Below are 57013 nucleotides of genomic sequence, written 5' to 3' on the forward strand. Positions count from 1 at the left end.
CGGGCTTCTCAATAAAAATATCCATGCCCTGCCGGTAATAGCCATACAGCCCGGTGCGGAAGGCTTCGAGTTGCGGGTCGGTCAGGTTGTCGAGGATGAAGTGGCGCTCGCGTGAGCCGCTGCCGCGCCAGCCTTCGTCGGTTTCGTTGGTCTGCGTCTGGTTGGCCGAATAGTTCACAATGGCGCGGGCCTGGTCATAATAAGGCGTTCCCCCGAGCCGCGAAAATGTATCACGGTCAAGACCAATAACAATATTGGCGTAGAAGCCCAACAGCGAAGCCAGGTTTGAAGTAAAACTGCTGGCTGAAAAGGCGAGCGTATTAGGGGTATAATTAAAGTTGAAGCTGCGGTCAACGATGCTCACCACGTTGGTTTCGTAGCCGGTGCCGTATACCGGGCGCGTGGAAATCAGGCGCATGGTGGTGTTGTAGGTTCCGTTCACCGGAATGGCCGTGATGCCGATAAACATCTTGAGACGGATTTTCTCGTCCTTGCCGTAGGTGAGGTTGGTCCACGTCTGCGTATTGAGCAGATTGCGGATGTCGTTCTGCATCTGCGTGACAATGGTAGGGTCCGAAATCGTCACGTTTTCGGTTGATACGCGCACTTCGGCCAGCAGTTCCTGGGCGCGGGCGGCGGGGCCGGCCAGCAGTAGCAGGGCCAATATGGGCAGGGCCGTAAGGAATTTTCGCATCATGAGGAAGGGGCCAGACGGGCCAGAATCAGGCTAACCAGTCCGCGGGCCACATCGGCCTTGGACTGCAACTCAAAATTAACGATTTGGCCGGCGGCATCCAGCACCGTCACCTTATTGGTGTCGTGGCCGAAGCCCGCGCCCGCATCGCGCAGGGAATTGAGCACGATGAGGTCGAAGTTTTTCCGATGCAGCTTGTCCTGGGCGTGGGCCAACTCGTTCGTAGTCTCCAACGCAAAACCCACGGCAAATTGTTCAGCCCGCTTGCGCCGGCCGAGCGTGGCGGCGATGTCCACGTTTTTCACCAGCTCCAAGGTCAGCGTTTCGCCCGATTTCTTGATTTTATCGACGGCGATGTGGGCGGGCCGGTAGTCGGCCACGGCTGCCGCAAATACCCAAACGTCGGCATTTCCTGCCACTGCCGCCGCCGCCGCAAACATCTCCGCCGCCGTTTCCACCCGCACCGTGCGAATGCGCGGGCTGGCCGGGTCGGGCAGGTGACTGGGGCCGCTCACCAGCGTCACATCCGCGCCGTGCGCGGCAAAGGCTTCGGCCAGCGCATAGCCCATTTTGCCCGTCGAGCGGTTGCCGAGGAAACGGACGGGGTCGAGCGGCTCGTAGGTAGGCCCGGCGGTGAGGAGGACGTGCATCAACTATTGAATAGGAAAGATTGATTGAAGAACGTCATGCTTCGGCTGCGCTCAGCATGACGTTCAGTCAGAATCGGTACTACCAAAATACTGCTCCAGCCCAGCCACAACATCCTCCGGCTCCAGCATGCGCCCCTGGCCGCTGAGGCCACTCGCCAGCTCGCCCCTGGGCGAATCAAAAACGTGATTGCCGAAGGAGCGCAACCGGGCCAGGTTTTGCGTCACGGCCGGGTGGGCAAACATATCCAAATCCATGGCCGGGGCCAGAAATACCGGGCAGCGGGCTGATAAATACACCGCACACAACAAATTAGGGCACAAGCCATTGGCCAGCTGGCCGATGGTATTGGCGCTGGCGGGCGCAATCAGCAGCGCATCGGCCCAGAGGCCCAACTCGACGTGGTTGTGCCATTCGCCGGCCGCCGCATCACGCAAAAAGCCCGTCAGGACGGGCTTTTTGGATAATGTTCCCAGTGTGAGGGGCGTCACGAAAGCCGTAGCGGCTTCGGTGAGGATAACCTGTACTTCGGCTCCGGCTTTGATGAGCAGGCGCGTGAGCGGGGCGGCTTTATAAGCGGCAATGCTGCCGCTGACGCCCAACAGGATGCGCCGGCCGGCTAAAGGGGAATTTGTAGGTTGCGGGTTGCTGATTGCAGGCATCACCGATTTAAATCAAAAAACGTCATGCTGAGCACAGCCGAAGCATTTCCATCGCATAAGTAACTAATTACTCTCGCGGTAGAGATGCTTCGGCTGCGCTCAGCATGACCGTTTCATTAAACTACCCGAGTTTCTTAGAACAGCTCGCGGGGCACCGGCACTTCTTCCGGCTCGGGCGTGGAGTAGTAGATTTTGCCTTGCAGGAACTCCTCAATGGCCAGGCTGGTGGGCTTGGGCATGCGCTCGTACTGCTTGGAAACTTCGATTTGCTCGCGGTTTTCGAACACTTCTTCCAAGTTATCAACTGTGGAGGCGAACTCGGCGAGGCGGTCGTTCAACTCTTCCTTCAGCTTAATCGACAGCTGGTTGGCGCGCTTTGAAATCACGGCAATGGCCTCGTACACGTTGCCGTTGTCGCCGGTGATGTCGGCCACGTTGCGCGTGATGATGGAGCTCGACGGGGTGTTGGGATTGGGTTTCATGGGCTGATTTAGTGACAATTTAGTTGGCGGCGGCCGTGGGCACGGCCTTCAGGCGAACAATCTCGGCCTGGCTGAAATCGTACATATCCTGCGCGGATTTCAGGTTCTTGCTTTTGGGGTACGTATCGAGAAACTGCTGGTAGAAGGCTACGGCATCCAGATAACGTTCCCGCTGCTTCGATTCGATGCTTTCCTTGGCCCAGGCGTACTGCGCGTTCAGGCGCAGGAACGCGGCCTGCTCGGCATACGCCGAAGCGGGATAATTGAGCTGAAAGTTGGTGAGCGCCACCACGGCCGCCTGGTTGTAGCGCAACTGGAAGTAGAGCCGGGCGCTTTCATACGCCTTGTTTTCCAGCTTGCGCTGGAGTTCCTGCGACATATTCTCCGTTTCGGCCTTGAACTTGCTTTCGGGGTAACGGTTCAGGAAATCCTGGATGGCTTCGATTGCTGACACCGTATTAGTCTGGTCGAGCTCGTAGCCGGGCGAGTCCAGGAACAGCGACTTGGCGTGCAGATACGAGGCTTCTTCGGAATACTCCGAATTGGGATACGTGTCGGTGAACGACTTGAAATAGAACGCGCTCAGCACATAGTTGCGCTGCTTGTAGTTGGTGTTTGCGAAGTAGAACTGGGCTTTTTCGGCCTCGGGGCGGCCTTTCAGCAGCGGAATGAGGTCTTCGAGCAGCGTGCCGGCCCGGAAAAAGTCGCCCTTTTCGTAGTACTTGATGGCGGCTTCGTACTTTTTATTAACGTCGGTGCTTTTCAGCAGGCGTTGGTAGCCGCTGGCGCAGGAGCCCAGAATGAGCGTACTAACAAGCAGAAACAGGACCGTGAGGCGGGAAATCGGCATAAGGGGTGCAAAGGTAACGATTTGAGCCGGCGGAGGCAAACCGCACGGCGGCTGGTGCGGGCCCGGCTGCGAGCAAGAGGCCCAACAGCAGGCCAAAGGTTGCAGCTAGCGCCGCGTGGGAGTAGCTATGGCTGCCGGTTTAGCCGGCGCGGAAATGGCGGGTTTAATGACCGGCTTCACGGATTTGGCAGGAGCGGCAGGCTTGGGGCTGGTTGTTTTGGCAGGCGTTTTGGCTTTGGGTTTGATGGTTTTGGAAGCGGGGGCGGCTTTTTTCTTCACCACTTTTTTCTTCACCATTTTCTTCTTTTTGGGGCGGTCGTCGAACTGCTTGCCCAACACCTGGCGGCGGGTGGGCCGTTCCTTGGCACGCCACTGGTAGCCTTTCAGGCGCTCGTCGTCGGGCTTTAGTTCGTGGGGCGGGATGAATTTGGCCTCGGGATTGGAGAGGACGGAGATTTTATTCAGCTTGCTATCTAGGAACAGCAGGCGCATGTTGGCCGACAGCACCCGGTTCATGCCGGTGGTCACGGTATCGCCGTCGAGGGCGTAGAAGATGCTTTCGGCGTTGCCAAGCACGTCCACGCGGCGCATTTTATTGTCGCGGAAATAGGCCATCATGTTGCGGCCCTTGGTCTGGTTGAAGTTTAGGAGCGTGTCCTGATTTACGGCAAACGCGTTGGAATACAGACGCATTTCGTCCACTTTGCCGCGCTTCGAGCGGATTTGGATGGAGTCGGCGGTGAGCTGGTTTTTGGCCTGCCACAGCACCGGGTCGCGGTTGAGGTAGATGATGCTGTCCTGCCGGTCGTAGGTCAGTGAGTCGCAGATGCCCTGGAGGTTACCCCGGAAAATCTGCACCTTAGGAAAGGCGTAGAGGACGGTGCGCGTGGTGGTTTGGCCGGGCCGGGCCTCGATGCTGATGAGCGTATCGGCGGCCATGTAGAGCGTGTCTTTCTGGCTGCCGATGTTGCGCACTACCGGCCGGCCACCGTAGAGCTTGGTGCGGCCCAGGGCACGCCAGTATTTGCCGGCATCGCCGCGTAGCACTAAGTTGTCCTTCTTGGACGTGAGGGAGACGTGGCCCCGCGCCACGCCGTACTGCTTCACCTCATCGTACACCAGCTGGTCGCCGCCCAGCAGGTAATTGGGCGTGTCGATTTTGGCGTTGCGCTTGAAGTCCGAAACCCGGGTTTTGGTGTTGTAATTGCCGCCTTCGGCATACAGATTCCCCTGCTTGCCCTTGATGCGGGTGGGGCCGTTGAAATAGGCAATTTTGCTGACGGTGTTGTAGCGCAGCGTGTCGTTGTTCAACTCCGAATCGGGCGTGACGAGATGCACGTTCTGCTTGAAAACGAATACTTTGGTATTAGTATCGTAAAATCCCTGCTGGCTGTCGAGGGTGTTTTGCGGGTCGGTAAGGTGGCCGGTTTCGGTGTAGGCAGCCGTTTTGCGGTTCAGGTCGTAGTCGAGGCTAGGCGTGGTCAGGGTCATGCGCGGGTCGCGCATCACCACGTTGCCCAGCATACGGGCCGTGCGCTGGTTGCCGTCGTAAAAGCCGTGGTCGCCGGTAATGGTCATGGTATCGTTCTGCACCACGCGCACATTGCTGAAGGCTTCCACCTGGTTGCGTTCCAGGTATTGGTAGGCCGAGTCGCAGTACAGAAACACGTCGTCCTGCTGAAAGCTGACGTTGGTAATCAGCTTGCGGATTTTCACCCCTTCAAAGTCGCCGCCCACCAACTCGCCGGCCGTGAGCAGCTTGATGGGCGAACCCTGCGCCTGCGCCGGCCGGGGGCGGGCGGCAGGCGGCGGCGTGGGGCGCTGGGCCTGCCCCAGCAGTGGCACCAGCAGGCACAGAAGTAAAAAAACGCGAAATACGGCCATTGAGGGCGCAAAGGTACGGACGGAGGCCGCGCTAACGGCCATCTTTGCACTGTAGTACTTATTGGCCCATTGGGCTGCCCGTTGCACCATGCTGGAATCCGTTCGCCGCTTCATCGAAGAAAACAAGCTATTTTCCATCGAAAACGACCCCATTCTGGTCACGGTCAGCGGTGGGCTCGATTCGGTGGTGATGCTGGATGTGCTACATAAGCTGGGCGCGCAGGTGGCGGTGGCGCACTGTCATTTTGGCCTGCGCGGCGAGGATGCCGATGCCGACGAGCAGTTCGTACGCAAGCTGGCCAAGCAATATGGCCTCCCCTACTTCGCCGAGTTTTTCCAAACCAAAGCCTACGCCGAGCAGGAAGGCATTTCGACCCAAATGGCGGCCCGCTTTCTGCGCTACCGCTGGTTTGAGCAGGTACGGCAGGTGCAGGGCCTAGCCTACATCGCCACGGCCCACCACCAGCGCGACGAGGCCGAAACCATGATTCTCAACCTCACGCACGGCACCGGACTGGCCGGGCTGCACGGCATTCAGGTAAAAAACGGGCACATCATTCGCCCGCTGCTGGGCTTGGGGCGCGAGGCCCTGCACGAATACTTAGTGGAGCGCGGCCTGCGCTGGCGCGAAGACGACAGCAACGCCAGCCCCGTGTACCAGCGCAACCTGCTGCGCATTGAGGTGCTGCCCGTGCTGCGCGAAATCAACCCCAATCTCGACCAGACCATGCACGGTACCGCCGAGCGCGTGGGCGGGGCCGAGGAAATCGTGCGCCGCTACGTGGAGGAAACCGCCGCCCAGGCCCGCCGCGACGAGGCCGAAGTGACTTATCTGAACATTTCTACCCTGCAAAAAACGGCCGCCACGGCTCTGGTGCTGCACGAAATTCTCCGGCCCTTCGGCTTCTCCTGGCTGGTGGTGAAGGACATTGTGGCCGCTTTCCCCGGCGAGTCGGGCCGAAAGTTCGACTCGCCCACGCACCGGCTGGTGAAGGACCGGGAGCATTTGGTTATCACGCCGCGCCGGTTGTCGCAGTTTGGCACGTTTCAGCTGGCGGCGGGCCAAACCGACTTGCTAGCCGACGGCATGCGCTTAAAAGCGGAGTTGCACGACGATGCCCGACACTTCATCATCCCGCGCTCGAAAAGCACGGCCGCCCTCGATGCCGACAAGATTAAATTCCCACTCACGCTGCGCAAATGGCAGGAAGGCGACTGGTTTATGCCCCTCGGCATGAAAGGCAAAAAGCTGCTTAGCGACTTCCTCATCGACCAGAAAGTGCCGCTGAACCTGAAGGACGACGTGCGCGTGCTCACCTCCGCCGATGGCAAAATCTGCTGGGTCGTGGGCTGGCGCGTCGATGAGCGGTTCAAGGTAGAGGCAGCCTCCGAGCGGGTGCTCACCGTACAGCGGATGTAGTTTTTTGGGCAATCGATTTAACGACCGAACCTCATCCTTGGCAAAAACTTGTTTTTTTCACCCAAGCTTGCGCGGCCCGTCCGTACTTTTACCCGCGAAACTCCAACCCCCCAATTCTCTTCCTTATGAAAGTTACCGTAGTCGGAGCCGGCAACGTGGGCGCAACCTGCGCCGATGTGCTCGCCACCCGTGAAATTGCTAACGAAATTGTTCTGGTTGACATTAAGGAAGGCATTGCCGAAGGCAAAGCCCTCGATATCTGGCAGAAAGCTCCGATTATCGGCTACGACTCGCGCACCGTGGGCGTGACCAACGACTACGCCCGCACCGCTGGTTCGGACGTGGTGGTGATTACCTCCGGCCTGCCCCGCAAGCCCGGCATGACCCGCGACGACCTGATTGGCATCAACGCCGGCATCGTGAAATCGGTGACCGAGCAAGTGGTAGCCCACTCCCCCAACGCCATCATCATCATCGTGAGCAACCCGCTCGACGTGATGACCTACCAGGCCCACCTCACCGCCAAGCTACCCCGCGAAAAGGTGTTCGGCATGGCCGGCATCCTCGACACGGCCCGCTACCGCGCCTTCCTGGCGGAAGCCCTGAACGTGAGCCCGAAGGACATTCAGGCCGTGCTCATGGGTGGCCACGGCGACACCATGGTGCCCCTGCCCCGCTACACCACCGTGGGCGGCATTCCGGTTACGGAACTGATTTCCAAAGAGAAGCTTGACGCCATTGTGGAGCGCACCAAGAACGGCGGCGGCGAACTGGTGAAGCTCATGGGCACTTCGGCCTGGTACGCGCCCGGCGCGGCGGCCGCTCAAATGGTGGAGGCCATCGTGCGCGACCAGCGCCGCGTGTTCCCCGTGTGCCTGGAGCTGCAGGGCGAGTACGGCATCAATGGCGTATACCTCGGTGCCCCGGTCATCCTCGGCAAAAACGGCGTGGAGCGCGTGATTGAATTGCAACTGAACGACGAAGAAAAAGCCATGCTCGAAACCTCGCGCGGCCACGTAAAAGAGGTGATGGATGCACTCGACAAAATGAGCAGCGCCCAACCCGCCTAAACAGTATCAATACGTTGTAAAAAGGCCGGTGCTATGCAGCACCGGCCTTTTTTTATGGTTGTCACTTTCTTTGCAGACTTCCGCGTTAATAGGCGAATTAATATGTTTACTTTGCAATATCCCTGCTCGCCTAACCCACTGCTTCCATGAAAAAATCCCTGACCAATTCGTTCGATAAAGTGTATCTGACCATCGAATTTGATGCGGCTAATCAGTGGATTTACAACAACTGGGTGGGCGTGCTGCCTACCGAAAAAGTCATTCAGGGCTGCCAGGCTACCATCGATTTCCTGCGGGAAAACCCATGCGCCCACATGCTGAACGACAACCGCGAAATTGTCGGCTCGTGGAGCTCGGCCAATGACTGGATTGCCCAGAACTGGATGCCACAGGTGCTGGCGCTGGGCCTGAAGCGCTTTGCGCACATCGTGTCACCAGGCATTTTTGGGCAGACATCAGCCGAGGAACTGGTGACGCGCGTGGGCAATCATTTCGAAATCCGGCTGTTCAAAGACTTGGAATTGGCCAAAACCTGGCTGCGCAGCGCGTAACCAATAGCGGCTATTGCTGACTGGCGCGGAAGAGCTTCTGCTTTTCGTCTTTGCTGAGGCTTTCGTAGCCGGAGCGCGAAATTTTGTCCAGAATGGTATCGATTTCGTCCTGCAAGGGCTGGCCGGGGGCAGCGGGTTTCTTGCTGCTGCTCATGGAAGAGGCCGCTACCGGCTCGGGGCGGCGCGTGGTGCTGCTCACGCGCATGGCGGGACGGGAGCTGGTAAGGTTGCTAACCCAGTTGCCAACGGCTTGCACAGGCCGGCCCAAATCGCGCCCGGCCTGCAATTGCTTGATGAACACAAAGCCCAGCAACGCCCCGCCCAGGTGGGCTACCATGCCGCCGGGGTTGCCGCCGCTGAGGCCCGCCAATGACAGCAGAATAACCACGGCCGCAATCCACTTGATTTTGACCGGGCCGATGAGGATGACCATGAACGTGTAATCGGGCAGCAGCGTGGCCGCCGCCACAATAATGGCCGAAACCGCCGCCGAGGCCCCGTTCATGGGGCTGCCCAGGCCGGGCTGGAAGGCCGGAATCAGGTTGAAGCTGAGCAGGAAGAATGCCGCGCCCGCCAGCGCCCCCAGAATGTAGAGGCTCACGAGCCGACGGTTGCCGAGGTATTCCTGAATGAGCTGCCCGAACCAGTACAGGTTCAGCATATTGAACAGAATGTGCAGCAGGCCGTCGAAGAAGCTTTTCTGGTAGGTGGTGTGCGTGAAGGCGTAGGTGAGGATGGTCCAAGGGTGGCGGATGAACTCCGGCAGTGCCGACGACAGCTCGAACTGGCGCAGCAGCAGCGGGAAATACCCACTGGCGCTGCTGATGGTCATCACGGCCTGCACCACAATCAGGCCCGCAAACACCAGCACGTTGAGCATGATGATTTGCATGAGGGCATTGTCGCGGCGACTGAAGGCGGTGCGGATATCTTGAACGATGCTCATGGCACGTAGCGGGGAGTAAACAGATTCAACGAAAGTAACGGAAAGCCGCTGGAGCAGCCCGGTCGCATCTACAACCAACCACTAGTAAAACCGTTCCCGGCCACCCTCCCAAAACTTGAGGACGATGAAGCCAATCAGCAACCCGCCAAGGTGGGCGAAGTGCGCTACGTTGTCGCCGGGGGTGCGATGCACGCCATTGTACAGTTCATACGCGGCGTACAGGAACACAAAATACTTCGCTTTGATGGGAAACGGAAAGAAAAGCAGCATTAATTCCGTGTTGGGAAACAGGTAGGCGAAGGCGAACAGAATACCGAAGAGCGCGCCCGAAGCGCCCAACATCCCGCCGCTGCGCGAGTCACGGGTTTCGGTTACGGCCCCATCCACGGCATTGGTAGCGGCGCTGATGTATTCCTGGTTTTGCGGGTTGCGCTCCAGCGCGCCGGCTAGGCTTTCGTAGCCGGTGGCATCGGGAAAGTAAGAGCGGAAAAAATTGGCAAAATCCCCGCCGGTGGGCGACTGGTGAAACTCCTGCCGCGCCACTTCCATCTTGTGCATCTCATAGCCGCGCACGCCCTCGTAAAGCAGGCCGGCACCCACGCCGCAAATCAGCCAGAAGGTGAGAAAGCGCGACGCGCCCCAGCGCTGCTCCAGCAGCGGCCCGAAGGAAATCAGGCCGAACATATTGGCAATGAGGTGTCCCCAGCCGGCGTGCAGGAACATGTAGGTAAAGAACTGCCAGGGGAAAAAGTACGGCGAACCGATGGGATATAGACTACCAACCTGGGTGATGAGTGGCAGCAAACTCATTTGGGCAATGAGAAACAGAACGTTCGCAATCAGCAAATTGCGAACTGTGGGAGTGAGATTGAACATGCTTTTGAGAAAACGTCCCGGTGCGCGGGGCGAGCAATTGAGAGTAGTGGGCGCAAAGCTAGAGCACCCGTAGCGCGAACTTTTAGTTCGTGTCCCCGCGCCACTAGGATTAACCGAACGGCACGGAGACGCGAACTAAAAGTTCGCGCTACTTACGGAAGAAATCGGCCAGCTGCTGGCCGTCGAGGAGTACGAGGGTTTTGCGGCCGTCGGGGGTATAGCCGGGGGTTTGGCAGGCGAAGAGGCGGTCGGCCAGAGCGTTGAGCTCGGATTCGGGCAGGCGGGTGGCGGCCGTGCCGGCGGCTACGCGGCGGGCCAGGGCGCGGGCCAGGCTCTCGCTCTGGTCGAGCTTGAGCGGGCCGGCCGTGACGCGAAATTGTTCGATGAGGCTTTCCAGCAACTCTTTCTCGTCCTGCACCGGCATCCCGGCCGGAATGGCTTCTACGGCGATGGTGCTCGAACCGAACTCGTTAAAGATGAAGCCCAGCGCGTGCAGCGGCTCGGTCAGCTCGCGCAGCACGGCAAAATCGGCGGGCGAAAACGTGACCGTGCGCGGAAACAGCAGGGTTTGCGAAGTGCCCACGGCCCGGCCCAATTCCTGCCGGTACTGCTCATAGAGAATCCGCTCGCGGGCCGCTTCCTGGTCAATCAGCAGCACGCCCGACTTCACAGGTACCAGCACGAAGCGCTGCTGCACCTGCACGGCGCGGCTGCCCGCGCCGCCCTCGCGGGCAGCCGCATGGCGGTTTGCGGGCACTTCGGGCAAATTCAGGCCCAGCGCAAGCTCAGGCGGTCTGTTTCCGGTATCGCCGGCAGGAAGCGCAGCGGCAAATGCGTCATTAGCCACGGCCGGCACAGGTGTTTCAAAGCTGCGGGCCGTGACGGCGTCGATGCTCGCATCGTCGCGCACGGGCTGGCCCAACTCGCGGTAGAAGGCTTCGAGTTCGCGGCGGGCCTGCTCGGTGGGGCGCGGCGGGGCCTGACGCTCGAAGCCGTCGCGGCGGGTTTCGGGGTTGAAGCTGGTAAAGCCGGAGTTGCTGGCGGTACGGGCGGCGGCGGCCAGGTCGTCGGGGCGGTAGCCGTCGGAGCTGGCGGCGCGGGCCAGCGGGGTAGCGGCGGGCAGGTGGTCGTCGGCCTCGGTGGGGATGCCGCCGGTGCCTTTGCCGGCCCGCAACGGGCGAATGGGCGCGAAGTTCACGTCACCATCGAAGTCCAGCGAGGGCGCGATATTGTGCAGGCCCAGACTCTGCTTCACGGCGGCGCGCACCACGGCGTACACGGTTTTCTCGTCCTCGAACTTGATTTCCGTTTTGGTCGGGTGTACGTTGATGTCGATGGCCTTGGGGTCGAGTTCCAGAAATAGCACGTAGAACGGGTGCGTGTCGCGGGCCAGCAGGCCTTCATAAGCCGCCAGCACGGCGTGGTTGAGGTAAGCCGAGCGGATGAACCGGTTATTCACGAAGAAAAACTGGTCGCCCCGGCTTTTCTTACTCGACTCCGGCTTGCCCACAAAGCCGCGCACCGAAATAGAGTGCGTCACCTCCTCGCAGGACGCCAGCTGCTCCTTATAGCCGTTGCCCAGCAGCGCCACAATACGCTGGCTCAGCTTGCCAGCCGGCAGTCCAAACACCTCCAGTTCATTCTGATACAGCGAAAAGGCAATCTGTGGATTCGCCAGCGCTACGTGCTGAAACTCGTCCAGAATGTGCCGCATTTCCACGGCATTGCTCTTGAGGAAGTTGCGCCGGGCGGGCACGTTGAAAAACAGGTTTTTGACCGCGATGCTGGTGCCGTCGGGGCAGGCAGTGGGCTGCTGACTGGTGATTTGCGAGCCTTCGACCAGCAATAGCGTGCCGGTGTCGTGCTCAGGCTGCTTGGTGCGGATTTCGACCTGTGCCACGGCCGCGATGCTGGCTAGTGCCTCGCCCCGGAAGCCGAGGGTACGAATCCGAAATAAGTCTTCGGTCGAGCGGATTTTGCTGGTAGCGTGGCGCTCCAGGCTCATGCGGGCATCGGTGGGGCTCATGCCGGCGCCGTTGTCCACCACCTGCACGAGCTGCTTGCCAGCCTCTTTCACAATGAGTTGCACCTGGGTGGCCCCGGCATCAACAGCATTTTCCAGCAGTTCCTTCACCACCGAGGCGGGGCGCTGCACCACCTCGCCGGCCGCAATCTGGTTGGCGAGGTATTCGGGAAGCAGGTGAATGATATCAGGCATTTTCTGGAAGCGGGAAGCGGGAATTGAGGAGCGGGCAACGAACAGCTAACCAACACGCAAACAAGCCGAAACGTATTGAACAATAAGCAAAAAACCGCCGCGTTGTAAACCCGCGACGGGGTTTATTGCGTACCTTCGCGGCTAAATAGCGGAGTTCCAAAGCGAGATTCTGCGGCTCACGCCGTCAGGTTTCGCGCCGGAGCCGCCCAGGATTGGAACCTCCAAACCCGGCCGGCGGGTTCCGTTGCTACTCACGACAAAAGTACGGCCCCCGCGGCCCGTTTGCCCCTTGAACCAACCCACCAACCCTACGGGGCTGATGCGCATCCCTTTCCAGCTTACCATGGCGGCCCTGCTGCTGGCGGCGGGAATGTTGCTGTCGTTTGCCGATGTAAAAAAAATGCCCGCCGACCCGCTGCCTTTCGGACCGGTCGAGACGGCCTGGGTCGACAGTATTTTTAACGCCCTCACGCCCGACCAGCGTCTGGGCCAGCTGTTCATGGTGGCCGCGTACTCCAACAAAGACCGTAGCCACGTCGAGCGCATCGAACGGCTGGTACGTAACCAGGGCATTGGCGGCGTGATGTTTATGCAGGGCGGCCCCAAACGCCAGGCCCTGATGGTCAACCGCTTGCAAGCCGCCGCCAAGGTGCCCCTGCTCATCGCTATGGACGCCGAATGGGGCCTCGACATGCGCCTCGACTCCTCAGCCCATTTCGCCAAGCAGATGACGCTGGGCGCTATGGACGACCCCAAGTACGTGTACCAGATGGGCCGCGACATTGCCCGCAAAATGCGGGCGCTGGGCGTACACATCGACTTCGCTCCGGTGCTCGACGTGAACTCCAACCCCGGCAACCCCGTCATCGGCAACCGCTCATTTGGCGAGGACCAGAACCGGGTGGCCACGCTGGGCATCCAGTATATCAAGGGTTTGCAGGACAACAACGTGATGGCGGTGGCCAAGCACTTCCCCGGCCACGGCGATACCGATACCGATTCACACGTTTCGCTGCCGGTCATCAACACCGACATGGCCCGCCTCACGAAGGTGGATTTGGTGCCCTTCCAGCAGTCGTTTGAGGCGGGCGTGATGGGCGTGATTGTGGCTCACCTCTACATGCCGCTGTTCGACACCACGGACGCCAAAACCACCACTCTGTCGCACGCGCTGGTAACGGACCTGCTGAAGGACAAAATGGGCTTCAAAGGCTTGGTTTTCACCGATGCGCTCAATATGAAGAGCGTGAGCCGGCTCTACAAGGATGGTGAGCTGGATGCCCTGGCCCTGGCCGCCGGCAACGACGTGCTGCTGTTTTCGGAAGACGTGCCCTCGGCCCTGCTGCGCATCCGCGAGGCGGTGGCGGCTGGCAAGCTTACTCAGGTTGATTTGGACCTGCGCATCAAGAAAATTTTGCGGGCCAAGTACTGGGCCGGGCTGAACCACTACCAGCCCGTGAATCTGCGCACCCTGCGCGACAGCCTGAACCTGCCCGACTCGAAAGTATTGGCCCAAAGCATTTTTGAGCACGCGGTGACCGTGGCCAAGAACGACGACAACCTCCTCCCCTTCCAGCGGCTCGATACGCTGCGGATTGCAGCCATCACCATTGGCGCCCAAGCGGAGGGGCCGTACGCGACCATTTTCAACAAATACCAGCCCGGCCCGGTGTACGCCGTGCCCGACCGCTACGCGCCCGACTCTACATTTGCTCGCATCAGCAGCCGCCTGCAAGGCTATAATGTGGTGGTAGTGAGCCTGCACCAGATGAATAATACGCCCAGCCACAGCTACGGCATCGGCGACGGGGCGCTGAAATTCATTAAGCAGCTGGAAGCCAACAAGCGCATTAAAACGGTGGTAGTAGCGATGGGCAACGCCTATTCGCTGAAATATCTGGAAGGAGCACGCACGCTGGTTTGCGGCTACGAGGACCACTACGCGGCGCAGCTGGTGGTGCCGCAGGTGCTATTTGGGGCGCTGCCGGCGCGGGGCAAATTACCCGTTACGGTGTCGCCCACGCTCAAAACCAACTTCGGCATTGCCACCGCCGACCTGCACCGGCTGCGCTACGCCGTGCCCGAAAGCCAGGGCCTGAGCTCGCGGGTTTTGGCCCAGATTGACAACATTGCCCTCGAAAGCCAGACCTACGCGGCGGCTCCCGGCTGCCAGGTGCTGGTGGCCAAAAACGGCACCGTGGTGTTCGACCAGAGCTACGGCTACTGCACCTACGACCAAACTCAACCCGTGACCAGCAGCACGTTATACGACCTGGCTTCGGTGACCAAAGTGGCCGGAACCCTGCAAGCCGTGATGTACCTCAAGGACCAGGGCAAGCTGAACATCGAGGAGAAAGTATCAACTTACCTACCCGAGCTGGCCCGCACCAACAAGCGCGACATGACCGTGCGCGATGTGCTCCTGCACCAGGCCGGCCTCAAGCCGGGCATCCCAACCTGGGAGCGTACCCTACGCGACGGGCAGCTCAAGCCCACCTTCTACGCCAGCGCCCGCTCCGACGACTTCCCCAATGAAGTAGCACCCGGCGAATACAGCACCAAAGCCGCCGACGACTCCGTCTGGGCCTGGACCATGCGCTCCAGCCTGCTGCCCAAAATCAAAGGCAAGTACCCCACAGAATATTCCGACCTCAGCTTTATGGTGATGAAGCGGGTGTGCGAAAAACTTCTCAAACAGCCAATTGAGAATTTCTTGGAAGACAACTTCTATCGGCCGCTGGGGCTGGGCAGCATGACGTATAACCCCTTGCAGCGCTTTCCCAAAAGCTGCATCGCACCCACTGAGAACGATACGTACTACCGCCGCGAGCAACTGCAAGGCACGGTGCATGACCAAACCGCCGCCCTCGTGGGCGGCGTGGGCGGCCACGCCGGCCTGTTTGCCACGGCCAACGACCTGGCGGTGCTGATGCAGATGAACCTGCAAAACGGCAACTACGGCGGCTCCCGCTACTTCCAGTCGCCGGTGGTGACGGAGTTTGCGCGGCCCCAGACGGCCGGCAGCCGGCGCGGCTTGGGCTGGGACCACGGCGACCCCAGCAAGCCCGAAGGCCCCACCAGCAACCTCTCGCCGGCCAGCACCTTCGGCCACACCGGCTTCACGGGCACCTGCGTGTGGATGGACCCGGACAACAACATCCTCTACATCTTCCTCTCCAACCGCGTGTACCCCGATGCTGGCAATAACAAGCTGCGCCAGTACAACATCCGCACCCGGATTCAGGAGGTTATTTACAAGGCGATGGCGGCGGAAAACACGAAGAAATTGCCGGCCACAGCCTCCCAGAAATAAGGCTTTCTGCATTCTGAAAACGCGACGGGGCCGCGACTTCGCAGTCGTGGCCCCGTCGCGGTAATGGCCTATTTGATAATAAAATCCATCATCAGATTAAAGCTGGTGTTGAACGCCGGCTGCTGGGTTTCGCGCCAATACTGGTAAATGAGGCCGATGTCCCAGTCCAGCTTATGCTCGGGAAAGCGGCGGTGGTAGTATAGGGAAGCGCGGTTTTCGGTGAGTTTGCACCTACAATGGAACAAACAGGCGGCTGGCTGGTAACAGCGCTGATTTTTGCGGTGCAGCTCGCCTTCTTTTATACGATGGGCCGGTTGTTTTATTTGGGCCGGCCGGTATTCAATCCATTCAAAAAAGGATTGAGCGACCTGCGCGCCGATTTCGGCATCGACGCGCCGCCGCCCGGCATGCAGTCCACCTCGGCCATGATTGGCAGTGTGACCTACAAACACACTCTATACATCAAGCTTGATGCAGAAGGCATGTGTCTGGGAAAGAACTTCCTGGGCAAGCGCTACGTGTACATTCCGTACCACGCCATCCGCATCACAACCCCGCCGCGCCGCGTCACGATACTGCGCATTCCCTTCGTGCTCGATGGCGCGTTTGCGGTAAACGGCGTAGATATTTCACTCAAAACCGACCAGGCCAAGGCACTTATCGAAGCCATTGCCTACGCCGAAGGTGATTCTACGCCTGAACTCCTGAAGCCAGCGGGTCCGGCCCGGCCAACATCCCGCCCGGTTTCCGGTTAGGCAGAACGCGCAGCTCTTTTTCGCGTTAGCTTCCCTATGAACATCGGCATCGTTTGTTATCCCACCTTCGGCGGCTCCGGCGTGGTGGCCACGGAACTGGGCAAAGCCCTGGCCCAGCGCGGCCACCGCGTCCATTTCATTACTTACAGCCAGCCGGTGCGGCTCGACTTCTTCAACGAGAACCTCTTCTACCACGAGGTGTATGTGCCCGCGTATCCGCTGTTTCAGTTTCCGCCCTACGAGCTGGCGCTAACCAGCAAAATGGTTGACATTGTGCAGAACGAGAAGCTCGACGTGCTGCACGTACATTACGCCATTCCGCACGCCTCGGCGGCCTACATGGCCAAGCAGATTCTGCGTTCGCGCGGCATTCAGATTCCGGTGGTGACCACGCTGCACGGCACTGATATTACGCTGGTGGGTAAGGATGCCAGCTTTGAGCCGGTGGTCACGTTCAGCATCAACCAGAGCGACGGCGTAACGTCGGTGTCAGCCGATTTGCGGCGCGAGACCTACGAGTATTTTGCCGTCGAAAAGGACATCATGGTCATCCCCAACTTCATCGACCTGCACCGTTTCAAGAAGCAGGAAAAAAGCCATTTCCGGGCCGCCATCGCCCCAGACGGCGAGAAGCTTCTGATACACACCAGCAACTTCCGCACCGTGAAGCGGGTGGAAGACGTGTTGCGGATTTTTGTGGGCGTGCGGGAGAAAATCCCGGCCAAGCTGCTTCTCGTGGGCGACGGCCCCGACCGTAACCGTATGGAAAAGCTGGCCCGCGACCTTGACGTGCATCGCGACCTGCGCTTTCTGGGCAAGCTCGAAGCCGTGGAGGAAGTGCTGAGCGTGGGCGACCTGTTTCTGATGCCTTCCGAAAACGAGAGCTTCGGCCTCGCCGCCCTCGAAGCCATGGCCTGCGAAGTGCCCGTGGTGAGCACCAACGCCGGCGGCATTCCCGAGCTGAATGTGCATGGCGTGACCGGCATGCTGAGCGAAATCGGCGACGTGGAGGACATGGTCAAAAATGCCCTCTACGTGCTCGATGATGCGAACCTGCCGCGCTTCAAAGCCGCTGCCCGCGCCCGCGCCGAGGAGTTTGCCGTGGAGAATATCGTGCCACTGTATGAGGAGTGCTACCGCCAGGCGATGGAGGCGGTGAGCGTAACGGCTTGACCCTTTGCATAATGAGAAACAAAGCGTTTTGGCCGCGTTTGGTCCAGTTCTTCGTTCCTCACTAAGCGAAGCGTTAAAACAGCCCGGACGCCTCGTTCTTCACCACGGCCAGCGCCTGCGCGGTGGGTTCGGCCCCGTCCATCATCAGGCCTTCGAGGATGCGCTTGGCCAGCTCGGTGCCGCGCGCCTGGGCCGGGTTCTGAATGCCGTGGAAGGCGCGGTTCACCATCGTGAGCACGTTTTCTTTGGCTTCTTTCACCAGCGTCCAGGCATCGGCCGAAATGTAGAGTTGCTGCGAGAGGTTGTGCTCGTATTCGGCCCGGATTTCCTGCTGGAGCAGGCGGTGAAACTCGGGCGCGGTGGAGCCGGCGCTGCTCAGGCGCACGAGGATGTTGTTGGGCGAGATGCGCTCCAGAAACAGCACGATGCGCTCGTAGGCCTGCAGGCGCAGGGGCAGTGTGGTTTTGTTGCTTTCGAGGCGCAGCTCAATCAGGCGGCGCTGCTGTTCCTTCTCCAGAAATTCTTTGAACAGAAAGTAGATGGCCCCGGCCACAATGAGCGCGGGCAGGATAATCTTAAGCAGGTCGAAAAGGTAGGTCGAATCCATGGGGAGGGAAGCTTTAGGTGCCACCGCAGGGCCGTGCGTGAGTTGGCAGTAGGTGAAACGGCAGGCCAAAGCTCACCGCACAAGCTGCAAAACTACGCCGTGAACCGCCGGACCCCAACCGCTGTTTGCTGTGCTGCGGCCGTACCAACGGCAACGCCGGCTCCGGCCGTATCTTTGTTCTTCACTTCCCGCTAAATCAACTTTTATTATGGCTGCTGTTGCCACCCTCGCCCCCATTTCCCTCACCGACCGCGCCGTAGTGGAGGTGAAAAACATCATCCAGGAGAAGAACGTCCCGGCCGATTACGGCCTGCGCATCGGCGTGCAGGGCGGCGGCTGCTCGGGCATGAGCTACCTGCTCGGCTTCGACAAAGCCAAGGATGCCGACGAAACCTACGACCTCGACGGCCTGAAGCTCATCATGGATAAAAAGCACGCCATGTACGTGCTGGGCATGGAAGTCGACTTCCAGGACGGCCTCAACGCCCGCGGCTTCGTCTTCAACAACCCCCAGGCCAAGAGCACCTGCGGCTGCGGCTCGTCGTTCTCGGCGTAACCCTTGCGGTTTTTAAGCATAACGCCCTGGCCCATCCGGCCGGGGCTTTTTCGTTTACTTTCGCACCAATCAGTTCACCAAATCCCTGCCTTATGCGCTTGATATTGCCGCTCCTTTTGCTGCTGACGAACTTCCTGGCTCAGGCGCAAAAATTCAGCCCCACCGAGCTGGCGCGCTGGCAGCAGCAGGCCCGGCAGGTAAGCATCACGCGCGACACCTACGGCGTGCCGCACATCTACGGCAAGACGGATGCGGATGCCGTTTTCGGCCTGCTCTACACCCAGTGCGAGGACGATTTTGACCGCGTGGAGGCCAATTACCTCGACGCCATTGGCCGGCAGGCGGAGGTAGATGGCGAAGCGGCGCTGTACCACGACCTGCGCGCCCGGCTATTCATGGACAGCACGCAGACCCTGGCCATTTACCAGAAGTGCCCGGCCGAGACGAAGAAGCTGCTCGACGCCTTCGCCGCTGGCACCAACTACTACCTGGCCACGCACCCCACCGTGCAGCCTCGGCTGTTGCGCCGCTTCCAGCCCTGGATGCCGCTCATGTTCAGCGAAGGCAGCATTGGGGGAAATATCAGCGTGGTGAGTATTGAGCGGCTGAAGGCGTTTTACAGCCAGAAAAAGTCGAGTTCGTGGATTGATACCGACTTCGGACGGGCCGACCGCGAGCCGATGGGCTCCAACGGCTTTGCCATTGCGCCGGCCAAAAGCACCAGCGGCCACGCCTTGCTGCTCATCAACCCGCATACCTCCTTCTACTTCCGCTCTGAAGTGCAGATGGCGAGCCAGCAGGGTTTGAATGCCTACGGGGCCGTAACGTGGGGGCAGTTTTTTGTCTATCAGGGCTTCAATGAGCACTGCGGCTGGATGCACACGTCCAGCCAGGCCGATTCAATGGACGAATACCTCGAAACCATCGAAGAAAAAGGCGGCAATTTCTTCTATAAGTACGGCGGCAAGCTGCGCGCCGTGCAGGTGCAAAAAGTGTCGTTGCCCTACAAATCGGGCGATAAAATCCTGCGCAAAACCTTTACTATCTACCGCACGCACCACGGCCCCATCGTGGGTCAGAAATCGGACGGGCAATGGGTAGCGGTGAAGATGATGAACGCGCCGCTGGCCGCCCTGCAACAGTCTTACCTGCGCACCAAAGCCACCGACTACGCCAGCTTTCAGCAGGTGATGAAACTGAACGGCAACGCCTCGAACAACACCGTTTTTGCCGATACCAAGGGCAGCATTGCCTACTGGCACGGCAATTTTATGCCAAAGCGCGACCCGAAATTCGACTGGAGCCAGCCCGTGGATGGCAGCAACCCGGCCACCGAATGGCAGGGGTTTCACCCGGTGAGCGAGTTGGTGCAAGTGCATAATCCCGCCAGCGGTTTCATCCAAAACTGTAATTCGACGCCTTTCACCGTGGCCGGCCCCAGCAGCCCGCTGGCGGCTAAATACCCCAAATACTTGGCCCCCGATGCCGAAAATTACCGGGGCCTCAACGCCGTGCGCGTGCTCAGCGGCAAAGCCGTGTTTACCCTCGATACCCTGATTGCGGCGGCCGACAATCCGCACCTCACCGCCTTCGATGATATGCTGCCGCCACTGCTGGCCGCCTACCAGCCTACCTCGGCCGAAAAAGCCGCCGCGCCCGCCGTAGGCGAAGCCGTGGAGATGCTCCGGGCCTGGAACCACGGCTACGCCCAAAACTCCGTGGCCCAGACGGTGGCCATTTACTGGGCCGAGCGGCTCCTGGCCAAGGCCCGCGCCCGCGTGCCCGCTGCCCAGCCGCAGCTCGACTACATAAGCTTCACCCGCTTCGCGCTGGCAAATACCTCGCCCACCGAAAAAGTAGCCGCCCTCACCGAGGCCATTGATGACCTGACCCGCGATTTCGGCACCTGGAAAATGCCCTGGGGCGATGTGAACCGCTACCAGCGCCTCACCGGCCACATCGAGGAGAAGTACGACGACCAGCAGCCCAGCCTGCCGGTGGCCTTCACCTCGTCGGCCTGGGGCTCGCTGGCCGCGTTTGGGGCGCGGGCCTACCCCAGCACCAAAAAGCGCTACGGCAATGTGGGCAACAGCTTCGTGGCGGTGGTGGAGTTTGGCCCGCGCATCGTAGCGCGCTCGGTGGTCACGGGGGGCCAGAGCAGCCGCCCCGGCACGCCCCACTTCACCGACCAGGCCGATTTATACTGCAACGGCCGTTTCAAGGAAGTGCGCTTCTACCCCGAAGACGTGAAGGCCCATGCCGAAAAAACCTACCATCCCGGCGAGTAAGCCTGTGACGGGCTTACCTTCAACGCCATCCAATCACGCTAACCCAACCACGCATGGACGTTAAATATCTCTCCGACGACAAAGGCAAAATCACCGGCGTTTTCATTGCCATTGAGGAGTGGGAGCGCCTGCAAAAGCAGTACAACATCAGTGAAAAAGCCCCGGCCGACTCCGGCACCAAGCTCCAGCAGTCGCTGGCCGAGGCCATGAAGAAGGTGAAGCCCAGCGAGGAGGCCGAATAGAGGAGGCTGGATAGATGAGCATGACCGTTTTTTCTTGCTTTCGACTACCCTTATTTCCGCCAACCCCTAGCGTCCGAAGTCGTCCTGCACGCGTACGATGTCATCCTCATCCGACGGGTTATCTACGTCGGTGTGTTGCCAGATTTCGGCCAGGATGCCCCATTCTTTCAGGCCCACGAGGCGGTGGCGCTCGCCCTGCCGCAGAATGATGCGCTCGCCCACTTGCAGGCTTTTTACTTCGCCCTGCTCGTCGGTTTTGCTGGTGGCCACGCCTACCGGGCCCTGCACAACCTGCCAGATTTCGGCGCGGCGGTGGTGGTACTGCCAGCTCAGCCGCTGGTGCGGGGCTACTATCAGAATTTTTGGGCTCAGCCGGCCCGAAATCCGCAGGCTATCCACCAGCAGGCCGTCGAAATAGGTGTTGGCAAATTCCTGGGCCTGGGCTTCGTCAATTACGAAAAACCCACCCCACGGGCGATTGGGGTCTTCTTTGGCAATGATGAAGCCTTGCTGCTTCAGCGTTTCGGCCACTTGGTGGAACAGGGCGCGCTTTTGAGAGTCAGTGTCGGGCATAAGTATTTACGTTTGAAGTGAAGCAAATATATCAACTTCATTATTTATAGCCGCCTAGCCGTTTAATCAATACGTTTTCGCAGCATCCGCCGGTATCACCACCACATAATCGGCCACGTTCACCTGCTCCTTTTCCAGCGTCTGGAGCTGCTCCTGCGTCACCACGCTGATGGTTTTTACGCGCAGTTTGGGCACGTACTGGTGCAGCCAGGCCACAATGCCGTCGTGGTGGTCGGAGTGGTAGCTGCCGTTGAGGTGTAGCATGGTTTGGCCGGGCGCGAGGCTGGTTTCAATGAAGTGGGCCATGGTGGCGTCTTTTAGTGCTTGGGCCTGAATGATGTTCTGGGCGCCGCCGCCGTGGGCCTGGCCGCTGCCGCCAAACATGGCGGCCATGTTTTTGTAACCGGGCAGGTCGTAGTCCACTTTCAGCGGGAGCGGGGCGAGCAGGGCGCGGTCATTGGCGGGCAGCTTGTCGAGGGCGGTGAGGCTGCGCTGGGCCACGGTTTTGGCGAAAGGGCGCGGGGCATTGGTGCCGATGACGGGCAGGTGGTTTTCGCGGGCGAATTGCAGCAGCGGGCGGTAGTCGGTGGCGTAGTTGGGCCACGGGCGGGCCTGGCGCTCGAAGGCGGTATCGGCCAGGGTACCGGCGGCGTATTGCGCTATCAGCGGCTGCACGTCGCGCTCAAACATCTCTAGGCCCAGTACCAATTGGCCGGGCTTTTTCAGTTTCAACAGGTCCCTGGCTACCTGCAGCTCCAGCCAGTGCGCCAAGGCGTCGTTGTGCTGCTCACCGAAAAGCACCACATCGGCCTGGGTCAGCTCCTGGAGCATCTGGTCGTAGTCGGCGGGCGGGCCGGCGGCGGTGAAGAGGCGGTAGGCCGGCCGGTCGGCGGTGAAGGCCAGCAGCGGCAAAAGCAGCAATAAGAAGCGGAAACGCAGGAAACGAGGCATAAGTAGCAGTTAAGAACAGGGATTCCTCATGGAGCTATACGAGGAAGTTTTGTGCGTACAAAAGTGGCCCGCACAGCTATACAAACAACTTTTATAGGTGCAAAACTGCCTGATACAACTGTGTCAACCGCTTTTGCGCGTGCAAAAGTGGTTGACACAGTTGTTTTCGATTCGAAAGCAGACCTTTTAGCCCTTATAAAACATCCACTTGCCCAGCTCCTTGTACGTCACCTTCTTGCCGTACATCAGGATACCCACGCGGTAGATGCGGGCCGCCACCCACACCGTGCCGATAAAGCCCAGAATGAGCAGGACAATGGACAGCGCCAGCTGCCACATCGGCACGCCAAACGGCAGGCGGATGACCATGGCAATGGGCGAGGTCAGCGGGAACATCGACATCCAGAAAGCCACCGGCCCGTCGGGGTTGCGCAGGATGACCGACACGCCCACGATATAGCTCAGAATAAGCGGCATGGTAATCGGAAACATGAACTGCTGGGTATCGGTCTGGTCGTCCACGGCCGCGCCCACGGCCCCGAACAGCGCCCCATACAGCAGGTAGCCACCCAGGAAATAGATAATGAAACCGAACAGAATGGTGCCCAGCGGCAGCGCCGCCAGCGTATTGAGAAAGTTGAAACGGCTGGCCGGATTGCTGGCCTGGGCCGTTTGCTTGTCCACGCTGCGGTCAAATTGCGCGCCCGCGCTGCGGGGTTCGTCGTCGTCGGCCGCAGTAACAGCCGGGGCTCCGGGAGCCCGGGTGCCGGCGGCAACCTCCGTCTTGGGTTTGTCCTTGCCTATCAGCAGCGGCAGCACCACCGAACTTACCCCAAACGACAGCACGCCCCACAGCAGAAACTGGGTGAGGCCCACCGCCGCGATGCCCACAATCTTGCCCATCATCAAATCAAATGGCTTCACCGACGACAGCATCACTTCCATGATGCGGCTCGACTTCTCCTCCCCCACCCCGCGCATAATCTGCACGCCGTAGATGAAGATAAAAAAGTAGATAGCCAGGGCCAGCGCGTAGGCGATGCCCGAGGTAGCCAGCGCGTTGCTGTTGGCTTCCTTGCCGGTTTCATCGAGGCTCACGGCCTGCAAATCCACCTTCGAGCGCAGGCGGTCGAGCTGGTCCTGGGTGAGGCCGGATTTCTGCATTTTCAGGTCCGAAAAGGCTTTATTGAGAGCTGTTTCCACGGCCAGCTGCTTTTTCAGGCTTATGTTGCCTTTGCCGAAGAACTGCACGCCGGAGGGCTTCTCCACGTCGAGGGCGGCGGGTAGGTACACCAGCCCGTCATGCTTGGCTTTCTGGAAGCCTTTTTTGGCTTCGGCCAGCGTGCCGGTTGCCGTTGCAAACCGCAGCTGCGGGGTGCTCACCAGGTGGCTGGCCACGTTCAGGCCGGAGTCATCGCGCACTTCTATTACGTCGGTGGTGTCGTTGTCGGAGCTGGCTACCTTGGCGATGATGAAGCCGAACGCCGCCAGCAGCAGCGGCACGGCCAGGGTGAGGACGATAAAGGCTTTTTTGCGAACGCGGCTCAGGTATTCGCGTTGGGCAATAAGGAGGAATTTGGAGGCCATGACAACGGATTAAAGAAGTGCGTTAGCGGTTTCGAGGAGGGTTTCGGGCATGGTTTCGCGCACGCGCCGGATAAAAATCTCGTTGATGCTCGGGATTTTCTCGCGGAAAGATTCCACTTCCACCGCCCCAATGAGGTAGCGCAGCAGGTCGTTAGGCCGCACGCCGTCGTGCAGTTGCACGCGGGCGTAGAAGTGGCCGTTTTCGCGCTCCTTCTGTTCCACCACTTCAAAATCGGGATGCGCCAGAATGAGCTTGCCCCGGCCTTCCACCTCGTAGGTATTGGTTTTGAACTGGTCCCGAATCACGCCAATCGGCCCGTCCAGCACCTTGCGCGAGCGGTTGATGAGAGCAATGTTGTCGCACATCTCCTCCACCGATTCCATGCGGTGCGTCGAGAAAATGATGGTCGCGCCCTGGTTGCGCAACTCCAGAATCTCGTCCTTAATCAGGTTGGCATTGATGGGGTCGAAGCCCGAGAACGGCTCATCCAGGATAATCAGCTTGGGGTCGTGCAGCACTGTGGCTATGAACTGCACCTTCTGCTGCATGCCCTTGCTGAGGTCTTCCACGTTTTTGCCGGCCCACTCTTTTATCTCAAAACGGTTCAGCCACTGCTTGATGCGGGCCGTGGCATCTTCGCGGCTCAGGCCCCGCAGCCGGGCCAGGTAGAGCAGCTGCTCGCCCACTTTCATCTTTTTGTAGAGGCCGCGCTCCTCGGGCAGGTAGCCGATTTGGGCAATGTGGCTCGGGTTGAGCCGCTCGCCCCGAAAGCGGATTTCGCCCTCATCGGCCCCTGTAATCTGGGTGATGATGCGGATGAGCGAGGTTTTGCCCGCGCCGTTGGGCCCAAGCAGGCCGAAGATGCTGCCCTCGGGAATTTCGAGGCTCACGCCGTCGAGGGCGACGTGGTTGGCGTAGGCCTTGCGCACGCCGATGGCTTCCAGTATTGGTTTCACAGAAAGAAGGGTTGGTTAGTGGGTTAAATGTAGAAGAATGTCGCTGAGCAAATGTATTGAGCGCCTCCCTTACTTGCCAGAAGCCGTGAGCCAAACGGCTGCAACCAACCCCCAAACGGTGAATAACCGAGACGAACGGGGCCAGGCAAGCTAGGGCAACGGGTCGGCGAGTTCGCGCAGGTTGGCCTCCAGACGGTCGAGGTACTGGCCGTAGAGGCGTTGGAGGTACCAGCGGGTGGCCCGCACCACGGCCCACTGCAACAGAAGTCCCAGGACCAGCATCGCCGCCCCTAGGCCGAGTAGCATGGTGGTGCGCACCCCACCGGGCCGGCTCAATTCCTTGCCCACCACGAATTCCAGCGCCAGCAGCAACGAAGCCGGTGGCATGGCCAGGGTCAGCCGATAGTTGAAGCGCAGCATGTTGCGCAGGCCGGCACTCAACCGCCGCAGGTTGCCAAGCACGTGCCCATCGGGCTCGGTCATTTGGCGCAGCATGGCCAGTTTGCGGTAGTAGTAGCCCAGCATCACCAGCGCCACAAGAAACAAGCTCACCACCTGCGCCCGCTCCAGAAAATTGCTAGCAAACCGCAGTATCAGCGGCATCGTCACGGCCATCAGCACCACAAAACCCAATTCCCACCGAGCATTGCGGCGCATTCTCTCCACCAGTCCGTCCGAGCGCTGGGCTAGCAGACGGCTAAGCGCCGCTTGGGTCATGGGCGGCGCGGCTGGTTCAGGCTGCTGCCACTGGCGGCGAAGGTCATCGAGTTCCATTAGGCGGCGGGGACTAAAAGGGCGCGGAGTTTTTCCTGCACGCGGTGCATTTTCACGCGCACATTGTTTTGGGTGATGCCGAGGATATCGGCCATTTCCTCATAGGGCCGGTCTTCGAGGTAAAGCAGCACAAACGCCTTATCCACTTCCGACAGCCGGCCGATGGCCCGGTACAGCTGGGCGCGGTCGTCGGCATCGAAACCCGTTTCCGGGGCCTGGGCCACGGCCAGCGCCTCGGCATCCAGCTCGCTCGGGGCCGGGCGGCGGGTGCGCTGGCGCAGGTTCGAGATGGCCACATTCAGGGCAATGCGGTAGAGCCAGGTGCTGAGCTTCGCGCCCGGCTGGGGCACGTAGCGCGGCCAGGCCCGCCACAGCTGCAACACCATTTCCTGGAACAGGTCCTGACGGTCGTCGACATCTTGGCAGTAGAGGCGGGCCACGCGCCGCAACAGCGGCTGGTACTCGTGCAGCGCGGCAACAAAATCAGCAGACGGGGTGGCGGAGGCCATGCGGGGGTAAGAGTTTTTCAGGGAGTGAATCGCAGCCGATTGAGAAGCATTACAGGCACAGCCGAAATATTTAGAAGCACACAAGAACGTCATGCTCGTTTGGCGTCCGCGCAGTCGAAACAATCTCGCGTGCCATGGCAATTCAATCGTTCAATGATAATGATTACTACCACACGCGAGATGCTTCGGCTGCGCGGATGCCAGTTGAGCATGACGTTCTTTTATTCGCCCTTTATCAAACAAAAAAGCCCCGCCTGACCAAAGGCCAGACGGGGCTTTTCAAAATTATCTAATCAGGGGTTACGCGAAATACTCCTTCACTTTCTCAAAGAAGCCCTTCTCATTCTTGCCGGGGTGCGGCGTGAAGTTGTCCGAGTCGCGCAGCTTTTCCAGCAGCTCGCGCTCCTGGTTGCTCACGTTTTTGGGCGTCCACACGTTCAGGTGGATGAGCTGGTCGCCGCGGCCGTAGCCGTTCAGGTCCTTGATGCCTTTGCCGCGCAGGCGCAGAATTTTACCGGGCTGGGTGCCGGGGTCAACCTTGATTTTCACCTTGCCCTCGATGGTGGGCACCTCCAGGCTCGCGCCCAAAGCGGCATCCACGAACGAAATGTACTGCTCGAACATGATGTTGTTGCCGTCGCGCTTCAGGAATTCGTGCGGCTCCTCCTCAATCTGAATGAGCAAGTCGCCGGGCACGCCGCCGCGCTCGGGGAAGTTGCCTTTGCCGTTCATGCTCAACTGCATGTCGTTGGCCACGCCGGCGGGGATATTAATGGGAATCACTTCCTCATGCAACTGGCGGCCTTCGCCTTTGCACACGTCGCAGGTCGTCACGATGGTTTTGCCCTCGCCGTTGCAGGTGGGGCAGGTGCTGCTGCTCACCATCTGGCCCAGCATGGTGTTCACCACGCGCTTGGTCTGGCCCTGGCCCTGGCAGGTGGGGCAGGTTTTGAGGTCGGTGCCGTTTTTGGCCCCGGTGCCGCTGCATGGCTGGCAAGCCACGTAGCGCTTCACCTTAATTTTCTTCTCCACGCCATTGGCGATTTCCTCCAAATCGAGCTTCAGCTTGATGCGCAGGTTCGAGCCCTTTTTCTGCCGCCGGCCACCGCCCTGGCGCCCGCCCCCAAAGAAGCCTTCGAAGCCGCCGCCACCGCCGAAAATATCGCCGAACTGCGAGAAGATGTCCTCCATGTTCTGCGGGCCGCCACCGCCGCCGCCGCCCATACCTTGATGGCCGTACCGGTCGTAGCGCGCGCGCTTGTCGGCGTTGCTGAGGACTTCGTAAGCCTCGGCAGCTTCCTTGAATTTATCCTCAGCCGTAGGGTCGTCGGGGTTTTTATCGGGGTGGTACTTGATGGCCATCTTCCGGTAGGCCGACTTGATAACGTCGCCCTCCGCTGTTTTGACAATGCCTAATACCTCGTAATAATCGCGCTTTGTAGCCATCTGCGTGTTTGTATCTGAATGGTCATGCTGAGCAAATTCGAAGCATCTCTACCGGGGAAGTAATTAGTTACTCTCGCGGTAGAGATGCTTCGACTTCGCTCAGCATGACCGTCTTTATTCACTGTTCTAAATTCAAACCCTGAAATTACTGCCCCAGTACCACTTTGGCGTGCCGAATCACCTTATCGCCCAAATAATACCCTTGCTCCACCACATCCACGATTTTCCCTTTCAGGTCGTCGCTCGGTGCGGGAATCTGGGTGATGGCCTCATGCAGTTCCGCATCGAAGTCGCCCCCCTTGGCTTCCATGACGGTCAAACCCTTTTGTTGCAGGGTTTTGTTCAGCTTGCCCTGAATAATATCGATGGCATCGCGCACGGCCCCGGCATCGTCGGTGGTGGCGGTGGCAGTGCGGGCGCGCTCAAAGTCGTCGAGCACGGGCAGCATAGCCACCATCAACTCTTGGTTAGCGGTTTTGAACAAGTCGATGCGCTCCTTGCTGGTGCGGCGCTTGTAGTTCTCAAACTCGGCGGCGAGGCGCAGGTATTTGTCTTTAATTTCGGCCAGCTCGGCATCGGTGCGCGAGGCTTCGGGCTGGGGTGCGCCGGTGGCGGTCATGTCCAGGTCGATGCTCTCGCCGTCGGCCATTTCGCCAGCTACGTGGGTGGGGTCGGCGGTCAGGTTGTCGTCCTCGGGAAGGTTGTTCTCGTTAGCCATTTGCGGAAATATTCGTCGAAAGGGGTTTTTCACGGGGTTAGCCGGTTAGTCAGGCTACGGGCGCAATTCACTTGCCAAAGGGGCGCGGGCTGCCATAGTGGCACTGGTAATCAGTATTAATTTTAGCACACGTTTAACACATTTCACGCCGCTGATGACCACATTTCAGGAATTATTGAATCACCCGTTGGGCATTGTTTTTACCATAGATAAACCCGATGGGGAAGAAGAATGGCAGCCGCGAACCGGATTTGTCGTTCCGGGAACGGAGGGTCCAGCCGTCTGTTTTCCACCAAATACTACGGCATCTATTCAGCTTGACCCAGAATGGGAGGAGCGTTTAAGACCTGTTGATGATGATATGCGCATCCACTGCAATGCGGATTTTATGATTTATATAACGATAGGTCAGTTACCTGATGATGCCGACCTTAATGAGTATTCATCTACTGGACTCAATGTTGGCCCACAGAGTTAATCGTGCAACGCCTTCCAAATCATGTCCTTCAGCGGCGTGATATTCTTATTCGTGAGGCTGGAAATGAAGATGGCGGGCACCTCGGCCGGGAGCGTCTGGCGGATTTCGGCCTCCAGCTCCTCGTCAATCATGTCGGATTTGGTGATGGCCAGCAGGCGCTTCTTATCCAGCAGGTCGGGGTTAAACTGCTCCAGCTCGCCGATTAGCACCTTGTATTCGGCCTCAATATCGGGCGAGTCGCAGCTTATCATGAAGAGCAGCATGGAGTTGCGCTCGATGTGGCGCAGGAAGCGGGTGCCCAGGCCCTTGCCGTCGGCCGCGCCCTCGATGATGCCGGGAATGTCGGCCATCACGAAGGATTTGTAGTCGCGGTAGGCCACCACGCCTAGGTTGGGCACGAGGGTGGTGAAGGCATAATCGGCAATCTTGGGCTTAGCGGCACTCACCACGGAGAGCAACGTGCTCTTGCCGGCGTTGGGGAAGCCCACGAGGCCCACGTCGGCCAGCAGCTTGAGCTCCAGAATGATGATGGCCTCGATGGCCGGCTCGCCGGGCTGCGCGTACTCGGGGGCCTGGTTGATGGAGTTCTTGAAGTGGTCGTTGCCCCAGCCGCCGCGCCCGCCAGGCACCAGCACCAGCCGCTGCCCGTGCTCCGTGATTTCCAGAATCTGGGGGCCGTCGGGGTCGCGGGCCACGGTGCCGAGGGGCACTTGCAGCACGATATCGGCCCCTTGCGCGCCGCTGCGCAGGTTTTCGCCCCCGCCCTCGCCATCTTTGGCGAATACGTGGCGCTGGTATTGCAGGTGCAACAGCGTCCAGAGCTGCGAGTTGCCTTCGAGGATGATGTGGCCGCCGCGGCCGCCGTCGCCGCCATCGGGGCCGCCGTTGGGCAGGCCCTTGGCCCGGAAAAAGTGGTGCGAGCCGGCACCGCCTTTGCCCGAGCGGCAGATGAGTTTGACGTAGTCGATGAAGTTATTGGAGGCCACGGGAATTGGGGTATTAAGGTAAAAAAACGGTCATCCTGAGCGTAGCGAAGGACCTTATCATGGTCGAACGATTTGCAGTAACGCTAAACCGTGCAAGCGTGATAAGGTCCTTCGCTACGCTCAGGATGACAGTCGTATTAAAACGTAAAGTTACGCCTTTACTTCTTTGGTCGCCTCGGCCGGGGTTTCGGGCTTAGCGGCCTGGTGCAGGTCAATCAGCCCGCAGATTTGGCCGAAAATACCGTCAATCGGGCCGATGCCGTTGAGGGCGTGGAATTTCTGCTGGGCGGCGTAGTAGCCCGCTACCTGGGCGGTTTCGGTGTTGTACACCGTTACGCGGCGGCGGATTTTGGTTTCGTCTTGGTCGTCGGAGCGGTTGCTGGTTTTGCCACGCTCCAACAGGCGCTTTACCAATTCCTCTTCCTGCACTTCCAGCGCAATCATGCAGCCGATGTGGGTGTTGTGCGAGGCCATGAGCTGGTCGAGGCTTTCGGCCTGGGCCACGGTGCGCGGGAACCCGTCGAAGATGAAGCCGCCAGCCTGAGGGTTGGTTTCCAGGGCGCTGCCAATCATACCGATTACCACGGCATCGGGCACGAGCAGGCCTTCGTCCATCAGCTTTTTAGCGGTGAGGCCCAGCTCAGTACCTTGCGCAATCTGGGCACGCAGCAGGTCGCCGGTGCTCAGATGCACGAGGTTGTAGTGGGTGATGAGTTTCTGGCTCTGGGTTCCTTTGCCGGCACCGGGGGGGCCGAACAGCACGATATTCAACATGTAGAAGACGCGTTGCGCGAGGGAGATGATTTAGGTGGGTTTGGGCAAGTTACTCAATCGTTACCAGAAACGTTGCTATACGGCAACGTACACATCGGGCAGGTTGCGGCCCAGGCCGTCGTAGTCAAGGCCGTAGCCGACCACAAAGTCGTTGGGGATTTCCCGGGCCACGTAGCGCACCGACAGGTTGTGCCGCAGGCTGGCGGGCTTGAAAAACAGCGCCGCAATCTCGACCGAAGCCGGGCCTTTTTCCAGCAGCGTGGGCATGAGGTGGTGCATGGTGGTGCCCGTGTCCACAATGTCTTCCACAATGATGAGGTGGCGGTCCTGCACTTCTTCGCGCAGGCCCAGAATTTCCTGCACCACGCCGGTACTGCCGGTACCCTCATAAGAGGCCACGCGGATGAAGACAATTTCACATTCTCCCACGAAGCGCTTCATCAAATCAGCAGCAAACATGAACCCGCCGGTGAGCACGACCACAAACAAGGGCTTCTGCCCGGCGTAGTCGGCACTGAGGCGAGCGGCCAGGCCGGTCACGACTTCATCCAGCTGAGCAGCCGACAGATACGGCCGAAATTCCTTGTTGTGGATGGTGATGTGAGGATGGCCCATGCGGCGCGGGAAGGGTGTAATGAGGGTGCAAAGCTACTCACGGAATCGGCCTCGGCGTTCACCCTACCCCCTGGCCCTTACTCTTGCGGATAGATGAAGCCGGCTTTGCGCGGGCATCAGGAAAAATATGGAAAGCATAAAAAAGCCGCGACAATTATCGCGGCTTTTAATTATTAGCAATCAGGATGCAGAAAGCTTGTTCGGTTGAGGCGAATACTGGCCCTCTCCTACCGCACTTCGTGTAAGACCGTATAAATCACGCGGAATGCGGCTGGCGCAAAGGCTTCGGCATAGCGAACGTGGGGCTGGACAGCGGCTTCGATGCGCTCCTTTTCCAGCTGCACCGGGGCCATGCCGCGCTCACCGCCTTTTTCGGCAATGTGGGGCGCAATGACCAGCGACACGATGCTCATCAGCTTGATGAGGATGTTCATGCTCGGGCCGGAAGTGTCCTTGAACGGGTCGCCGACGGTATCACCCGTTACCGAAGCTTTGTGGGCATCGGAGCCTTTGTATTGCATCACGCCGTTCACCATCACGCCTTTCTCGAAGGACTTCTTGGCGTTGTCCCAAGCCCCGCCGGCGTTGCTCTGGAACATGGCCATGAGCACGCCGCTCACCGTGACGCCGGCCAGCAGGCCGCCCAGCACCTCGGGCGAAGACGCATTCGAGAACAAGCCCCGGCAGCCAAAGCCCACAATGATGGGCGTGAGCAAGGCAATAGCTCCGGGCAAAATCATCTCCCGAATAGCGGCCTGGGTTGAGATGGCCACGCACTTTTCGTACTCGGGCCGGCCGGTGCCTTCCATAATGCCCGGAATTTCGCGGAACTGGCGGCGTACTTCCTGCACCATGGCCATGGCGGCCCGGCCCACGGCGGCAATGGCCAGCGAGGAGAAGATGAACGGAATCATGGCTCCGATGAACACGCCGGCCAGCACCGGCGCTTTGCTGATGTCGATGGACGTGATGTTGGCCGTGCCCATAAAGGCGGCGAACAGGGCCAGCGACGTGAGCGCAGCCGAGGCAATGGCGAAGCCCTTACCGGTGGCGGCAGTGGTGTTGCCCACGGCATCCAGAATGTCGGTGCGCTCGCGTACTTCCTTGGGCAGCTCGCACATTTCGGCAATGCCGCCGGCGTTGTCGGCAATGGGGCCGAAGGCGTCGATGGCCAGCTGCATGGCGGTGGTGGCCATCATGCCAGCCGCCGCAATGGCCACGCCGTATAGGCCGGCCGCCTCGTAGCTGAGCACGATGCCGGCCGCCAGCACCAGAATAGGCAGTACCGTGGACTCCATGCCCACGGCCAGTCCGCCGATGACGGTAGTGGCGTGGCCCGTGCTGCTTTGCTGGATGATGCTATTGACCGGGCGCTTGCCCATGGCCGTGTAATATTCGGTAATGATGCTCATCAACGTACCCACTACGAGGCCCACCAGCACGGCATAAAAAACGTGCATGGCATCGAAACTGATACCGCGAATGGTAAACGTGCCGGATGGCAAAATCCACATGATGAGGCCGTAGGCACCGGCTGCCGATATGGCTACCGAGATGTAATTGCCAGTATTCAGGGCACCTTGTACGTTGCCGCCCTCCTTCACCCGCACGCAGAGGATGCCTATGAGCGAGGCGATAATGCCCATGCCCGCAATGGCCATTGGCAGGAAGATGGGCGACAGGCCGCCGAACTGGTCATTGGTCACGGTTACTTCGCGGCCCAGCACCATGGTAGCCAGAATGGTCGCCACGTAGGACCCGAAAAGGTCGGCACCCATGCCGGCCACGTCGCCCACGTTGTCGCCCACGTTATCGGCGATGGTGGCGGGGTTGCGGGGGTCGTCTTCCGGAATGCCGGCTTCGACTTTGCCCACGAGGTCGGCCCCTACGTCGGCCGCTTTGGTGTAGATACCGCCGCCTACGCGGGCAAACAGCGCAATGCTTTCGGCCCCCAGCGAGAAGCCGGTGAGGACTTCGAGGGCTTTTTCCATCTCCATGCCATTGGCAAGGCCGCTGGGCACGAACAGCTTATAGAACACGATAAACAACGAGCCCAGGCCCAGTACGGCCAGCCCGGCCACGCCCATGCCCATCACCGAGCCACCCGAGAACGACACGTTGAGCGCGGTGCTGAGGCTGGTTTTGGCGGCCTGCGCGGTGCGCACGTTGGCTTTAGTGGCAATTTTCATCCCAATGAAGCCGGCCAGTGCCGAGAACACCCCCCCAATCAGAAACGCGATGACGATAATGGGGCTGGAATTGCCACTCGTGCTGCCCAGGTAGAAGAGGAAGGCCCCGGCGATGAGCCCAAACAGGGCCAATACTTTGTATTCGGCCTTAAGGAAGGCAATGGCCCCGTCGGCAATGTAGCCGGCAATGGTCGTCATGCGGGCATCGCCGGCGTCCTGCTTCGTTACCCAACCGGCGCGCAGCCAGGTATAGAGCAAGGCAAAAACGCCCAAGGCGGGCACGGCGTAGAGGTATGGGGTCATAAAAAGTGAATGGGTGGGAAAATGTGAGTTGAGCGGTTTTCGGTTCGCAAAATAGCGGAAATACTATCGAATACAACCTTTTCGATTAATGCCTTTAGTAAAAGCACCTTGCCGGGTTCCTGCGGCCTGCCAGATGCTGGTGGGCCAGCCCTCCGGCCGCACGCAAAAAGGCCTGATTTGAATTCCTCAAATCAGGCCTTTCCATCCAATTTTCGCTCCGCTGCCGGGGCAGCTTCTGCGCCATAACCAGCGTCCGGCTATAGTTTCTGCATCAGTGCCTGATACAGGGCCAGCATACTGGCAATGTCACGCTTGTCGACCAGCTCATCGGGCGAATGCACATGGTCTTCGGGCGCGCCGATAAAGCACCAGTCCCAGGGCGCGGCGGCGTGCTGCAGTTCCTTGGCGTCGGAGCCGCCGCTGCCTTCTACCTCCAATTGGTGGGGAATGCCCGAATCAATGGCAATGGCCCGGATGCGGTCGACGTAGGCCCGGCGTGGAATGAGCGAATCACGCAGCGAGATGGCGCAGCCCTGGCCGGCATGCACGCCCTCGGTGACCCAGGTGATGTCAGAAATCAGGGCCTGGCGCACGCCGTAGGTCTCGTAGATGTATTTGGCGAGGTAGGCCACCGAACCGCCGCCGTGCTCTTCCCAACACGAGAAGCCGATGATGCCGTGCTCCAGGGTTTCGCACAGGCGCAGGGCATTCCAGACGCCGAGGCGGTTGTCGAGGTAGCAGCTTTGCACGGTGGTGGCCGTTTCGCGGAAGTCGCAGTAGAACGTGAGTTCGGTGCCCCGGTCAATGTCGCGGTGGAACGCGTAGCCCAGTTCCCCGGTTTCTTCGTCAACGGTTAATGTACAGTCTACTTCTCCTTGCGAATCCTTTCCTACCAGGCGGTACCCCGCTTCGGCCTGCGGGCCACCAATTCGCACCAGTTGCCGGCCGTAGCGTACCGTGAAACCGATGCTGTCGAGGTGAGCAAAAACGGCCGTGCGCGGCTGCCCGAACACCAGCAGAACGCAGTCCTGAAACCGCTCATCGGCGATAATCTGGGGCTGGTGCAGCCAGGTGCCCTGCTGCTGCCGGACATAGCCGAGGACAAATTGGGTGAGCGCGGCTTCGTTGCCGGCGGGGGCCGGCAGGCGGCAAAGCGAGTGGAGCAGGTGCATAAGCAAGGGGAAGTACGGCCAAAGCTAGGGCAAACTCCGTACTTTAGCAGGCCCGTTTCCTGTACCTTCCCATCCGTGCAGGCAGAACAACGGTTTGGGATTGCTCTCTACTCTCTTTCTATGCTGCGTTCGCTGTTTTGTGTCTGCCTGGGGTTGCTCATGCTGCCATTGCTGGGCAGGGCCCAAACCCTGGATACAATTCGCACCCCGCCCCCGATGAAGACGGTGGCGCTCGATTCGGTGGGCGTGTTGCCCTCGGCCATTGATACCAAAGGCTGGCTGCTGCTGGATAAGGATATTCAGACCGAGTTGGATGGCGCAGTCGATAATATTTACAATTTCAAGTTCGATAAAGCCGAAAAGCAGTTCCGCTCGCTGCGCCGCCGCTACCCAAACCACCCCATGGCGTATTTTATGCTGGGGCTAAGTACCTGGTGGAAAATTCGCCCCACCAACTTCCAGAGCTCACAGTACGACAAGCCTTTCTTCGCGTACATGGACACGGCCATCACCAAGGCCCAGGCACTCTACGACGCAGATAATCACAACTACGAAGCCAGCTTTTTCCTTTCGGCCGCCTACGGCTTCGATGCCCGCCTGCACGCCGAGCGGCACGACTGGCGCAAAGCTACCGTAGGAGCGCGCCGTTCGCTCAACTTCCTAAAGAAGAGCCAGGAAGCCAACGGCCTGAGTCCGGAATTCCAGTTTGGACAAGCGCTATTTAACTACTACGCCGTCTGGATTCCGGACAATTACCCGCTGCTCAAACCCGTATTGCTCTTCTTCCCGAAAGGCGATAAAAAGCTGGGTTTGGAACAATTGCGCAGCGTGGCCGCCAACGGTTTTTACACTGCCACCGAGGCGCGGGTATTCCTCATGGGCATTCTCAAAAACGAGGAGAACAACGCCGAGGAAGCCATACCCGTAGCCAAATACTTGGCCAACCGGTTTCCCGACAACGGCTATTTTCAGCGATTTTATGCCCTGCTGGCCTACGACCAGGGCGAATTCACGGACTGTGAGCGGGTGAGCCGCGAAATCCTGGATAAGCTCAACAAAGGAATGCCGGGCTACGAAGGCATCAGCGGGCGCTACGCCAGCTACTTTCTGGGCTACCTGATGCAAAATCGCTACCGCGACATCGCCAAGGCCAAGGACTACTACCAGCGGTGCATCGTATTTGCCGAAAGCACGGGTGACACTTCCGGCGGGTTTTATTTGTTTGCCAATGCCAACCTGGCCCGCATCGCGGTGAAGGACAAGGACCTGGCCGCAGCCAAGCGCTACTATGACGTGGTAGCCGACAAAGCCGACCACAAATCGGAACAATATAAAGAGGCCAAGACGTGGTTGAAAAAGAACCCCAAAGCTTAGCCCGCGCATTATGGAGCTAAAGGATTTATATATTACCCCGCTTTATCTGGCCCTTATATATGGCATTGCTTATGGGGTCCGCGGTTCGGTGACGAACGTGTACACCAAAAAGTATTTTATCCCCGCCTTAACGGTTAAAATCGTTGGTGCTATTGCCCTTGGCATCCTTTATCATACGCTCTATAGTGGCGATACCAACAACTACTTCAAACAGGCTGGCATCGTTTACCATGCGTTCGGCGACTCCTTTGCGGCGGGCCTGGAGCTGGTTACCACTTCCGGTGATGTAACGCCAGCTATTGCAAAGTATACCAGCCAGTTGTACTGGTTCGGCCACGGCAGCAACGAGTATTTTGTGATTCGGGTAGCCGCCGTGTTTGCCCTGCTCAGCTTTGATACCTATACGGTTATCGCAGTGCTGTTTGCAGTGGCTACTTTCAGCGGTATGTGGGTGATGTACATGACGTTTGCCAAGATTCGACCGCAGGTGTATAAGGAATTGGCCATTGCCGTTTTCTTCCTGCCTTCCGTGTTTTTCTGGGGTTCCGGGCTGTTGAAGGATTCCCTGTGCCTGGGGGCATTGGGCTGGCTTTTCTACTGCTTTTATCGCGGAGCCATCGAGCGGAAGAATGTTATTCGCTGCCTGGTGCTGGGCGTGATGATGGGCGCGGTTATCCTGTCGATGAAAACGTATATTCTGCTGGCCTTTATGCCGCCAGCATTGCTGTGGGTGTTCAATGAGAACACGCGCGGCATTAAGAGCGCGGCAGTGCGGTGGGTAGCCAAGCCCTTGTTCCTGGGCGTGGGAGCAATGGTGGCCTTATTTGCCATGTCGCAATTGGCCGCCGCTGATGCGCGCTTTAACCTGGACAAAATCGGCGAGCAAAGCAAGCTCACTGCCGATTACCTGCAGAAGGTTAGTCAAACAGAGCAGGGCTCCGGCTATAATATTGGTGTCCAGGATGGTACTTTGGGCGGCATGGCTAAGCTGGCTCCTCAGGCCATCATCGTGTCTCTGTTCCGGCCCTTCCTGTGGGAAGCCCGCAACCCGACCATGCTGCTGTCAGCTCTGGAAGCCACGTACTTTATCCTGCTCACGGTGCGCATCTTCTGGCGCGTGGGGCTCTTCAAAACCATCGGCGCGATAGGCAGTGTGCCCGTGCTCACCCTGTGCTTTGTGTTCAGCCTGATTTTTGCTATTTCCGTGGGAATTTCGAGCGGCAACTTTGGAACGCTGGTGCGCTACAAAATCCCACTTATGCCCTTCTACCTCAGCGGCTTGTATATCCTCCAAAGCATCACGGTGCCGCAGGCTGCTGCCCGGTCCGGGCAGCGGCGTGTGGCCGGGGTGCCCCGCCTGGCAGGTGCTTAGGCCTGGGCTTAGCTGAACAGATTCAGGAAGTTGGGGGTATTGGCCCGCACCGAGTAGCGTTGCTCGATGGTGGCCCGGGCGGCCGTGCCCAGTTGCTGGCGCAGGCTGGCATCGGCCAGCAGCTGGCGCAGGCTGGCTTCCCACTCGGCGGGCGTGGCGCACACGAAACCGTTGTGGCCGTGCTGCACCACTTCGGTATTCATCCCGACCGGCGACACCAGCGCGGGCACCCCTAAAGCCATGTATTGCAAGGCTTTGAAAGCACATTTGCCTTTAGCCCAGAGGTCATCCTCCAGCGGCATCAGGCCCACATGGAAGCCCAGCAGGTCGGCTATTTCGGTGTCTTTGCGCCAGGGCAGGTACACCAGGGATTTCAGTGGGAAGGCCGGGGGCTGGTTGGAGATTACGCGGAATTCAAAGTCCAGTCCCTCGGCTTCCAGCCTGGCCAGCACGGGCACCACCTGGTCGAGATATTTCAGGGTGGAGTGCGTGCCGGTCCAGCCGATGACGAGGCGGCCGGGCGCGGCCTGGTCACGCACCTGGTTATGCAGGTTTACCGTGTCGATGGTGGTGGGGTTGACCACGGCGCGGGGGTTGAATTGCCGGGTATAATTGGCCAGATAGGCATTACCACAGCTGTTTTTGTAGGCCCAGCGGCAGATGTCGGCCACCTTGTGGTGCCACTTCACGCCGGCGGCTATTTTGTTGGCTTCGGAAGTATTGGCCAGCCAGATGGCATCGTCGAAGTCGTAGATAAGCTTTTTACCCAGCACTTTGCTGATAATCCACTCGAACACCGGCGGCCCCACGGGTGCGGCTTCGCGATGCACGAAAACAAAATCATATTTCGGCACGCGGAACAGCAGGGCCAGCCGCCGGGCAAAACCGCCCAGAATGCCCAACGCCTTCGCACCGGCCCGGCCCGGCTGATACAGAATATTCCAAGTGGCTACCGAGATGAACGGGGCCAGGTGGTAGGTATGCCCGGCCGCCGTTAGGACATCCAGGTACTGCTCGAAGCGAAAACGCTGCGATGGTGCCCGACCGGGCGGGTAGGGCACGAGAAATAAAATGCGCATACAGGAAATTAATACGTCTGATAAAAGCCCAAGACCTCATCGGTGATGCGGCGCTGGTCGGCGTCGGAAAGTTCGTAGAACAAGGGCAGGCGGACGAGATGGTCGGCGTAATGTTCGGCCCAGGGCAGGGTGCGGCCGTCGTGCCGGGCCGCGTAGTACGGGCTTTGGTGCAGGGGCAGGTAGTGAAATACGGCCCAGATGCCGCGTTGTTTAAGGTGCGCCAGCAGCGCCGTGCGTTCCGTCAGGCTGCGGCATACGAGGTAGAACAAGTGCCCGTTGTTGGTAGCAAAATCGGGCAGTACCGGCAGGCCAATGCCCAGTTGTTGCAACGGGGCCAGCGCCGTGAAGTAGCGCTGCCAGATGGCGCGGCGCTGCTGCTGAATATCGGCCAGGTTCTCAAGCTGCGCCCACAGGTATGCGGCAATAATGTCGGAAGGCAGGAACGACGAGCCCAAATCGACCCAACCGTACTTGTCCACTTCGCCCCGGTAGAAGGCGGTGCGGGTGGTGCCTTTTTCCCGAATGACTTCGGCCCGGGCCGCCAGCCGCTCGTCGTTGATGGCCAGCATTCCGCCTTCGCCCGAAATAATGTTCTTGGTTTCGTGGAAAGAAAAGGCTCCCAGCGTGCCCAGCGTGCCCAGCGCCCGGCCCCGGTAGTAGCTGTCGATGGCGTGGGCGGCATCCTCCACCACGGCCAGCTGGTGGCGGGCCGCCACGGCTTGGATGGCATCCATGTCGCAGGCAATGCCGGCGTAATGCACCGGCACGATGACGCGGGTGCGGGGGTCACTAGGCTTTCGAGGGCGGCCGCGTCGAGATTGGGGTTGAGGGCGGTGCTATCGGCAAACACCACGGTGGCACCGCGCAGCACGAAGGCATTGGCGGTGCTCACGAAGGTGAAGGACGGCATAATCACCTCATCACCGGGGCCGATGTTGAGCAGCAGCGCGGCCATTTCCAGCGCATCGGTGCAGGACGTGGTGAGGAGGACTTTGCGAAAGCCCAGCTGCTCTTCAAAAAACTGATGCACCCGCTGGGTAAACAGCCCATCGCCGGAAATCTTGCCGGAGCGCACCGCTTGCTCGATGTAGCGGGTTTCGTGGCCGGAAAAATACGGTTTGTTGAAGGGAATAAGGGGATGCATGCGCGGCAGTAGGGCCAGCAAAGGTACGGCCCGGCCCGGCCTTACTCGAAGCGCGACCGGAACCGGGCCAGCGGCAGGCCCTCGGCACCCGCGCTGGTGCGCAGGGCCGTGAGGCGGAGCAGGCCGGTGCCGCACACCACCACGGGCTGCCCGGCGCGCACAAAAAGCACTTTGCCCGGCGTGCGGTTCTCAATCCGCACATCAGGTTCAGGCATTGCGGCCAGAACCCGGTGCAGCTGGCCGTTGAGCAGCGTGCTGGCTCCTGGGTAAGGCCAGCCCAACGCATCCACCAACCGGCTAATTACAGTGCTATCAGCCCGCCAGTCGATGCGGTAATCCTGCTCGTCGCGCCAGAGGCTATACGAGGCATCGGCTTCCCGCTGGGGCGTACCGGGTATGAGTTGGCCCGCCCGGAGGCCGGGCCAGAGTTGAGTTACCAGTTCCAGATAGCATTCCACGGCCAACTGAATGGCATCGCTGATGCGTAGCGGGTACTGCACCGGGCGCGCTGCCTGACCGAGTATCGGTCCTTGGTCAAAGTCAGCAGTGGCGTACAGGGCGGTCACCCCAATCGTGGTTTCGCCATTAATCAGACAGTTTACCAATGGCGCAAAGCCACGATAGCGCGGTAGCAGACTATCGTGCAGCACGATGAGCGTGCCCGCATCGGCAATCAGCCAGCGCCACGACACGGCCAGCGCGTAAGCGGTGGGCACAGCACGCGGCGCATCACGTCCCTGAAACGGGATGCCGGCCCGCGCGCACAGGCCTCGGATTTCGGCAAAAAAATCCTGGACTAGGCCGGGGTCGGGCGCGCCTACCACCAAGGCGACCACCGAAATATCGAGATGAGCCACGATGTGCTGAAGCACGCGGTAGCCCTTTTCGGTCATCAGGAACAGGGTCAGGCCCGGGGTTGGGTTCTTGGTCGCCATCAGCCTGAGTTAACGGGTTTCTTCGTCGACGATGTAGAGCGGGCGGTTTTTCACCTGCTCGAAGGTTTTGCCCACGTACAGGCCCACCATGCCAAGCACCGACAGCAGCAGTCCCGAGAAAAACCAGATGGAAATAATGAGGCTGGCGTAGCCCGGTTGGTAAATCTGGCCCACCCAGTAGCGCACCAGCGTGATGGGCACAAACAGGAAGGCCCCGCCCGATAGCAGCAGGCCCAGCTTCACAGTGAGGCGCAGGGGCTTATCGGAATTGGCCATGATGACCTCCAGGGCCTGGTTCAGACGGCGGCTCAGACTGTAGCTACTGCGGCCGGCGGCGCGGCCGGCGTGCTGCACCGGCAGGTAGGCCAACCGGAAACCCACCCAGCGCACCATGGTGGGGAAGTACTGAATGCTTTCGCGCATGGCCAGCACGGCCGCAATCACCTTGCGGTGGTAGATGCCGAAATTGGCCACCGTGGGGTCCTGTGGCGTTTCGGTGAGGTAAGTAAGCACGCGGTAAAAGGCGCGGGAGAGCAGCTTTTTGCTCCACGAGTCCTGGCGGTTGGTGCGCTGGGCCAGCACCAGGTCGTAGCCCTGCCGGGCGCGGGCCAGCAGGGCCGGAATTTCCTCGGGGCGGTCCTGCAGGTCGCAGTCCATCACCACCACCCACTCGCCCCGGCAGCGGTCGAGCCCGGCCGTGATGGCCTGGTGCTGGCCGAAGTTACGGCTCAAGCGCAGGCCGCGCACGCGCGGGTCGCGGGCCACTTCGGCCTGAATCCGCAGCCAGGACTCGTCGGGACTGCGGTCATCGACTAGGATAATTTCAAAATCCACCGTCAGCGGTTCCAGTGCTTGCATCAGCCGCTGCACCAGTTCGGCCACCAGCACATCGGCCCGGTACACCGGACTCACGACGGAAAGCAGCAGAGGGGCAACGGCAGACATGGGCAGCAGGGCTTAAATAGAACAGGGCCAGCATCAGGCCGCCGCCGGGCGGTCTGGGTTCGGAAGCGGGACTGGCCACCAGCGCCCCAGCCAGAGGGCTGCTGGCACAAGCAGCAGCACATCGGCCTGCAACAAGTAACGAATTTCCACCCCCCGATATAAAAAGCAAATGTACACGTACATAAATCCCGCTACGGCTGCGACCAGCCCCAGCGCCGGCTGCCGCCGTAGCCCTGCGATAATCCCCCCCCATCCCAGCAGCAGCAGCACGGTGCGATAGCCAAACACCAGCCGCATCAGGCCGGCTTGCGGGCGTGCAGCCCGAGCCTCCAGGACCGGGGCCTTGGCCAGCGTCGATTTGAACAACGCTTTCCGGACGTTTTGCAAGGGAATATCTAGCCAAAAACGGAACGGATGTTCGGCCGCGAAGCGCTGGCGGAGTTCCCGAAAGCCAGCCCCGACCTCCGCGTTGCACTCCTGAAAGTGGTGATGCTGATAGGCCGTATCTGCCAGGATGGCAGCTGGATTGTGATAGTAATAAGGGCCGCTGCAAATCCCGCTGCGCAACACCCAAAACCCCGACCCGCACTGACGCGCTCGCGCCACCAGCTGCTGCGCCTGCTCCTCATCGGCCGCCGAGCTAAAGGCCGAAGCGGGGAAATGTATGCGCCCCTTCCCTATCAGTACCGAATCGAGCCAGGGGTTTTCATTGGGCGTCCAGCAATGCACCCATTGGTAAAACTCGTCCACGTCGGCCGTCTGGTTGGCATAGCCGGCCGTCTGCGGTTTAAGCAGTACCAGGCGATGGGCCAGCAGGTAGTTGCGCACGGGCCAGCCGCCGTAGAGCAGCGCGAAACCCAGCATTACCAGTCCCGCCTGACGGATTACCGGGTGCCAGGAAGCAGTCCGGTTTTGCCACAGCAGCCACAGCAAGGTAATGGGCAGCAATATGCCCATATACGCCCGCACCAGCAGCACCAAGGCGGCCAGCGCCCCCACTCCCACCGCGTAAAGCGCCGTGGGCCGCCCGCGCAGCAGCAGCCACAACCACAGCAATGTAAGGTCGGTGCTGAGAATTTCAGTGCCAATTATCGGCACCCAGATGATGATGAATGGATAGGTAGCGTATAGCAAGGCCCCTAGGTAAGCCGTGTGGGGCCGGGCCGGGGCCAGCCGTTGCAGGATGGCAAATACCAGCCCGATGGCAGCGGTATCCAGCAACACCTGGCTACAGGCAGTGGCAGCGGCGGCCCGCTCGCGGCCGAATAAAATCCAGTGCGCCCCATAAAAAAACGGATAGCCCGGCAATCGGCCAAAGGCAGCATCAGGCTCCAGAAAATCAAACGTGTAGGTCCCTTTATACCACAGGTTTTCAAACGCCATGGTATAGGAGAAGGAATCACCGGTCTGGGCAAATAGGCCAGGACTGTGGTACAGCATAGCCGTGCCCTTGAGTAAAAACGCTATCCGCAGCCCCAGCCCCAGCAGCAGGATTGGGCATAGCCAACCAGACGCTAAACGAAAGGGAGCAGCTAGCATAATGGATAGTGTTACGGGCGCGTCAGGGCCTGCTGGTAGCAGCCTGCCAGCAGTTCATAGGTATGAGCCGGCGCAAACTTCTGCCGTACAAAAGCGCGGCTGGCTACCGAAAACTGCTGCCGCAAAGCTTCATTGCCGGCCAGGGTCACTATGGCATCGGCCATGGCGGGCACGTCACGGTTGGGCACCAGCAGGCCCGATTTTCCATTTTCGAACAGCTCGGCTGGGCCGCCGCAGTCGGTGGCAATCAGGGGTACGCCGTAGTACAGGGCATCGAGGCAGGTGAGGGAGAAGGACTCGGCTTCGGAGAAGTTTAGTACGATGTCGTGCGCTTTCATGGCGGCTTCCGTATTGGCCGCGAAACCGTCGAAATGCACGGCGTCGGCCAGACCGGCGGTTTTGGCCGCGCCTTCCAGCTCCTGCCGGAATTCCTGGTTTTTCACCATGCCCATATCCCCGCCCACAAAATGCAGGTGCAGGTTGGGATTGCGAGCGTGGGCGAGCCGAAAGGCCTCCAGCGCGAAATTCTGGCCCTTGCCCCGGATGTAGTTGCTAAGATACAGCAGCCGCACGGGCCGGTTGGTGGCGGGGGCTACCGTGTAAGTTGGCAGTTCCTCACCGCGCGCCGGCAAAGGGTCGTACACGGTGCGGACCCCGGCATTGCCGGGTGCAAAGTAGACGCGCACGGCTTCCGACACACACAGCACCTGCTGGGCGGCATGCTCGGCCAGCCAGCGCCACGGCCGGGCAAATACCTGCGGCAGCACCTGCGGCAGAAAGCGCACATGCGTGAGCACGGGCAGGCGGCCCAGGCTCAGCCAGCGGGCCACGTAGCCGGTCAGGTTGTAGAAATCGTTCAGGTGCAGGGCTTTCGCCTGCTCGCGCCGGGTCAGCTGGCGCAGCCGCCAGCCATTCAGCAGCAGCATGGGTAGGTAGCGCAGCAAGTCGCCCGGCCGGCGGCTGATTTCCACGAAGGGCAGCTCATGCACCCGGTAGCCGTCGGCTTCCAGCACGGCCCGGCCGGTGCTGCCGGTGGGCAACACGTAGGCAAAGTCGAACCGGTCGCGCAGCGGGCTGGTGGCGTGGCGCAGGGCGTTGAGCGCCCCGGTCACGGCCCGGGAGTTGTCCACCAGCAGAATCAGGGGCCGGCGAATGGTGGCGGTGGGTAGCCCGCTCATTTCGCTACGCACGGGCTTTGCGGTTCAGCAGCCCGTCAATCAGGTCCTTCCACTGCCCGAAAATGCGCTGGTGCGTGAAGTCGTTCGACCGCAGGCGGGCGGCTTCGCCCAGGCGCTGCCGGGCCGGGGCATCATTTAGCAGCTGGTCGATAGTAGCGGTCCAGCAGGCGATATCGGCGGCCAAGCTGGCGGGCTCGGTCAGCATGGGCATCAGGATGCCGAATTCGGCCCATTCGGCCTGGCGCAGGGCCGTTTCGGGGGCCTCCACGGTGGGGGCTAGCATTTCGCGCGGGCCGGTGGGGCAGTCGGTCGACACCACGGGCACGCCGCAGGTCATGGCCTCGCCCAGCGCCAATGGGAAGCCTTCCCAGGCCGAGGGAAACACAAAAGCCGTGGCCGGTCGGATGTATTTGAACGGGTTCTGCTGCAAGCCCACGAAATACACGTCGTAGTCCGGCGTGAGCGGAGCGGGCTGGTCCATGGCCTGATGCACGCGCAGGTCCAGCTTCCGGGCGTGGGCCAGCAGGTCCTGGCGCAACTCGCCATCGCCGATGAACACCAGCTTGGCGGGCTGGCGCTTGAGGAGAGCCGCGAAAACGTCGAGCAGTGGGGCCTGGTTTTTCTGAATGGCCAGCCGGCCCGAAGTCACCAGCACCGGCGCGGCGGCGTACACCGCCTGCATGGCGGCATCCAGGGGCTCCAGGCTCAGCTGGCGCACGTGCTCCACCTCAAACGAGTTGTTGATGGCCGACAGCTTGTGGCGCGGCACCCCAAACGTCTCGGTCATCTCCGGGATGATGTCGCGGCTCACCGTCACCATCTTATCGGCCCGCTGGTAGAGCCAGGGCATGAGCACCTTTTTGCGCAGCATGCCCACGGCCCCATTGATGTTGCGGTCATGCACCTTCGAGCCCTGGATGAGTACAATGGCTTTTTCCCGGCCTTTACTGAGCAGGTTGATGTAGTCGGCCCCTTCCAGGTGGCTCACGGACACGTCGCAGTTCAGCTCCTTTTTCAGTTCGCGCAGCCGCGTCACGCGCAGCCAGAAATTCTGGATTTTGGTCAGCGGTGAGCCGCCGCCCGGCACCCCAAGGCTGCGCACGGGGTTGCCGCTGGGGTACATATCGGCCTCGTCTTCGTTGAAAATAACTTCCGTTACCTGATAGTATTTACCCAGCTCCACGCTGTGGTCATGAAACGCACGCTGGGCACCGCCCATGCCCCGGTTCGGGATAACAATCAGCAGCCGGGGCCGGGAATCAGAATCAATCATAATATCTTCAATAGCAGAATCAGTACGCAAGCGGGTTTACAGTGCCTCCGTAAAAATGGCTTCGTAAGCCGCCACGCAACGCTCCATCCGAAATTTATCGAAGCAGAGGGCCGCACGGGCTTTGTGGGTGGCCAGCAGGGCCGGGTCGGTGAGGTAGGCGCGCAGAGCGGCCGTTAGGGCCTCGGGGTTGGTGAGGCCGCGCCCGTTTTGCTCCAGCAGCACACCGGCCAGGCCCTGCCCGGGCACGTCCAGCATCTGCGGAATCTCGCCGATGCGGGTGGCTATTACCGGGGCACCGCAGAACAGGTACTCGGCAATGGAATTGGGCAAGCTTTCGGAGGCGAAGTAGCTCGGCAGCAGCCCCACATCAAACAGCCGGACCCAGTCGATGGGATTGGAAGCGAAGCCCACGAAATGGATGTGCGGGTTGGTATTGGCTGCTTTCAGGTCGGTGAGGTAGTCGCTGCTGCCCACCAGCACCAGGTGCGCGGTGGGGTGGGTCGCGCTTATTTCCTCAAACGAGCGCAGGGCGTAGGCCCAACCCTTCTCGGCAATGCCGCGGGCCACCATCCCAAACACAAGGTCCTGCTCGCCAATGCCCAACTGGCTCCGCGTGGGCAGTTTATCAGGCGCGGAGAAATGCCCGTCGAACCCGTTGTAAATCTGCGCATGCGGAATGTCGTTGAACGACCGTACTCCGGGCACCGTGAAAATCTCCAGGTTCTTCTGCGTCAGGTATACTACGGCGGCCGCCTGCCGCAACGCCTCGCGCGATTTCATCGTGACTTCCGGCTCCGTGGTCTTGTGCATAAAGTCCTCGTAGCAGCCGTGCATCGTAATCACGAGCGGCACTTTGGGCCGGGCGGCGGCACCGGCGGCGGCGGCCACGTAGTCCGATTTAATCATGTGGGAGTTAATCAGCTGTACGCCCAACTGCTCCATGGTCTGCCGCAGGTGGCGCTCCACCAGCTGCTCGCGCAGCGGAAACGGCTTCCCAAACCGGCGGAGTACGCCCTGCGCCTTGCGGCTGAGCCACTCCAGGCCCGGCACGCCGGCATCGAAGCCCAGCACGGGCACATCCGGTGCCACCTGCTTCACCAGCGGGTGGTTGGTATAGCTCGGGTAATGGCTGTACAGCCACACCTGGTGCCCGCGCTGGTGTAGCGCCTGGGCCAGGCGCATCCCAAACACCTGGGCTCCCCCGGTGCGCAAATCTTCAATTGCGAGCAGAATTTTCATGAATAGCAGTTCAGATGACAGCACGGGACAGCCCTTCATTCAACCTATTGCGCTTTGTTGAAGGGCGGCCGGTCGACGAACTGGAAGTGGTATTTCTCGCCCTGAATTTTGCTAGCCCGCTTTTCCAGGTAGGACATCAGCACCGGCACTTTGTACTTCCGCACCAGCGAAGCCACCCGGCTGGTCAGCGTCTTGGCCGAATCGTACTCGATGGAGGAGCGAATGGGCGCGGCCAGCACCTGCACCGGGTACAGGCAGCGGAAGGAACTGAAGCCGTGCTTGTCGTAGTAGGCACCCCAGTAGTCCGTCTGCACCCAGATGGGCATAAGCACCTCAATCATGCGTTCAGCCACCTTTTTGGTGATGACGTAGGCCATCGACGAAGCAATTTCGTGCAACTCAACGGGATATACCAGTTCGCAGCCCTCGCCCACCGGCTTACGCTCGAACTTGCTCATTTCGGTGCTATCCCTAGCATCGTAGTGGTTGAAGTACGACAGCGAGATAATCTCGTCGTCCTTAATCTCGCGCTCCACGATATCCAGAATTTTCTTGATGTTCTTGGGCAGCGCGGCGTCGTCCTCGATTACCAGGCTCACCCCCACGTTGTTGGCCACAATGTGCTTGTAGATTTTCACATGAGACAGTGAGCACGCGATGACGCCTTTCGTGAGGAAAGGGTTTTGCCGAACGGCCTCCTGGTCAGACATTACATCGAAATCGGCCGGGGTCAGGTTGATGTAATCGACCGCATCAATTAGCTCGTAATCTACTTTCAGGGCGTCCAGATGCGCTTTTATGTATTTGGTTCTCGCTTCTACCCTCGATAGGCTTACAACAAAAATTTTCATTCGCTTAAAGTAATTCAGACAAGGGAAAGCGCAGGTAGTTGCGATGGATGGATTAACACGGAAGCAGGCGGCAAAACGGGCACCTATGAGGGCGCGCTAACGCCGGTTTTGCGCGGCCATGCGCATAAATGGCTGCTCTATTACCCGGTAAAAGACATACGACCCTACCATAGCCAGCACAAAGCAAACGCCGGTCAGCAGCATTTTACGGGCATCGGTAGTAGGAGGTAATAGTTTAATCAGGGCAAATTCAGCCGTCGTACCTATAAGTCCATGCATCAGGTAGAACGAGTAGGATATCTTGCCCAGAAAAGAAAGGCCGGGGATTCGTACCTTAATCGCATTGATGGCCACCGCCGTGCCAATGCCAACCAGCGCGGAAGCAAGCTCCAGCTGCCAGAAGATAAGCCCCCCAAAGACCAGCAGCCCGGCCACATAACCCCACAGAGGAATGCGCTGCTGCTGCCACAGTAGCGCGATGCCACCCAGCGCAAACAACGAGCTATAATGCAGGAAACCAATCGACTCGGTGTGCGGCAAAAACGACACAGCTGCCACCAGCACGTATAGCCCAATAAACCAGGCCACCGACCGTTCAAACAGCAGGCTGAACAGAATGCCAACGAACAGGTAAAATTGGAATTCGATAGCCAACGTCCAGAAAATACCGCTAATCCATTTATAATTGGTAAATGGGATGGTGAACAGCAAATTATTGATAAGCTGCCCCCAGCTTAGGTTACCGGTGTAATGGTTGTTGTGCTGGATTATCTTGTCAATCAGAAACCACTGGCCCAATACCAACACAATTGATGCATAAGCTGGCGGATTAATGCGCAGGACACGTTTTTTCAAATAAGAAAAAATACCAGCAATCTGGTGGTTCTTCCCGACCAGACTATACGGAATAATGAAGCCCGATATCACGAAGAAGATATCGACGCCAAGATAGCCGGATGAGAATACCGACCGCACAGCCGGCACAACCAGCTTAGGCAGCATGCCCCCCGTGAAGTGGAACAGGCAGACACTGATTGCCGCCACGGCCCGCAGCGCATCCAAGCCCACCAAATAGCTCTTCTTCCCCCCAACGCCCTGACCGGTCGCGGCGGCTGGCACGGCTACCGGCGGGGCCACTGTCGGGGATAGTGCGGTTGATTCACTAGTTACCGGCAAGACAGTCATTAGTTGTTGATAAAGGGTGTAAATAGTAGTCGGCGGGGCGCTGGGGGTAGCGGATAAAAGCAGAACAATTGCACTAAGTTAGGTAGCTCGGGCAACTTGCCTGCGCTTCGGCATTGGCCATCAGCAGCAGGGCTTTGCTGCCCGGCGTATTTGGCGCAACACCTTATTAACCAAAAATGTATGCTCAGGCAATATTTTGCATCAGGCTATCGTACTGATGCTCTGCAATTACATTACCATCACTGAGCTCATAAATCCGATTGCACTCCCGCAAGGTGGTAATGCGGTGAGCGATGATGAGAATCGTAATATCCGTTTCCGACAGCTTGTTGATGGCCTCGTTTACTTCGCGCTCCGTTTCGTTGTCGAGGGCGCTGGTAGCCTCATCAAGCACCAGCACCTGCGTGCGCTTGTATAAGGCCCGGGCAATGCCAATACGCTGACGTTGCCCCCCCGACAGCTTGGAGCCCCGCTCGCCGATGTGGGTATGCACGCCCTCGGGCAAACCGCTCACGAAGTTTCGCAGCGAGGCCTGCTCAATGGCATAATCCAGCCGCTCAGCATCCACGCTGGAATCGCCAAGCGTGATGTTGTCCTGGATGGAGGCTTCCATCAGGAACGTATCCTGCTTCACGTAGCCCACCACATGGTGCCAGGCCAATAGATGTTGGGAGGTGAGCGGCTGCCCATCAACCAGAATGTGTCCTTCCTGCTCGATATAAAAGCGCAGCAACACATTCATAAGCGTGGTTTTGCCCGACCCTGAGCTACCAATAAAACCGATTTTCTCCCCTTTCTCGATGTGCAGGTTAATGCGGTTCAGCGTAGGCTTAACCGTGCCGGGGAAGTTGAACGACACGTTATCAAAGGTGAGGCTGTGTTTGAAATCCAGCGGCAACTGCTGCGGGTCGGGCATTTCGTTGTAGCGTGGCTCACGATATTTCTGCAGGTCCTCAATGCTGGACTGGGCCTGCTTAATCTGCATCATCGCGGTGAGCATCCGGTTCACGGAAGGCATGAGGCGGTAAGCCGCAGCGGCAAAAAGGCCAACCAGAGCGATGAGGCTATTGGAGGTACTTGGGAAGAAAATAGCGTACAGAAAAATGGTCAGTACGCCCAGGATGGCCACCATCTCAATCACCTTGAGTGGTATGAGCGAATAGAGGTAGCTTTCTGAATCAAGCGCCTGAAGCTCTTGCTGCGTATCCATCAGTCGGTCGCGAAAGCGGTACTGCTTGTTGGCTAGCTTCAACTCGACAAACCCCGTGAATAAATCGCCTATTACACTGTAAGATACAGGGCGTAACTCATTAATGCGATTACCAATCGCCTGAGACCGGGTGCGCAAAGACCTGTATGTAAGCAGCGTGGCAGGCACCAGTACAAAGGCCAGTAAGGCCAGCAGCAGAGGCTTATATAGCAGAATACTGATAACAATAACTACAACAATGGCAACTTCAGAAAAAAGGATAAATAAGGGCCTCACTATCATTGTTACGTAATAACGCGGCATCTCTAGCGCGCTATTAATTAGATTAGCTGAACCTAGATGATTAAAGTCCCAAAAGGGAAAATGCAGGTATTTGTTGAGCTGCGACTTTACGATACTCAAGCCCAGCTTGGTTGTAAAGCGGGTTTGCATATAGTTGACCCAGGTTGAGAACAGGTTCTTGAACAGAAAGAATAGGAACACCGCGCCAATCAGAGCAACAAGAAAATTACGTTCCGAATCGAAATGCAGAGCATAATAGACCGGAGAGAAAATCTTGCTTTTCTCGACCCCGCCCGGCTCAGCAGCAACCATCATCACAGGGACGAGAGAAGCCAGACCCACGACATCTAAAAAAGATGTTAGCAATACCAGTGTAAACATTACGACTGCCTTCCTCTTCTCTGAATGAGTGAGATAATAAGCAATACTCTCGACAGAGTATCCTATAATTCCCTTGTTCATAAAATATATGTATATTGTACAATTAAACTCAAGATTGGGCAGTCTGCCTCTGTGTTAAGCAGTGATGCACACATGCTCCGCCCCAAAGGTATGAACGAAGCCCCATTGTGTACCTTCACTAAGGAACCATATGTCTTCAGTTATATGCAGAAGACAATAATGTAATTATATTATTCGTTTGTCAAGAAATAAAGTCTATATATTTTAGAATAATTTATTCGTTTCCAAAAGCAGCCTAATATGCCATTAAGGTTTTTTTGATGTTGAAATCAAATCAAAATACTAAGTAATGTCACGCATCGGATAGCTGGATTGACAGGAAAAAATATTCACTAAAATAGTATTAGCAGATTTTTCCAACAGTTTGAGCTATTTGTTGCGTTGCATCATAATGCAGTATATGATGCATCTCCGATGATACCACCGACAGATTGAATACCGTTGTGATATCATTTGCGCCCGACAAGGCCAAAGTAAAGTTTTCTAAGTGAGGCAGCAGGTATTCCTGCACTCGCTGAGATTAGATATGCTAAGCTCATCCACCTATTATTATGTCTCAGCAATTCTTTCCAACCCAACCATAACCATTTTTTTGAATCGGTGCCGCCTAATAAGTAGTAGGACTCTGCTAACCGACGGGTATGTTTAGTAATTAGGCGGTCCGCATCCGGGCTAAAATCGCGATGTTTTTGCAGAAGTTTTAATGAGCTATCGATGAGTTGTAACTGCCGACTAAAAGTAGCGGAGCCTTTATGTATCCGGTATTTAGCATTTTCTCCAGGCACGTACAAGAATTCAAATTCCCTAGCAATACGGAGCCACATATCAATATCTTCGTAACTTAATGATTCATCATACAAACCCACTTTATTATAGCAGCTTCGTCGTACAAGGGTGCTCATAGCTGGTATAAAATTCGTATCCAGTAATGCCATAAATACTTTGCCTGACTGCGGAGTTACCCAGTAAGATGGCGCTTCCAAATAGTTACCAGCACTGTCTATGTGGGTGATATCCCCGAATATAACACCAACCTCTTGTGGTGATTGGAGCATTGTTGCTACCTGATGCGTCAGTTTGTCCGGCATGAATACATCATCAGACCCTACTATGCTGATAAAATCGCCTTGGCTATGCGTTATAATATCATTGCAGACACGGCAAACACCTAAGTTAGATTCGTGGCAGATAAGCCTCCCGTTAACGTCAGGATGTTCGGTAAACCACTTTTTTGCAATCAAGACGGAATCATCGCGAGAAGCGTCGTCGACAATAATAACCTCAATGTTAGCATAGGTTTGTAACCGAATACTTTCCAGCGTTTCCCGCAAGTAAAGAGCATTATTAAACGAGGCAACCCCCACCGTAACCAATGGAAAATTCACAACAGTATGTATTTAATTAAAAGATTAGTTATTCTGGCTTTAAACCGTTCTCAGTTTCATAATAGAAACTTTCTCCATCCTTCGAACGCCAACGTCCATTACTTACAGGAATTAATTTTTCACCTAACTCACTAAGCCAGCCATGTTGCCGTGCAGGATTGCCATACACTAGAGCATAATCCGGAACATTACGTGTAACTACAGAACCCATGCCTACCAGAGCGTAACGGCCAACCGTAACACCTGCTAGAATGGTGCTGTTAGCTCCTAATGAAGCGCCCTGCCGTATTGACACGGGGAGAAGTTGGTAAGTTGTATTTTTGCTTCGAGGGTGGACGTCATTTGTAAAAACCACATTGGGACCAACAAATACATTGTCTTCTAAAGTAGTCCCTTTCCACAGGTATACACCGCATTTTAAGGTGACATTATTGCCTAAAATGACCCCACCCTCAGCAAAGCAATGGTCACAAATATTGCACTCACTCCCTACATTTACACCGGGAAGCAAATGAACAAATGCCCAAATGGTTGTACCAGCACCTATTTGGTCAGTTTCTACTAAAGCCAGTGGATGAACATAATAATCCTTAGTGAGCATGACTTTTACAATTGATTTGAAGTTGAAATTTAAATACTGATAGTACCTTCTGTAGATGAACTATCTTCTACCAGTTTTATGTAATCGTAATAACTACGGATATAATCAGACTCTTCATATACCATTGAAGCTAAACATAGAAGTACAGAATCCGGGCTGAATTTAATTTCACGCCAGCACATTCTAGGAATATATAATGCTTTGCTTGGATGATCGAGCAAAAAGGCATGACGATGACGGTCAGGGGTTTCAACTGTCATAACAAGTGAACCATGCATACATATGATTAATTGTTGTAATTCATAGTGTGCATGATGGCCTCTTATTTTATCAGAGGGGACGTCAAAGGTCCAATAAACACGTTTAATCTCAAATGGCAGATTTTCAGCTTCAGCAATTACGAGCCGGCCGATATCAATCGACCCAATATCAGGCAGTGAAATTATTTTGGGTATATTCATCATTGTTAGAGAATCTGGAGTAAGGTAATATGTTTAAATGTTTATACATTTACTTAACCCGGCAATAGGTTTCGTTTTTTCAATTCATATCGAAGCCGCGCTGTCCAGACATCCCAGTTCAGCATGGCTTCGTATTGGGCTCGGCTTTGCTGCCTCAGACTTTGGTAAAGGTCTGCATTATTTAGCACCTGCTGGATGTGGCGGGCAAAATCCTCCCCGGTGGCGTTTAGCGGCAGCATGTAGCCGTTCACGCCCTGCTGCACGAAGCTGCTGATGCCGCCCACATCGGTGGTGAACACTGGCAGACCGAAGGAATTGGCATCGCAGAAGGCAATGGCGGCGCACTCGGCCCGCGAGGGCATCAGGAAGAAATCGGCGGTGCTGAACAGCTCGTGCAGCCGGGCCTGGTCGGTGGCCACCCCCATGCTCAGGTAGGGAATGGTCTGAAAGCCGGGATTGGGGTAGTTTTCGGGGTCGGGCGGGGCACAGCCAATTACCGTGAGGGTGGCCGGCATGCCCAGCTGCTGCAAAGCCACCATGGTTTCGTAGGCCACTGGCCCGCCTTTACGGCCCCACTCGCCGCCCAGCAGCAGCAGGCGGCAGCCGCCATTAGCGGCCGGCTGGTGGCGCAGGGCTTCGGCGTGCGTGGGCGGGAACGGATAGTTGGCCCCGAAGGGAATGACGGCCAGCTTTTCGGACGGGGTGCCATAATCCTGCCGCGCCGACTGCGCCGCCCATTCCGAAGAGTAGCACACCAGACTGGCGCGGGTCAGGGCCAGCTTTTCGAGCTGATTCAGCTCGCTTTTGCTGATTTCGAGCAAACTGGTCAGGCCCGGGTAAAAGTCGATAAGCTGCGTGAGCGTAGAGTCTTCAATGTAAACAATGGGCACATCGGTGCGCAGGTAGGCTATTTCGGTAAAGGAGGCGGGGGCCACCAGCAGGTCGAATTGCTGCCGCGCTATTTTGCGCCCGAATACCCGGCCGTACCATTTCGCCACGGCAATGCTCCAGCCATACTGGTAGCGCTTGCCCGTGAGGGGACGCACCAGCCAGCTGTTGAGCCGGTCGCCGAGGGCGAATGGCCAGCGCATGGATACCGGCCCCAGGGCCACTACCTCTCCCAGGTTGCGCTCCAGCGCTTTGAAAATAGAGTAATGCACGCCCGACCAGGAGCGCCGGTCAAGCGGGTCGGTACTCGTTACAAAGCCAATGCGCAGGCGTTTGGGGGACATCACAACAGTAAGTAATGGGGCAGGCGCGGTTTCGGCACGCCTTACTTTGGTTCAGAAAGAGGATGGTGGCTTACCTGCCGCCCGGTACCCGCACATAGTTTCCGACGTACCAATCCCAGGTTTGCTGCAGCGAGTGGCGGAAAGAATGCGCGGGCTGCCAGCCGGTGTGAGCAAGCAGCTTGCTTATATCCAACACGTTGGATTTCACGTCGAAAGGACGCTCGGGCAGAATTCGTATTTCGGGCGTCAGGTCCTGGGTGCGGGCCAGCGGCAGCAGAATGTCTACCACATGGCGGTTGCTGTGGCCTTCGCCGCTGCCCAGGTTATAGACCTCGCCGGGGCGGCCATCTACCAGCGCGGCCACGATGCCGGTAGCCATGTCATGCACATGCAGGTAATCGCGGATGGTCCCCTCCTCGCCAAAGATGTCGATGGTGCGGCCATCGAGCAGCGAGGCGATGGCCGTGCCCACAAAGCCCTGGCCGGCATACACGCGCTGTCCCGGGCCAAAAGCATTGGCGGGCCGCACGCAAACAATAGGAAGCTTGCTGAAGTGGAAGTACATGTGGGCGTACTTCTCGATGGCCAGCTTGGTAATGCCGTAAGGAGAAATCGGATTGGTGGGATGGTCTTCGGCCAGCGGCACGGTTTGAGCCGGGCCATACACGGTGCCCCCCGACGAAATCCAGACAAACTTGCGCAACGGCAGCTTGGCCGCCTGCTCAAACAGGCGTACGGCCTCGGGCAGGTTGACGAGAATATCATTGACCGGATTCTGGAAGCTGGTCTGGGGAACGGTGGCGTAGGCCAGGTCGATTACCTCGTCGACGGAGCTCAGGGTCTGAACCAGTAGTTCGGTGGAGGTATCGGGCGGGTGCTGCACGTAGCGGACGGCAGCTGGCAGATGCGGAGCATCGTCCTCCCGGCCCACTACCACTACCTGCCGGTCGCCCCGACGCAACAGTTCCTCTACCACAAACCGCCCAATGAAGCCGGCTCCTCCTATTACGCAGGTTGTTAACATGAATATGTTTTTACAGGGTATTCATAATATAAATAAATAACATATTTGCGCATGCTGCTATCGTAATTTTATAAATGTAAAGCCAAGGGCTTTGAATCTTATGCTGAGTGCCTGAGGACACTTTGTATTATTCCCCAAAAACCGGACAATTGGGTGGGAAATAGTACGGATTATGCCACCATAGCCAACCATCATATCATAAAACTTGCATGGTTTCATCAGCAGCAAAGCGGCACCTTAATGCAACAATTAGCTGCCGCTTCTTTGTGGCCAGGTCGCCGAATCAACTGCGCAGGTTATATATCATTAATTGCGTCCCTTAAGTGCCTGCATTCTGCGCACGACATCATAGCTGATGCCGAGCCGCGCCAATGCCCAGAAAAGAGCGGTTTTGCTACTCCCGGATTCCCGAAAAGCATACCACAGCTTTTCCCAGGCCGCCGGGCCTTTACTGGCATAGTAGTGCTCGGCCGTATCTACCAGGTTGCGCCGGGCGGCCGCCCATTCCTCCGGTCCTTCAAAATAGCCTTTGCGATAAATGCGGAAATAGGTGTCATTTAGCGCGAGCCGGTTGGTATTCATCGCCGACGCATTATGCACACGGTAGGCTCCTAAGTTAGCGGGCAAGTAGGCAAAGTTGAAATGGCGCGACAGTCGCAGCCACATATCCAGGTCCTCCGAGTAAAGAGACAGGTCGTATTCCCCGACCTTGTCCATGGCACTGTGGCGGACGGTGGTGGTAAGCGTGGGCAGGTAGAACCCTTTGAGCAGGGGAACAATGAGGTTGCCCTGTGGCGGGTTGTCAGCGAAGGTCGGGTTGAAGTACCGCAGAAAGCTAGGCGCAGTCTCGCGGCCGGCTGAATCGATAATCCGGCAATCGGCATACACGGCAGCGCAGGCAGCTCCCTGGCGCTCAAATTCGATGACCGTTTTGGCTACCATATCCGGCGCGAGCGCATCATCTGACCCAACCCA

The 57013-nt window shown here is 58.5% G+C and carries 53 protein-coding genes and 1 pseudogene (2 of these 54 running past the window's edge); 13 read left to right on the plus strand and 41 right to left on the minus strand.

All coding sequences use genetic code 11. The features are described from left to right. From porD to ACVWYF_RS13250, 6 genes are all read right to left on the minus strand, one after another. Window positions 1-697, minus strand: the 5' portion of a protein-coding gene (gene porD, locus ACVWYF_RS13225; RefSeq protein WP_457068705.1) for a type IX secretion system protein PorD. Its footprint begins 224 nt before the window's first position; 697 of the gene's 921 nt are visible here — the first part of the coding sequence; it begins with the start codon at window positions 695-697; its stop codon lies off the left edge, out of view. Continuing rightward, window positions 694-1344: a phosphopantothenoylcysteine decarboxylase domain-containing protein gene (locus tag ACVWYF_RS13230; protein ID WP_457068707.1), complete on the minus strand. Its 651-nt coding sequence runs from the start codon at window positions 1342-1344 to the stop codon at window positions 694-696. The genes porD and ACVWYF_RS13230 overlap by 4 nt, the downstream gene beginning before the upstream one ends. A 63-nt stretch (window positions 1345-1407) precedes the next feature. After that, window positions 1408-2004 (minus strand): flavoprotein, encoded by a 597-nt coding sequence (locus ACVWYF_RS13235; RefSeq protein ID WP_457068709.1) that lies wholly within the window; start codon window positions 2002-2004, stop codon window positions 1408-1410. Between the two features lie 134 nt (window positions 2005-2138). Then, window positions 2139-2486 carry a DNA-directed RNA polymerase subunit omega gene (locus tag ACVWYF_RS13240; RefSeq protein ID WP_168675189.1) on the minus strand — a complete coding sequence of 116 codons (348 nt, stop codon included), beginning with the start codon at window positions 2484-2486 and terminating at the stop codon, window positions 2139-2141. A 19-nt stretch (window positions 2487-2505) separates the two neighbouring features. After that, on the minus strand, window positions 2506-3336 hold the full coding sequence (locus ACVWYF_RS13245) for an outer membrane protein assembly factor BamD (protein ID WP_457068711.1): 831 nt from the start codon (window positions 3334-3336) through the stop codon (window positions 2506-2508). A 105-nt stretch (window positions 3337-3441) separates the two neighbouring features. Further along, on the minus strand, window positions 3442-5220 hold the full coding sequence (locus ACVWYF_RS13250; protein ID WP_457068713.1) for an OstA-like protein: 1779 nt from the start codon (window positions 5218-5220) through the stop codon (window positions 3442-3444). 88 nt (window positions 5221-5308) lie between these two features. On the opposite strand from ACVWYF_RS13250, the gene tilS reads away from it, so the two are divergent. The 3 genes from tilS to ACVWYF_RS13265 all read left to right on the plus strand — a co-directional run bounded on the left by tilS (window position 5309) and on the right by ACVWYF_RS13265 (window position 8261). Continuing rightward, on the plus strand, window positions 5309-6640 hold the full coding sequence (tilS, locus tag ACVWYF_RS13255) for a tRNA lysidine(34) synthetase TilS (RefSeq protein ID WP_457068715.1): 1332 nt from the start codon (window positions 5309-5311) through the stop codon (window positions 6638-6640). A 125-nt stretch (window positions 6641-6765) separates the two neighbouring features. Next, window positions 6766-7710 (plus strand): malate dehydrogenase, encoded by a 945-nt coding sequence (mdh, locus tag ACVWYF_RS13260; RefSeq protein ID WP_457068717.1) that lies wholly within the window; start codon window positions 6766-6768, stop codon window positions 7708-7710. Window positions 7711-7856: 146 nt separating this feature from the next. Further along, on the plus strand, window positions 7857-8261 hold the full coding sequence (locus ACVWYF_RS13265) for a hypothetical protein (protein WP_457068719.1): 405 nt from the start codon (window positions 7857-7859) through the stop codon (window positions 8259-8261). 10 nt (window positions 8262-8271) lie between these two features. On the opposite strand, the gene ACVWYF_RS13270 is transcribed toward ACVWYF_RS13265, so the two are convergent. From ACVWYF_RS13270 to mutL, 3 genes are all read right to left on the minus strand, one after another. After that, window positions 8272-9207: a rhomboid family intramembrane serine protease gene (locus ACVWYF_RS13270; protein ID WP_457068721.1), complete on the minus strand. Its 936-nt coding sequence runs from the start codon at window positions 9205-9207 to the stop codon at window positions 8272-8274. An 81-nt stretch (window positions 9208-9288) separates the two neighbouring features. Further along, window positions 9289-10017: a rhomboid family intramembrane serine protease gene (locus ACVWYF_RS13275; protein ID WP_457068723.1), complete on the minus strand. Its 729-nt coding sequence runs from the start codon at window positions 10015-10017 to the stop codon at window positions 9289-9291. A 214-nt stretch (window positions 10018-10231) separates the two neighbouring features. After that, on the minus strand, window positions 10232-12301 hold the full coding sequence (gene mutL, locus ACVWYF_RS13280) for a DNA mismatch repair endonuclease MutL (RefSeq protein ID WP_457068725.1): 2070 nt from the start codon (window positions 12299-12301) through the stop codon (window positions 10232-10234). A gap of 289 nt (window positions 12302-12590) precedes the next feature. Here mutL and ACVWYF_RS13285 point away from each other — a divergent pair, with 289 nt between their 5' ends. Further along, on the plus strand, window positions 12591-15614 hold the full coding sequence (locus ACVWYF_RS13285; RefSeq protein ID WP_457068727.1) for a glycoside hydrolase family 3 N-terminal domain-containing protein: 3024 nt from the start codon (window positions 12591-12593) through the stop codon (window positions 15612-15614). Between the two features lie 68 nt (window positions 15615-15682). Here ACVWYF_RS13285 and ACVWYF_RS13290 read toward each other — a convergent pair whose 3' ends face one another. Then, entirely contained in the window at window positions 15683-15859 is a 177-nt protein-coding gene (locus ACVWYF_RS13290; RefSeq protein WP_457068729.1) for a hypothetical protein, read from the minus strand. Between ACVWYF_RS13290 and ACVWYF_RS13295 the strand changes: the two genes are divergently transcribed. Together ACVWYF_RS13295 and bshA are read left to right on the plus strand one after the other, a co-directional pair. Beyond that, the gene (locus ACVWYF_RS13295; RefSeq protein ID WP_457068731.1) at window positions 15851-16369 is read left to right on the plus strand and encodes a hypothetical protein; all 519 of its coding nucleotides are present in this window, start codon (window positions 15851-15853) and stop codon (window positions 16367-16369) included. The genes ACVWYF_RS13290 and ACVWYF_RS13295 overlap by 9 nt on opposite strands. A gap of 36 nt (window positions 16370-16405) precedes the next feature. Then, on the plus strand, window positions 16406-17542 hold the full coding sequence (gene bshA / locus ACVWYF_RS13300; protein ID WP_457068733.1) for an N-acetyl-alpha-D-glucosaminyl L-malate synthase BshA: 1137 nt from the start codon (window positions 16406-16408) through the stop codon (window positions 17540-17542). A gap of 73 nt (window positions 17543-17615) precedes the next feature. Here bshA and ACVWYF_RS13305 read toward each other — a convergent pair whose 3' ends face one another. Then, window positions 17616-18149: a DUF7935 family protein gene (locus ACVWYF_RS13305; protein ID WP_457068735.1), complete on the minus strand. Its 534-nt coding sequence runs from the start codon at window positions 18147-18149 to the stop codon at window positions 17616-17618. Window positions 18150-18357: 208 nt separating this feature from the next. Between ACVWYF_RS13305 and ACVWYF_RS13310 the strand changes: the two genes are divergently transcribed. The 3 genes from ACVWYF_RS13310 to ACVWYF_RS13320 all read left to right on the plus strand — a co-directional run bounded on the left by ACVWYF_RS13310 (window position 18358) and on the right by ACVWYF_RS13320 (window position 21235). Then, window positions 18358-18705, plus strand: a complete 348-nt coding sequence (locus tag ACVWYF_RS13310; RefSeq protein ID WP_198066873.1) for a HesB/IscA family protein — start codon at window positions 18358-18360, stop codon at window positions 18703-18705. Window positions 18706-18797: 92 nt separating this feature from the next. Beyond that, window positions 18798-20993: a penicillin acylase family protein gene (locus tag ACVWYF_RS13315; RefSeq protein ID WP_457068737.1), complete on the plus strand. Its 2196-nt coding sequence runs from the start codon at window positions 18798-18800 to the stop codon at window positions 20991-20993. Between the two features lie 53 nt (window positions 20994-21046). Next, on the plus strand, window positions 21047-21235 hold the full coding sequence (locus tag ACVWYF_RS13320; protein ID WP_457068739.1) for a hypothetical protein: 189 nt from the start codon (window positions 21047-21049) through the stop codon (window positions 21233-21235). A gap of 66 nt (window positions 21236-21301) precedes the next feature. On the opposite strand, the gene ACVWYF_RS13325 is transcribed toward ACVWYF_RS13320, so the two are convergent. From ACVWYF_RS13325 to ACVWYF_RS13350, 6 genes are all read right to left on the minus strand, one after another. Beyond that, complete coding sequence (locus ACVWYF_RS13325) at window positions 21302-21808, minus strand: phosphoheptose isomerase (RefSeq protein ID WP_457068741.1); 507 nt, start codon at window positions 21806-21808, stop codon at window positions 21302-21304. A 66-nt stretch (window positions 21809-21874) separates the two neighbouring features. Further along, window positions 21875-22759, minus strand: a complete 885-nt coding sequence (locus ACVWYF_RS13330; protein ID WP_457068743.1) for a ChaN family lipoprotein — start codon at window positions 22757-22759, stop codon at window positions 21875-21877. A gap of 186 nt (window positions 22760-22945) precedes the next feature. Continuing rightward, the gene (locus ACVWYF_RS13335) at window positions 22946-24346 is read right to left on the minus strand and encodes an ABC transporter permease (RefSeq protein ID WP_457068745.1); all 1401 of its coding nucleotides are present in this window, start codon (window positions 24344-24346) and stop codon (window positions 22946-22948) included. A gap of 9 nt (window positions 24347-24355) precedes the next feature. Continuing rightward, window positions 24356-25303, minus strand: coding sequence for an ABC transporter ATP-binding protein (locus ACVWYF_RS13340; RefSeq protein ID WP_457068747.1), 948 nt, complete (start codon window positions 25301-25303; stop codon window positions 24356-24358). Between the two features lie 150 nt (window positions 25304-25453). After that, complete coding sequence (locus tag ACVWYF_RS13345; RefSeq protein WP_457068749.1) at window positions 25454-26077, minus strand: hypothetical protein; 624 nt, start codon at window positions 26075-26077, stop codon at window positions 25454-25456. Further along, window positions 26077-26586: an RNA polymerase sigma factor gene (locus ACVWYF_RS13350; protein WP_457068751.1), complete on the minus strand. Its 510-nt coding sequence runs from the start codon at window positions 26584-26586 to the stop codon at window positions 26077-26079. The genes ACVWYF_RS13345 and ACVWYF_RS13350 overlap by 1 nt, the downstream gene beginning before the upstream one ends. A gap of 134 nt (window positions 26587-26720) precedes the next feature. On the opposite strand from ACVWYF_RS13350, the gene ACVWYF_RS13355 reads away from it, so the two are divergent. Then, window positions 26721-26879 (plus strand): hypothetical protein, encoded by a 159-nt coding sequence (locus ACVWYF_RS13355; RefSeq protein WP_457068753.1) that lies wholly within the window; start codon window positions 26721-26723, stop codon window positions 26877-26879. Between the two features lie 7 nt (window positions 26880-26886). On the opposite strand, the gene dnaJ is transcribed toward ACVWYF_RS13355, so the two are convergent. Together dnaJ and ACVWYF_RS13365 are read right to left on the minus strand one after the other, a co-directional pair. After that, the gene (gene dnaJ / locus ACVWYF_RS13360; RefSeq protein ID WP_457068755.1) at window positions 26887-28032 is read right to left on the minus strand and encodes a molecular chaperone DnaJ; all 1146 of its coding nucleotides are present in this window, start codon (window positions 28030-28032) and stop codon (window positions 26887-26889) included. Window positions 28033-28177: 145 nt separating this feature from the next. Continuing rightward, entirely contained in the window at window positions 28178-28750 is a 573-nt protein-coding gene (locus tag ACVWYF_RS13365; RefSeq protein WP_457068757.1) for a nucleotide exchange factor GrpE, read from the minus strand. Window positions 28751-28904: 154 nt separating this feature from the next. Here ACVWYF_RS13365 and ACVWYF_RS13370 point away from each other — a divergent pair, with 154 nt between their 5' ends. Continuing rightward, window positions 28905-29228: a hypothetical protein gene (locus ACVWYF_RS13370; RefSeq protein WP_457068759.1), complete on the plus strand. Its 324-nt coding sequence runs from the start codon at window positions 28905-28907 to the stop codon at window positions 29226-29228. On the opposite strand, the gene obgE is transcribed toward ACVWYF_RS13370, so the two are convergent. The 5 genes from obgE to ACVWYF_RS13395 form a co-directional block, all read right to left on the minus strand. Continuing rightward, the gene (gene obgE / locus ACVWYF_RS13375; protein ID WP_457068761.1) at window positions 29225-30214 is read right to left on the minus strand and encodes a GTPase ObgE; all 990 of its coding nucleotides are present in this window, start codon (window positions 30212-30214) and stop codon (window positions 29225-29227) included. The genes ACVWYF_RS13370 and obgE overlap by 4 nt on opposite strands. Window positions 30215-30364: 150 nt before the next feature. Beyond that, a complete protein-coding gene (locus tag ACVWYF_RS13380; protein WP_457068763.1) occupies window positions 30365-30988 on the minus strand; it encodes an adenylate kinase in 624 nt (207 codons plus the stop codon). A gap of 75 nt (window positions 30989-31063) precedes the next feature. Then, window positions 31064-31603 (minus strand): phosphoribosyltransferase, encoded by a 540-nt coding sequence (locus ACVWYF_RS13385; RefSeq protein WP_457068765.1) that lies wholly within the window; start codon window positions 31601-31603, stop codon window positions 31064-31066. Between the two features lie 227 nt (window positions 31604-31830). Continuing rightward, the gene (locus ACVWYF_RS13390; RefSeq protein ID WP_457068767.1) at window positions 31831-34095 is read right to left on the minus strand and encodes a sodium-translocating pyrophosphatase; all 2265 of its coding nucleotides are present in this window, start codon (window positions 34093-34095) and stop codon (window positions 31831-31833) included. Window positions 34096-34352: 257 nt separating this feature from the next. Continuing rightward, a complete protein-coding gene (locus ACVWYF_RS13395) occupies window positions 34353-35267 on the minus strand; it encodes a M20/M25/M40 family metallo-hydrolase (RefSeq protein WP_457068769.1) in 915 nt (304 codons plus the stop codon). Window positions 35268-35387: 120 nt separating this feature from the next. Between ACVWYF_RS13395 and ACVWYF_RS13400 the strand changes: the two genes are divergently transcribed. Beyond that, entirely contained in the window at window positions 35388-36641 is a 1254-nt protein-coding gene (locus ACVWYF_RS13400) for a tol-pal system protein YbgF (RefSeq protein ID WP_457068771.1), read from the plus strand. Window positions 36642-36651: 10 nt separating this feature from the next. Then, complete coding sequence (locus ACVWYF_RS13405) at window positions 36652-38013, plus strand: hypothetical protein (protein WP_457068773.1); 1362 nt, start codon at window positions 36652-36654, stop codon at window positions 38011-38013. Window positions 38014-38021: 8 nt separating this feature from the next. On the opposite strand, the gene ACVWYF_RS13410 is transcribed toward ACVWYF_RS13405, so the two are convergent. From ACVWYF_RS13410 to ACVWYF_RS13490, 17 genes and pseudogenes are all read right to left on the minus strand, one after another. Continuing rightward, window positions 38022-39092 carry a glycosyltransferase family 4 protein gene (locus ACVWYF_RS13410; protein WP_457068775.1) on the minus strand — a complete coding sequence of 357 codons (1071 nt, stop codon included), beginning with the start codon at window positions 39090-39092 and terminating at the stop codon, window positions 38022-38024. 8 nt (window positions 39093-39100) lie between these two features. Continuing rightward, window positions 39101-40236: pseudogene (gene rffA, locus ACVWYF_RS13415) on the minus strand (dTDP-4-amino-4,6-dideoxygalactose transaminase). Between the two features lie 41 nt (window positions 40237-40277). Further along, complete coding sequence (locus tag ACVWYF_RS13420; RefSeq protein WP_457068777.1) at window positions 40278-41171, minus strand: methionyl-tRNA formyltransferase; 894 nt, start codon at window positions 41169-41171, stop codon at window positions 40278-40280. 9 nt (window positions 41172-41180) lie between these two features. Next, complete coding sequence (locus ACVWYF_RS13425) at window positions 41181-42116, minus strand: glycosyltransferase family 2 protein (RefSeq protein WP_457068779.1); 936 nt, start codon at window positions 42114-42116, stop codon at window positions 41181-41183. A gap of 33 nt (window positions 42117-42149) precedes the next feature. Beyond that, window positions 42150-43655: a glycosyltransferase family 39 protein gene (locus ACVWYF_RS13430; protein WP_457068781.1), complete on the minus strand. Its 1506-nt coding sequence runs from the start codon at window positions 43653-43655 to the stop codon at window positions 42150-42152. Between the two features lie 11 nt (window positions 43656-43666). After that, entirely contained in the window at window positions 43667-44833 is a 1167-nt protein-coding gene (locus ACVWYF_RS13435) for a glycosyltransferase family 4 protein (protein ID WP_457068783.1), read from the minus strand. 4 nt (window positions 44834-44837) lie between these two features. After that, window positions 44838-46106 carry a glycosyltransferase gene (locus ACVWYF_RS13440; protein WP_457068785.1) on the minus strand — a complete coding sequence of 423 codons (1269 nt, stop codon included), beginning with the start codon at window positions 46104-46106 and terminating at the stop codon, window positions 44838-44840. A gap of 36 nt (window positions 46107-46142) precedes the next feature. Next, window positions 46143-47345 (minus strand): glycosyltransferase family 4 protein, encoded by a 1203-nt coding sequence (locus tag ACVWYF_RS13445; protein WP_457068787.1) that lies wholly within the window; start codon window positions 47343-47345, stop codon window positions 46143-46145. Window positions 47346-47389: 44 nt separating this feature from the next. Continuing rightward, window positions 47390-48196, minus strand: coding sequence for a glycosyltransferase family 25 protein (locus ACVWYF_RS13450; protein WP_457068789.1), 807 nt, complete (start codon window positions 48194-48196; stop codon window positions 47390-47392). 96 nt (window positions 48197-48292) lie between these two features. Further along, entirely contained in the window at window positions 48293-49381 is a 1089-nt protein-coding gene (locus tag ACVWYF_RS13455) for an acyltransferase family protein (protein WP_457068791.1), read from the minus strand. 184 nt (window positions 49382-49565) lie between these two features. Continuing rightward, window positions 49566-51188, minus strand: coding sequence for an ATP-binding cassette domain-containing protein (locus ACVWYF_RS13460; RefSeq protein WP_457068793.1), 1623 nt, complete (start codon window positions 51186-51188; stop codon window positions 49566-49568). Between the two features lie 596 nt (window positions 51189-51784). Beyond that, a complete protein-coding gene (locus ACVWYF_RS13465; RefSeq protein WP_457068795.1) occupies window positions 51785-52720 on the minus strand; it encodes a glycosyltransferase in 936 nt (311 codons plus the stop codon). A gap of 28 nt (window positions 52721-52748) precedes the next feature. Further along, window positions 52749-53321: an acyltransferase gene (locus tag ACVWYF_RS13470; protein ID WP_457068797.1), complete on the minus strand. Its 573-nt coding sequence runs from the start codon at window positions 53319-53321 to the stop codon at window positions 52749-52751. A 29-nt stretch (window positions 53322-53350) separates the two neighbouring features. Beyond that, a complete protein-coding gene (locus ACVWYF_RS13475) occupies window positions 53351-53785 on the minus strand; it encodes a sugar 3,4-ketoisomerase (protein ID WP_457068799.1) in 435 nt (144 codons plus the stop codon). Between the two features lie 50 nt (window positions 53786-53835). Continuing rightward, complete coding sequence (locus tag ACVWYF_RS13480; RefSeq protein WP_457068801.1) at window positions 53836-55014, minus strand: glycosyltransferase family 4 protein; 1179 nt, start codon at window positions 55012-55014, stop codon at window positions 53836-53838. Between the two features lie 70 nt (window positions 55015-55084). Then, window positions 55085-56038 carry an NAD-dependent epimerase/dehydratase family protein gene (locus tag ACVWYF_RS13485; RefSeq protein WP_457068803.1) on the minus strand — a complete coding sequence of 318 codons (954 nt, stop codon included), beginning with the start codon at window positions 56036-56038 and terminating at the stop codon, window positions 55085-55087. Window positions 56039-56344: 306 nt separating this feature from the next. Further along, window positions 56345-57013, minus strand: partial view of a glycosyltransferase gene (locus ACVWYF_RS13490; protein WP_457068805.1) — the 3' portion only. The gene runs 273 nt beyond the window's last position; 669 of the gene's 942 nt are visible here — the last part of the coding sequence; the start codon falls outside the window, past its right edge — the gene reads right to left on this strand; it ends in the stop codon at window positions 56345-56347.

It is taken from the genome of Hymenobacter sp. UYAg731, assembly GCF_054061335.1.

Excerpts from the sequence above, each read along its gene's own strand:
- ACVWYF_RS13230 (WP_457068707.1), bottom strand. The coding sequence starts at position 1,344 with ATGCACGTCCTCCTCACCGCCGGGCCTACCTACGAGCCGCTCGACCCC.
- ACVWYF_RS13235 (WP_457068709.1), bottom strand. The coding sequence starts at position 2,004 with ATGCCTGCAATCAGCAACCCGCAACCTACAAATTCCCCTTTAGCCGGC.
- ACVWYF_RS13240 (WP_168675189.1), bottom strand. The coding sequence starts at position 2,486 with ATGAAACCCAATCCCAACACCCCGTCGAGCTCCATCATCACGCGCAAC.
- ACVWYF_RS13245 (WP_457068711.1), bottom strand. The coding sequence starts at position 3,336 with ATGCCGATTTCCCGCCTCACGGTCCTGTTTCTGCTTGTTAGTACGCTC.
- ACVWYF_RS13250 (WP_457068713.1), bottom strand. The coding sequence starts at position 5,220 with ATGGCCGTATTTCGCGTTTTTTTACTTCTGTGCCTGCTGGTGCCACTG.
- tilS (WP_457068715.1), top strand. The coding sequence starts at position 5,309 with ATGCTGGAATCCGTTCGCCGCTTCATCGAAGAAAACAAGCTATTTTCC.
- mdh (WP_457068717.1), top strand. The coding sequence starts at position 6,766 with ATGAAAGTTACCGTAGTCGGAGCCGGCAACGTGGGCGCAACCTGCGCC.
- ACVWYF_RS13265 (WP_457068719.1), top strand. The coding sequence starts at position 7,857 with ATGAAAAAATCCCTGACCAATTCGTTCGATAAAGTGTATCTGACCATC.
- ACVWYF_RS13270 (WP_457068721.1), bottom strand. The coding sequence starts at position 9,207 with ATGAGCATCGTTCAAGATATCCGCACCGCCTTCAGTCGCCGCGACAAT.
- ACVWYF_RS13275 (WP_457068723.1), bottom strand. The coding sequence starts at position 10,017 with ATGAGTTTGCTGCCACTCATCACCCAGGTTGGTAGTCTATATCCCATC.
- mutL (WP_457068725.1), bottom strand. The coding sequence starts at position 12,301 with ATGCCTGATATCATTCACCTGCTTCCCGAATACCTCGCCAACCAGATT.
- ACVWYF_RS13295 (WP_457068731.1), top strand. The coding sequence starts at position 15,851 with ATGGAACAAACAGGCGGCTGGCTGGTAACAGCGCTGATTTTTGCGGTG.
- bshA (WP_457068733.1), top strand. The coding sequence starts at position 16,406 with ATGAACATCGGCATCGTTTGTTATCCCACCTTCGGCGGCTCCGGCGTG.
- ACVWYF_RS13305 (WP_457068735.1), bottom strand. The coding sequence starts at position 18,149 with ATGGATTCGACCTACCTTTTCGACCTGCTTAAGATTATCCTGCCCGCG.
- ACVWYF_RS13310 (WP_198066873.1), top strand. The coding sequence starts at position 18,358 with ATGGCTGCTGTTGCCACCCTCGCCCCCATTTCCCTCACCGACCGCGCC.
- ACVWYF_RS13315 (WP_457068737.1), top strand. The coding sequence starts at position 18,798 with ATGCGCTTGATATTGCCGCTCCTTTTGCTGCTGACGAACTTCCTGGCT.
- ACVWYF_RS13320 (WP_457068739.1), top strand. The coding sequence starts at position 21,047 with ATGGACGTTAAATATCTCTCCGACGACAAAGGCAAAATCACCGGCGTT.
- ACVWYF_RS13325 (WP_457068741.1), bottom strand. The coding sequence starts at position 21,808 with ATGCCCGACACTGACTCTCAAAAGCGCGCCCTGTTCCACCAAGTGGCC.
- ACVWYF_RS13330 (WP_457068743.1), bottom strand. The coding sequence starts at position 22,759 with ATGCCTCGTTTCCTGCGTTTCCGCTTCTTATTGCTGCTTTTGCCGCTG.
- ACVWYF_RS13335 (WP_457068745.1), bottom strand. The coding sequence starts at position 24,346 with ATGGCCTCCAAATTCCTCCTTATTGCCCAACGCGAATACCTGAGCCGC.
- ACVWYF_RS13345 (WP_457068749.1), bottom strand. The coding sequence starts at position 26,077 with ATGGAACTCGATGACCTTCGCCGCCAGTGGCAGCAGCCTGAACCAGCC.
- ACVWYF_RS13350 (WP_457068751.1), bottom strand. The coding sequence starts at position 26,586 with ATGGCCTCCGCCACCCCGTCTGCTGATTTTGTTGCCGCGCTGCACGAG.
- ACVWYF_RS13355 (WP_457068753.1), top strand. The coding sequence starts at position 26,721 with ATGGCAATTCAATCGTTCAATGATAATGATTACTACCACACGCGAGAT.
- dnaJ (WP_457068755.1), bottom strand. The coding sequence starts at position 28,032 with ATGGCTACAAAGCGCGATTATTACGAGGTATTAGGCATTGTCAAAACA.
- ACVWYF_RS13365 (WP_457068757.1), bottom strand. The coding sequence starts at position 28,750 with ATGGCTAACGAGAACAACCTTCCCGAGGACGACAACCTGACCGCCGAC.
- ACVWYF_RS13370 (WP_457068759.1), top strand. The coding sequence starts at position 28,905 with ATGACCACATTTCAGGAATTATTGAATCACCCGTTGGGCATTGTTTTT.
- ACVWYF_RS13380 (WP_457068763.1), bottom strand. The coding sequence starts at position 30,988 with ATGTTGAATATCGTGCTGTTCGGCCCCCCCGGTGCCGGCAAAGGAACC.
- ACVWYF_RS13385 (WP_457068765.1), bottom strand. The coding sequence starts at position 31,603 with ATGGGCCATCCTCACATCACCATCCACAACAAGGAATTTCGGCCGTAT.
- ACVWYF_RS13390 (WP_457068767.1), bottom strand. The coding sequence starts at position 34,095 with ATGACCCCATACCTCTACGCCGTGCCCGCCTTGGGCGTTTTTGCCTTG.
- ACVWYF_RS13395 (WP_457068769.1), bottom strand. The coding sequence starts at position 35,267 with ATGCACCTGCTCCACTCGCTTTGCCGCCTGCCGGCCCCCGCCGGCAAC.
- ACVWYF_RS13400 (WP_457068771.1), top strand. The coding sequence starts at position 35,388 with ATGCTGCGTTCGCTGTTTTGTGTCTGCCTGGGGTTGCTCATGCTGCCA.
- ACVWYF_RS13405 (WP_457068773.1), top strand. The coding sequence starts at position 36,652 with ATGGAGCTAAAGGATTTATATATTACCCCGCTTTATCTGGCCCTTATA.
- ACVWYF_RS13410 (WP_457068775.1), bottom strand. The coding sequence starts at position 39,092 with ATGCGCATTTTATTTCTCGTGCCCTACCCGCCCGGTCGGGCACCATCG.
- ACVWYF_RS13420 (WP_457068777.1), bottom strand. The coding sequence starts at position 41,171 with ATGGCGACCAAGAACCCAACCCCGGGCCTGACCCTGTTCCTGATGACC.
- ACVWYF_RS13425 (WP_457068779.1), bottom strand. The coding sequence starts at position 42,116 with ATGTCTGCCGTTGCCCCTCTGCTGCTTTCCGTCGTGAGTCCGGTGTAC.
- ACVWYF_RS13430 (WP_457068781.1), bottom strand. The coding sequence starts at position 43,655 with ATGCTAGCTGCTCCCTTTCGTTTAGCGTCTGGTTGGCTATGCCCAATC.
- ACVWYF_RS13435 (WP_457068783.1), bottom strand. The coding sequence starts at position 44,833 with ATGAGCGGGCTACCCACCGCCACCATTCGCCGGCCCCTGATTCTGCTG.
- ACVWYF_RS13440 (WP_457068785.1), bottom strand. The coding sequence starts at position 46,106 with ATGATTGATTCTGATTCCCGGCCCCGGCTGCTGATTGTTATCCCGAAC.
- ACVWYF_RS13445 (WP_457068787.1), bottom strand. The coding sequence starts at position 47,345 with ATGAAAATTCTGCTCGCAATTGAAGATTTGCGCACCGGGGGAGCCCAG.
- ACVWYF_RS13450 (WP_457068789.1), bottom strand. The coding sequence starts at position 48,196 with ATGAAAATTTTTGTTGTAAGCCTATCGAGGGTAGAAGCGAGAACCAAA.
- ACVWYF_RS13455 (WP_457068791.1), bottom strand. The coding sequence starts at position 49,381 with ATGACTGTCTTGCCGGTAACTAGTGAATCAACCGCACTATCCCCGACA.
- ACVWYF_RS13460 (WP_457068793.1), bottom strand. The coding sequence starts at position 51,188 with ATGATGGTTGCTGCTGAGCCGGGCGGGGTCGAGAAAAGCAAGATTTTC.
- ACVWYF_RS13470 (WP_457068797.1), bottom strand. The coding sequence starts at position 53,321 with ATGCTCACTAAGGATTATTATGTTCATCCACTGGCTTTAGTAGAAACT.
- ACVWYF_RS13475 (WP_457068799.1), bottom strand. The coding sequence starts at position 53,785 with ATGATGAATATACCCAAAATAATTTCACTGCCTGATATTGGGTCGATT.
- ACVWYF_RS13480 (WP_457068801.1), bottom strand. The coding sequence starts at position 55,014 with ATGTCCCCCAAACGCCTGCGCATTGGCTTTGTAACGAGTACCGACCCG.
- ACVWYF_RS13485 (WP_457068803.1), bottom strand. The coding sequence starts at position 56,038 with ATGTTAACAACCTGCGTAATAGGAGGAGCCGGCTTCATTGGGCGGTTT.